The organism is Proteiniphilum sp., from assembly GCF_040307845.1.
Taxonomy (GTDB): domain Bacteria; phylum Bacteroidota; class Bacteroidia; order Bacteroidales; family Dysgonomonadaceae; genus Proteiniphilum.
In genome coordinates, this window is sequence record NZ_JAWRIS010000027.1 from 1 (window position 1) to 57,671 (window position 57,671).

Annotated in this window: 52 protein-coding genes, 3 tRNA genes and 1 pseudogene (1 of these 56 running past the window's edge); 22 read left to right on the forward strand and 34 right to left on the reverse strand. The window is 44.3% G+C overall.

Annotated elements, in window-relative coordinates; translation table 11 throughout:
• The first annotated feature begins 715 nt into the window (after window positions 1-715).
• Together ABV001_RS05995 and ABV001_RS06000 are read left to right on the forward strand one after the other, a co-directional pair.
• Window positions 716-1,528, forward strand: a complete 813-nt coding sequence (locus tag ABV001_RS05995) for a hypothetical protein (protein WP_352421961.1) — start codon at window positions 716-718, stop codon at window positions 1,526-1,528.
• 75 nt (window positions 1,529-1,603) lie between these two features.
• Window positions 1,604-2,437: an alpha/beta hydrolase gene (locus tag ABV001_RS06000; RefSeq protein ID WP_352421962.1), complete on the forward strand. Its 834-nt coding sequence runs from the start codon at window positions 1,604-1,606 to the stop codon at window positions 2,435-2,437.
• A 447-nt stretch (window positions 2,438-2,884) separates the two neighbouring features.
• Here ABV001_RS06000 and ABV001_RS06005 read toward each other — a convergent pair.
• Window positions 2,885-2,957 (reverse strand) — tRNA-Gly (locus ABV001_RS06005).
• A gap of 84 nt (window positions 2,958-3,041) precedes the next feature.
• On the opposite strand from ABV001_RS06005, the gene ABV001_RS06010 reads away from it, so the two are divergent.
• Window positions 3,042-3,115 (forward strand) — tRNA-Pro (locus tag ABV001_RS06010).
• A 115-nt stretch (window positions 3,116-3,230) separates the two neighbouring features.
• On the opposite strand, the gene ABV001_RS06015 is transcribed toward ABV001_RS06010, so the two are convergent.
• The 13 genes from ABV001_RS06015 to ABV001_RS06075 form a co-directional block, all read right to left on the reverse strand.
• Entirely contained in the window at window positions 3,231-3,866 is a 636-nt protein-coding gene (locus ABV001_RS06015; RefSeq protein WP_294080689.1) for a hypothetical protein, read from the reverse strand.
• A 21-nt stretch (window positions 3,867-3,887) separates the two neighbouring features.
• The gene (locus ABV001_RS06020; protein ID WP_352421963.1) at window positions 3,888-6,065 is read right to left on the reverse strand and encodes a TonB-dependent receptor; all 2,178 of its coding nucleotides are present in this window, start codon (window positions 6,063-6,065) and stop codon (window positions 3,888-3,890) included.
• Window positions 6,066-6,086: 21 nt separating this feature from the next.
• Window positions 6,087-6,383, reverse strand: a complete 297-nt coding sequence (locus ABV001_RS06025; protein ID WP_294080686.1) for a winged helix-turn-helix domain-containing protein — start codon at window positions 6,381-6,383, stop codon at window positions 6,087-6,089.
• Window positions 6,384-6,385: 2 nt separating this feature from the next.
• Window positions 6,386-6,961, reverse strand: a complete 576-nt coding sequence (locus ABV001_RS06030; protein ID WP_294080684.1) for a hypothetical protein — start codon at window positions 6,959-6,961, stop codon at window positions 6,386-6,388.
• Between the two features lie 168 nt (window positions 6,962-7,129).
• Window positions 7,130-7,603, reverse strand: a complete 474-nt coding sequence (locus tag ABV001_RS06035) for an Lrp/AsnC family transcriptional regulator (RefSeq protein ID WP_323423765.1) — start codon at window positions 7,601-7,603, stop codon at window positions 7,130-7,132.
• A gap of 93 nt (window positions 7,604-7,696) precedes the next feature.
• Window positions 7,697-8,389: a 2-C-methyl-D-erythritol 4-phosphate cytidylyltransferase gene (locus tag ABV001_RS06040; protein WP_352421964.1), complete on the reverse strand. Its 693-nt coding sequence runs from the start codon at window positions 8,387-8,389 to the stop codon at window positions 7,697-7,699.
• Window positions 8,386-8,577, reverse strand: a complete 192-nt coding sequence (gene xseB / locus ABV001_RS06045) for an exodeoxyribonuclease VII small subunit (RefSeq protein ID WP_323423767.1) — start codon at window positions 8,575-8,577, stop codon at window positions 8,386-8,388. The genes ABV001_RS06040 and xseB overlap by 4 nt, the downstream gene beginning before the upstream one ends.
• A gap of 31 nt (window positions 8,578-8,608) precedes the next feature.
• Complete coding sequence (gene xseA / locus ABV001_RS06050) at window positions 8,609-9,865, reverse strand: exodeoxyribonuclease VII large subunit (protein WP_352422117.1); 1,257 nt, start codon at window positions 9,863-9,865, stop codon at window positions 8,609-8,611.
• A complete protein-coding gene (locus tag ABV001_RS06055; RefSeq protein ID WP_352421965.1) occupies window positions 9,865-11,517 on the reverse strand; it encodes a S8 family serine peptidase in 1,653 nt (550 codons plus the stop codon). Before ABV001_RS06055 ends, xseA begins: the two co-directional genes overlap by 1 nt.
• Window positions 11,514-11,741 (reverse strand): LPXTG cell wall anchor domain-containing protein, encoded by a 228-nt coding sequence (locus tag ABV001_RS06060; RefSeq protein ID WP_352421966.1) that lies wholly within the window; start codon window positions 11,739-11,741, stop codon window positions 11,514-11,516. The genes ABV001_RS06055 and ABV001_RS06060 overlap by 4 nt, the downstream gene beginning before the upstream one ends.
• Window positions 11,725-12,225: a flavodoxin domain-containing protein gene (locus ABV001_RS06065; RefSeq protein ID WP_352421967.1), complete on the reverse strand. Its 501-nt coding sequence runs from the start codon at window positions 12,223-12,225 to the stop codon at window positions 11,725-11,727. The genes ABV001_RS06060 and ABV001_RS06065 overlap by 17 nt, the downstream gene beginning before the upstream one ends.
• 6 nt (window positions 12,226-12,231) lie before the next feature.
• Window positions 12,232-13,695, reverse strand: a complete 1,464-nt coding sequence (locus tag ABV001_RS06070) for an aminoacyl-histidine dipeptidase (RefSeq protein WP_352421968.1) — start codon at window positions 13,693-13,695, stop codon at window positions 12,232-12,234.
• A gap of 6 nt (window positions 13,696-13,701) precedes the next feature.
• Window positions 13,702-14,712: a lysylphosphatidylglycerol synthase transmembrane domain-containing protein gene (locus ABV001_RS06075; protein WP_352421969.1), complete on the reverse strand. Its 1,011-nt coding sequence runs from the start codon at window positions 14,710-14,712 to the stop codon at window positions 13,702-13,704.
• Between the two features lie 176 nt (window positions 14,713-14,888).
• Between ABV001_RS06075 and rsmA the strand changes: the two genes are divergently transcribed.
• Together rsmA and corA are read left to right on the forward strand one after the other, a co-directional pair.
• Entirely contained in the window at window positions 14,889-15,704 is an 816-nt protein-coding gene (gene rsmA, locus ABV001_RS06080; protein WP_352421970.1) for a 16S rRNA (adenine(1518)-N(6)/adenine(1519)-N(6))-dimethyltransferase RsmA, read from the forward strand.
• A 28-nt stretch (window positions 15,705-15,732) separates the two neighbouring features.
• Window positions 15,733-16,677, forward strand: a complete 945-nt coding sequence (gene corA / locus ABV001_RS06085) for a magnesium/cobalt transporter CorA (RefSeq protein WP_352421971.1) — start codon at window positions 15,733-15,735, stop codon at window positions 16,675-16,677.
• 8 nt (window positions 16,678-16,685) lie between these two features.
• Here the strand turns inward: corA and ABV001_RS06090 are convergent, their stop codons facing one another.
• The 3 genes from ABV001_RS06090 to trpS all read right to left on the reverse strand — a co-directional run bounded on the left by ABV001_RS06090 (window position 16,686) and on the right by trpS (window position 19,842).
• The gene (locus ABV001_RS06090; protein ID WP_352421972.1) at window positions 16,686-17,591 is read right to left on the reverse strand and encodes a GNAT family N-acetyltransferase; all 906 of its coding nucleotides are present in this window, start codon (window positions 17,589-17,591) and stop codon (window positions 16,686-16,688) included.
• A 206-nt stretch (window positions 17,592-17,797) separates the two neighbouring features.
• Entirely contained in the window at window positions 17,798-18,694 is an 897-nt protein-coding gene (locus tag ABV001_RS06095) for a DUF2156 domain-containing protein (protein ID WP_352421973.1), read from the reverse strand.
• A 92-nt stretch (window positions 18,695-18,786) separates the two neighbouring features.
• A complete protein-coding gene (gene trpS, locus ABV001_RS06100) occupies window positions 18,787-19,842 on the reverse strand; it encodes a tryptophan--tRNA ligase (protein ID WP_352421974.1) in 1,056 nt (351 codons plus the stop codon).
• Window positions 19,843-20,068: 226 nt separating this feature from the next.
• On the opposite strand from trpS, the gene ABV001_RS06105 reads away from it, so the two are divergent.
• The 5 genes from ABV001_RS06105 (at window position 20,069) to priA (ending at window position 26,609) form a co-directional block, all read left to right on the forward strand.
• Window positions 20,069-20,743: a succinate dehydrogenase/fumarate reductase cytochrome b subunit gene (locus ABV001_RS06105; RefSeq protein ID WP_352421975.1), complete on the forward strand. Its 675-nt coding sequence runs from the start codon at window positions 20,069-20,071 to the stop codon at window positions 20,741-20,743.
• 19 nt (window positions 20,744-20,762) lie between these two features.
• On the forward strand, window positions 20,763-22,706 hold the full coding sequence (locus tag ABV001_RS06110) for a fumarate reductase/succinate dehydrogenase flavoprotein subunit (protein WP_352421976.1): 1,944 nt from the start codon (window positions 20,763-20,765) through the stop codon (window positions 22,704-22,706).
• 42 nt (window positions 22,707-22,748) lie between these two features.
• A complete protein-coding gene (locus ABV001_RS06115; protein WP_323423781.1) occupies window positions 22,749-23,504 on the forward strand; it encodes a succinate dehydrogenase/fumarate reductase iron-sulfur subunit in 756 nt (251 codons plus the stop codon).
• A gap of 239 nt (window positions 23,505-23,743) precedes the next feature.
• Complete coding sequence (locus ABV001_RS06120) at window positions 23,744-24,367, forward strand: porin family protein (RefSeq protein WP_352421977.1); 624 nt, start codon at window positions 23,744-23,746, stop codon at window positions 24,365-24,367.
• Window positions 24,368-24,371: 4 nt separating this feature from the next.
• Complete coding sequence (gene priA / locus ABV001_RS06125; protein ID WP_352421978.1) at window positions 24,372-26,609, forward strand: replication restart helicase PriA; 2,238 nt, start codon at window positions 24,372-24,374, stop codon at window positions 26,607-26,609.
• A gap of 313 nt (window positions 26,610-26,922) precedes the next feature.
• Here priA and ABV001_RS06130 read toward each other — a convergent pair whose 3' ends face one another.
• Window positions 26,923-28,491: an Rne/Rng family ribonuclease gene (locus tag ABV001_RS06130; protein WP_352421979.1), complete on the reverse strand. Its 1,569-nt coding sequence runs from the start codon at window positions 28,489-28,491 to the stop codon at window positions 26,923-26,925.
• 292 nt (window positions 28,492-28,783) lie between these two features.
• Window positions 28,784-29,065, reverse strand: a complete 282-nt coding sequence (locus ABV001_RS06135) for an HU family DNA-binding protein (RefSeq protein ID WP_298646694.1) — start codon at window positions 29,063-29,065, stop codon at window positions 28,784-28,786.
• A gap of 167 nt (window positions 29,066-29,232) precedes the next feature.
• Here ABV001_RS06135 and mutY point away from each other — a divergent pair, with 167 nt between their 5' ends.
• The 4 genes from mutY to ABV001_RS06155 all read left to right on the forward strand — a co-directional run bounded on the left by mutY (window position 29,233) and on the right by ABV001_RS06155 (window position 32,910).
• The gene (mutY, locus tag ABV001_RS06140; RefSeq protein WP_352421980.1) at window positions 29,233-30,303 is read left to right on the forward strand and encodes an A/G-specific adenine glycosylase; all 1,071 of its coding nucleotides are present in this window, start codon (window positions 29,233-29,235) and stop codon (window positions 30,301-30,303) included.
• Window positions 30,304-30,386: 83 nt separating this feature from the next.
• Window positions 30,387-30,845, forward strand: coding sequence for a single-stranded DNA-binding protein (locus ABV001_RS06145; RefSeq protein ID WP_352421981.1), 459 nt, complete (start codon window positions 30,387-30,389; stop codon window positions 30,843-30,845).
• Window positions 30,846-30,942: 97 nt separating this feature from the next.
• Complete coding sequence (gene gldE / locus ABV001_RS06150) at window positions 30,943-32,277, forward strand: gliding motility-associated protein GldE (RefSeq protein WP_352421982.1); 1,335 nt, start codon at window positions 30,943-30,945, stop codon at window positions 32,275-32,277.
• The gene (locus ABV001_RS06155; RefSeq protein ID WP_352421983.1) at window positions 32,278-32,910 is read left to right on the forward strand and encodes a 4'-phosphopantetheinyl transferase family protein; all 633 of its coding nucleotides are present in this window, start codon (window positions 32,278-32,280) and stop codon (window positions 32,908-32,910) included. It abuts the gene before it with no gap.
• 137 nt (window positions 32,911-33,047) lie between these two features.
• Here ABV001_RS06155 and tsf read toward each other — a convergent pair whose 3' ends face one another.
• The 4 genes from tsf to rplM form a co-directional block, all read right to left on the reverse strand.
• Window positions 33,048-33,869 carry a translation elongation factor Ts gene (tsf, locus tag ABV001_RS06160; protein WP_352421984.1) on the reverse strand — a complete coding sequence of 274 codons (822 nt, stop codon included), beginning with the start codon at window positions 33,867-33,869 and terminating at the stop codon, window positions 33,048-33,050.
• Between the two features lie 31 nt (window positions 33,870-33,900).
• Entirely contained in the window at window positions 33,901-34,758 is an 858-nt protein-coding gene (gene rpsB / locus ABV001_RS06165) for a 30S ribosomal protein S2 (RefSeq protein ID WP_352421985.1), read from the reverse strand.
• A 171-nt stretch (window positions 34,759-34,929) separates the two neighbouring features.
• Complete coding sequence (gene rpsI / locus ABV001_RS06170) at window positions 34,930-35,316, reverse strand: 30S ribosomal protein S9 (RefSeq protein ID WP_323423791.1); 387 nt, start codon at window positions 35,314-35,316, stop codon at window positions 34,930-34,932.
• A 1-nt stretch (window position 35,317) separates the two neighbouring features.
• Window positions 35,318-35,773, reverse strand: a complete 456-nt coding sequence (rplM, locus tag ABV001_RS06175; RefSeq protein WP_352421986.1) for a 50S ribosomal protein L13 — start codon at window positions 35,771-35,773, stop codon at window positions 35,318-35,320.
• Between the two features lie 303 nt (window positions 35,774-36,076).
• On the opposite strand from rplM, the gene ABV001_RS06180 reads away from it, so the two are divergent.
• From ABV001_RS06180 to ABV001_RS06190, 3 genes and pseudogenes are all read left to right on the forward strand, one after another.
• Window positions 36,077-36,265 (forward strand): hypothetical protein, encoded by a 189-nt coding sequence (locus tag ABV001_RS06180; protein ID WP_352421987.1) that lies wholly within the window; start codon window positions 36,077-36,079, stop codon window positions 36,263-36,265.
• A gap of 145 nt (window positions 36,266-36,410) precedes the next feature.
• Window positions 36,411-36,484: transfer RNA gene (locus ABV001_RS06185), tRNA-Arg, on the forward strand.
• 214 nt (window positions 36,485-36,698) lie between these two features.
• Window positions 36,699-37,287 (forward strand): annotated as a pseudogene (locus ABV001_RS06190) (ORF6N domain-containing protein).
• Between the two features lie 10 nt (window positions 37,288-37,297).
• Here ABV001_RS06190 and ABV001_RS06195 read toward each other — a convergent pair.
• The 6 genes from ABV001_RS06195 to ABV001_RS06220 all read right to left on the reverse strand — a co-directional run bounded on the left by ABV001_RS06195 (window position 37,298) and on the right by ABV001_RS06220 (window position 44,660).
• Window positions 37,298-37,780, reverse strand: coding sequence for a hypothetical protein (locus ABV001_RS06195; protein WP_352421988.1), 483 nt, complete (start codon window positions 37,778-37,780; stop codon window positions 37,298-37,300).
• Between the two features lie 31 nt (window positions 37,781-37,811).
• Window positions 37,812-40,019 (reverse strand): peptidase domain-containing ABC transporter, encoded by a 2,208-nt coding sequence (locus ABV001_RS06200; protein WP_352421989.1) that lies wholly within the window; start codon window positions 40,017-40,019, stop codon window positions 37,812-37,814.
• Between the two features lie 6 nt (window positions 40,020-40,025).
• Window positions 40,026-42,359 (reverse strand): TonB-dependent receptor, encoded by a 2,334-nt coding sequence (locus ABV001_RS06205; RefSeq protein WP_352421990.1) that lies wholly within the window; start codon window positions 42,357-42,359, stop codon window positions 40,026-40,028.
• A gap of 47 nt (window positions 42,360-42,406) precedes the next feature.
• Window positions 42,407-43,135 (reverse strand): hypothetical protein, encoded by a 729-nt coding sequence (locus tag ABV001_RS06210; RefSeq protein ID WP_352421991.1) that lies wholly within the window; start codon window positions 43,133-43,135, stop codon window positions 42,407-42,409.
• 14 nt (window positions 43,136-43,149) lie between these two features.
• Window positions 43,150-44,220 (reverse strand): radical SAM/SPASM domain-containing protein, encoded by a 1,071-nt coding sequence (locus tag ABV001_RS06215; protein WP_352422118.1) that lies wholly within the window; start codon window positions 44,218-44,220, stop codon window positions 43,150-43,152.
• A gap of 281 nt (window positions 44,221-44,501) precedes the next feature.
• Complete coding sequence (locus ABV001_RS06220; protein WP_352421992.1) at window positions 44,502-44,660, reverse strand: hypothetical protein; 159 nt, start codon at window positions 44,658-44,660, stop codon at window positions 44,502-44,504.
• A gap of 242 nt (window positions 44,661-44,902) precedes the next feature.
• Between ABV001_RS06220 and ABV001_RS06225 the strand changes: the two genes are divergently transcribed.
• Together ABV001_RS06225 and ABV001_RS06230 are read left to right on the forward strand one after the other, a co-directional pair.
• Window positions 44,903-46,246, forward strand: coding sequence for a sensor histidine kinase (locus tag ABV001_RS06225; RefSeq protein WP_352421993.1), 1,344 nt, complete (start codon window positions 44,903-44,905; stop codon window positions 46,244-46,246).
• A gap of 15 nt (window positions 46,247-46,261) precedes the next feature.
• Window positions 46,262-46,975 carry a response regulator transcription factor gene (locus ABV001_RS06230; RefSeq protein WP_352421994.1) on the forward strand — a complete coding sequence of 238 codons (714 nt, stop codon included), beginning with the start codon at window positions 46,262-46,264 and terminating at the stop codon, window positions 46,973-46,975.
• Here the strand turns inward: ABV001_RS06230 and ABV001_RS06235 are convergent.
• Together ABV001_RS06235 and recJ are read right to left on the reverse strand one after the other, a co-directional pair.
• Window positions 46,952-48,898: a RecQ family ATP-dependent DNA helicase gene (locus ABV001_RS06235; protein WP_352421995.1), complete on the reverse strand. Its 1,947-nt coding sequence runs from the start codon at window positions 48,896-48,898 to the stop codon at window positions 46,952-46,954. The genes ABV001_RS06230 and ABV001_RS06235 overlap by 24 nt on opposite strands.
• Window positions 48,899-48,918: 20 nt before the next feature.
• A complete protein-coding gene (gene recJ / locus ABV001_RS06240; RefSeq protein WP_352421996.1) occupies window positions 48,919-50,634 on the reverse strand; it encodes a single-stranded-DNA-specific exonuclease RecJ in 1,716 nt (571 codons plus the stop codon).
• Window positions 50,635-50,881: 247 nt separating this feature from the next.
• Between recJ and mnmA the strand changes: the two genes are divergently transcribed.
• The 3 genes from mnmA to hflX all read left to right on the forward strand — a co-directional run bounded on the left by mnmA (window position 50,882) and on the right by hflX (window position 53,934).
• A complete protein-coding gene (gene mnmA / locus ABV001_RS06245; RefSeq protein WP_352421997.1) occupies window positions 50,882-51,946 on the forward strand; it encodes a tRNA 2-thiouridine(34) synthase MnmA in 1,065 nt (354 codons plus the stop codon).
• 158 nt (window positions 51,947-52,104) lie between these two features.
• On the forward strand, window positions 52,105-52,605 hold the full coding sequence (locus ABV001_RS06250; protein ID WP_083711102.1) for an outer membrane beta-barrel protein: 501 nt from the start codon (window positions 52,105-52,107) through the stop codon (window positions 52,603-52,605).
• 102 nt (window positions 52,606-52,707) lie between these two features.
• Window positions 52,708-53,934, forward strand: coding sequence for a GTPase HflX (gene hflX, locus ABV001_RS06255; protein WP_352421998.1), 1,227 nt, complete (start codon window positions 52,708-52,710; stop codon window positions 53,932-53,934).
• A 20-nt stretch (window positions 53,935-53,954) separates the two neighbouring features.
• Here hflX and ABV001_RS06260 read toward each other — a convergent pair whose 3' ends face one another.
• The 3 genes from ABV001_RS06260 to ABV001_RS06270 all read right to left on the reverse strand — a co-directional run.
• The gene (locus ABV001_RS06260) at window positions 53,955-55,418 is read right to left on the reverse strand and encodes a hypothetical protein (protein ID WP_352421999.1); all 1,464 of its coding nucleotides are present in this window, start codon (window positions 55,416-55,418) and stop codon (window positions 53,955-53,957) included.
• Window positions 55,419-55,441: 23 nt separating this feature from the next.
• Complete coding sequence (locus ABV001_RS06265) at window positions 55,442-57,037, reverse strand: DASS family sodium-coupled anion symporter (RefSeq protein ID WP_352422000.1); 1,596 nt, start codon at window positions 57,035-57,037, stop codon at window positions 55,442-55,444.
• 168 nt (window positions 57,038-57,205) lie between these two features.
• Window positions 57,206-57,671, reverse strand: partial view of a CYTH domain-containing protein gene (locus ABV001_RS06270; protein WP_352422001.1) — the 3' portion only. It continues 5 nt past the right edge of the window; 466 of the gene's 471 nt are visible here — the last part of the coding sequence; its start codon lies beyond the right edge, outside the window; it ends in the stop codon at window positions 57,206-57,208.

Below are 57,671 nucleotides of genomic sequence, written 5' to 3' on the forward strand. Positions count from 1 at the left end.
CGCCCGGCCGGGCGAACCCGGGAAACTAACTTATCTTTGAATAATAATTGTCTAAGAAAGGGGAGAAGTTAATAACTCGTGACTATCCCTATAAACTTCCTACTTACGAATATACTAATACGAGCGAAACCAACTCGATTAGAGGTGTTGAAAAATTCATTGGAAGTTTTGAATATAAAACCTTCAGAGAAGAGTGGTGGGACTGGGGAAGATTATATGATCGGAACAATTCTGAATTTTATCATTTTCTCGGTTCTGGAAGATTTTATAAGGGTCTAGCTCCTATAGGAATGCCTTCAAGAACATATTTAAATCAATCCTTTAAAAGTGTTCCGCATCCATATCCATCAGGAGCATATTAAACCTTAATATTTAATGAGGATGATTATTAATAAAATTATCCTCATTAAATGAAGGAAATTCATCGATCACTTGATATAAAATTAAGGATAATTTAATTCAGTTTAAGAATCCTTCTTGGAAAGTGGTGGTTTAATAATAAAAAATCAAATCAGGGAGGTAATCGGCACAAATTAATTAAATATGTTAGCTTGTAAACTATTTCGATTTTCATAACTATTAAAAAGATATTATTAATTTTGTAATTATGAAGAAAATGTCACTTTCAAAACGATACAACTAAAAAAACTTTAGGAGACAAACTTGTGTCTTCAAGAATTGCCCCGCAATTGGAAATATTTTATGCTAAAAGAATATGAAATTAATATCTTTCACATTTGCAATAATTCTCCTGTTCAGTTGTAATAAACATAATACAGAAGAAATTTATATCTATGAATTGAATGTCATTGGTAATACAATCCAAGTTTTCTCAGAAAAAGGAGAAGAAAGGGAATATATTATCCAGCTTACCTCAATTCCTGATATTAGTACTCACGAAGCAGAATTATTTTTAAAGTCCTCAAAAATAGATTTTATGGCAGAGAATCATAATTTTTTTTTCTCAGATTATGTTGTTAAAGATAATGCCATAAAGTTTAAAATAAGATGTAAAGAAAATGTTAATAAAAAAACAGTTGATGATAAAATTTCTATTACTGTTATTAATCAAAAATTCAGCCTTAATGAAACATTTGACTTATCTCAAGCAAGCTCAGATATCCGATATGAATATAAGATAGAATCAGAAATTACAAAAAAATTTACATTTCCTGATGAAGGAGGACTGTTTACCATTCCTTTAAAAAGCAAAAGGCTTAAATACATTAATGGCAATTATGCCTTAGAAGAACCTTGTAGCTTAAAAGGTGTACGCTATATAAGTAGTTGCATTAACGGAGCATGGGTTCACACTGATCGAATATATAACGGAAAAGCCGTTGGAGATTATATCATTGAATTAAACGCAACTCAACCTTTTAATGTAGATGGAGAATTTAGCTGGTCTATTGAATTATTATATAATGAACTTTCAATTTTTCACTTAGAAATTATTCATAATCAAACGCCCGGAGATGAATATTATATTGGGGATTTGACTCGTTTCAATTCAGAAATAATCGAATAAGAATGACTCCTATACCTTCAAAAGAAATTTTAATTGAGTTTTTGTAACTTTGCATAGTTTTAGATTTTTAGATATATGAAACCAAAAACACTTCTCCTCCTGACTTTACTATTAATTGGAACATGCCTGATATATGCACAAGCTGACTTCTACTCGATGCAGCCTCTGGGTGATAGATATATTTATAATTCTGACTATTTTGAAGAAGTTCGAGAATTACAGGTCTATAGAAGCGGGGTAGATGGAGACCTTAAAAGTGATTCATTACTTGCCATTTATGTTTTAGACGCACAATATCCTCCTACATTTAATTTATTCTGTTCAACATTTGAGTTGGTCCATCCCAATATCCCTTGTGTTATTGTGGGAATATTCAATTCAGACAGACAAAGTGAATTGACACCTCCTTTCACAGATTCTGTATCAGTAAAAGGGTATAGTGATCCGGGGCATGGGAAAGAAATGCTTTTGTCATTAACAAATGAAATAATTCCTTTTATTCAAAGAAGGTATCATGTCGGAAATAATAAGATATTGGTCGGACATTCTCTGGGTGGAACATTTGTTACTTACGCAATGATAGAGCATCCTGATTTATTTCCCTACATAATAGCTATATCTCCCAACTATAATTACAGTAAAAATATGATGATTGATAAAATGCAGTATTTTACAGAGACCTATAAGGGAGAAAAAAAACTACAAGTCTATCTAGCTCATGGACATAAGGATAAGATAGAAGAAAGTTTTAAGCCCATGATAAAACAAGCATGTTCTATCATAGAGAATAGTAGTAGAATTGAGTTGCAATACGACTCTTTAAACATTGAAAAACATAGTTCCACTATATTTGAAGGTTACTACAGAGGACTTCTAAAGATGAGCGATCTTCTCAAAAAAATTGAATAAATAAGGTTACACTACCTACACAAGTTTGAATCACTATTCTAATCCTTTATTATTACTAATTTTCGTACGCTCTCGAATAGTGTTTTGGAACTTCTTGTATGGATGTTTATCTCTTGTCGTTCCACATTTTATAGAGCGGAGTGATATCGGTTTGTTATTTGAGTTTGCGAATTGCGAAGCAAATCAGCAAAGTCAAGAGTATGCCAGCCATCAAGCCGATGGGGAATAACCATAAAAATTCTAATACAAACGCATATAGTTTAATATTTTTAGTCTGTTTGCAGTATGACTGCAACAGGACAAACAAAAATAAACTTATTACTGCAGAGATTTCCACCTGGGGGTGGATCGGAGGTTATCGATTAAATGCAATTATTTTAGGAACCATATAGGAACTAATAAAAAAGCACCCACCGAAATAAATCGATAAGTGCCTGATAATGATTGAGCGGCAAACGAGATTCGAACTCGCGACCCTCAGCTTGGGAAGCTAATGCTCTACCGACTGAGCTATTGCCGCATTACCGATACAAAAATAATCAATTTTCGTGGAATTCCTCTCTGATTCGAAAAAAATTATTTACCTTTGCAGCCACAAATTGATCGGGATGTAGCACAGTTGGCTAGCGCGCCACGTTCGGGACGTGGAGGTCGGGTGTTCGAGTCACCTCATCCCGACAATTTTTCCCCCTATCCGGCAATGGGACTATGATTGATGAATAGTCGCCCCTATGGCCGGGACAAACCTGGAACATAGATTATAAAAGGCTGAATATCAGACTTTTCATTTTATTTACAGAAAATATTTTCCCCAGTAAGGCTTCTCAATATTCGGATTTTCTTTTTCGAACAATAAAGTAGCCTTGGCTTTTTCTTCATCCGGATTTCGTTTATCAGACCTGATAAAGGGCGGCAAGCGCCGCTCAAAATCGGCCAATAGAATTACCGGACGTGGATTTTCCGGATTTTGCGCTATTGCAGTCTCGTAAAGCCGGATTACTTCTGAGAAATATTGCTGTCCGTTCACCTGAGGATTCATCGCAATCATAGCCATAAGGCAATACCCCTTCAACGTATTGATTTCTGACTGGTCAGCACTCGGAAAAACATCCATATCCTCTATCACCTTGTTAGCCTCCTCCAAAATCATCCCGTTACGCGGCGACTTTAGATCATAAAATACACTATTGACATCGCAATAAGCCACATAATAGGCTGGAAGCCATTCCGAAACATAGTTTTTTGAAATCCGGTCGAATAGATTTCGGGCTTGCTGCAAACCCTCTACTGTTTTGGCAGAATCCATCCTATTCAAAGCCAATTGCATATACTCTTCATATCGACTATCACGCACGGTCTGCGCTTGTACGAAAGAGGAGAATATCATACTCAACAGGATTGACGCTGTAATAAAAAAATTTGTCTTCATAAGAATAAATTTTGAGTTGAATCAATAAAAGTTCGACACATTGTATGCCGCATTTTTTCCGAGAGATATAAAGCACCCAATATAAAATGACTGATTTATCTGTTGTGTCAACGGATGGCTCTCATACCGGTTATTCAGAGTCCTTTTATCATTGAAAGTATATCCGTAAATGTTCTGTCGATTGAGAATATTTGAAAATCCGAGATAAATGATGGTGCGTTTGTTGGCCAGATAGACCCAGCTTGCATCCAACGAATTATAATTGGGTGTCCGGCCGTTCATAAATCCTTCACGGTTCGGGTCATGATAATAGCGACCGCTTGCAAACCGGTTACTGACACTAATGATACTCCGGATGGAAAAATTGGAGTATTTCAATGTCGCACTCGCATTATGCCGCATGGCAAACGGCGGTATATCCCTACAGGGAAAATCAAGATATTGCCGTCGTGAATCGTTGTATGAATAGGCAAGCATATACTCCCAATGTTCCAAAAAGCGGGTATCATTGAAAAAGAGGTCGATCCCTCTGCTATAACCCCTTCCTTCGGAATTGTAATGGAGAAATGGAGATATATCCTCTGAAAGATGTGGCAAATGATCATATTTTTTGTGGTAAGCCTCCAGCCGGAAGATACGATTTTCTCTTTCGTAGTAAATACCGACCAGTGCCTGCACATTGGTTTCCGGCAACAAATCAGGAGTGTATATCAACACCTCGTTATCGGCATTCTGCTGATACTTTCCCAGCACACCCGAAAATGTCAGATCACGCCACCTATACCCGAGTGCTATACGCGGCAATAATTGCCATTGTTCGCTTAGCGATGTATATTCCATACGGGCCGAAATATTCAACATCAGGTTTTTTGCCAAACCAAAATCATTGGAAATAAATGCCCCGCCGATACCATGATTGAAACTTATATCAAACAACGTGGTATCCGAATAATGAAATTGATACCGCTTAAAAAACGTTTCAACGCTCGCCGTCATTTTGTAAAAATCGTTAAATCGTTTATCAGCTTTGCTTTTCAAGTGGATCTCACGCTCTTTTGTGAAATAGGAATCATTCATTGTCCTGGCATTTTCCATATTTTGTCGATTGGATGAATAGGCGGCTCCAAAAAAATAAGAGGCTCCACTATCCAATTTTTTTCGAAAGGTGGTATTTATATATAAGTCATCGTCGGATAATTCCATATTGCGTGTGGCTGCACTGAACGGATCGGCAGACAGTAAGACAAAGCCTGCTTTACTATATGCGAGATAGCTCTTCAAATAGGTATCCTTTCCAAGTGTAAACCTGAATTGATTTTGTAATCCGATCTGTCTATAGGGACGTCGCCATTTGGATTTCAGGCTTGGGAAAAATAATTCCTTGTACAGAGTCATGTCGGTATAAGTCAAATTATAAGAGGATGAGCCGTTATGCCAGGGAATCGTGCCGCTACTCCCAAGACTCACATTCATGACATCTACTCCTACCTTTGTCACATTTGCTTCATCACGGGTATACAACGGCAATACCGCTGACAATCCCTGGGAATACTCCGGAACATACCCTCCCAATGAAAAACTGATCCCTTCGAAAAGTTGGGGAGCATACCTCCCGCGCGATCCGACGTCACCAAACGAAGCAGTGTATGGTAAAAGCACATGCATATCATCTATATAGGTCTGCGATTCACGACTCGACCCACCCCGCACCAATAACCGGCCGTCACGGTCGGGTGCCTGCATTCCCGGAAGCATGGATATCGCCTTAAAGAGATCCCCGTTCGATCCGGCAGTGGAAAGCAATTCTACCGCTTTGGTCTTATTGATAGTGGATGAATTTTTCAATGAATAATTTCCGGCATATATCACCACTTCATCCAGGTTATTGGTTTGTGGTTTTAGAAATATCTGCAAATTATCCATATTCAGAGCTTCTCCGGTCACTGAATAGGTTACATACCCGACAGACGAAACTTCAAGAGTCATCATACCAGTCCCGGAGGTTGTAAACCCAAATGTCCCGTCCGCCATAGTAGATGCACCATCCATCGTTCCTTTAATATACACGTTGGCATAAGGAACCGGTTGCCCGGCCTCATCACGCACTGTACCCGATATCTTTACCACCATTTGCGAAAAAGCAACAGCAAAGCAGGCTAACAACCAAACGGTTGCCGCTAATCGTTTTATAATAAGCATAATGCTATTTCTTTAGAGTGATTATTCCTCTTTCGGGGGATTCAGGTAACTTTGTAGCGCTTCCACATACTGCTTAAAAGCGTGCATGCCTTTCCGAGTAACACGGCAAACAGTACGCGTACGCTTACCGGAAAATCCCCGCTCCACTTCAATATAGCCGGCTTCGTTCAGTTTGTCGATCTGCACGCTGAGGTTGCCGGCTGTCGCTCCGGTCTTCTCCCGGAGATACACGAAATCGGCCTCTTCCACCGAAATAAGGATGGACATCACAGCCAGCCGCAGTTCGGAATGCAATAACGGATCGAGCGATGCAAACATACTTATTTCCTCCCTTTTGCATTGAGAATATGACCGGGAACGACCATCATCATCAGAAATACTGCGGCAAAAACCAGTATCTGGTCTACTCCTTGTGTAAATAAACAGGCAAGCGATAACACAATCCCCACGAATCCGGCAACAGCTATCGGCGTAAAGCGTATGACCAGTCCTGTGATGGCAGTGCCGCTTCCCATCAACAGGATAATGATAAACAGGATGGGTAGATTCCAGAAAAAGATAGCTACCATAGAAATCATAAAACCGGTCAGCCCTATCACCGTCCAGACATACCCGACTACCCTGTCGATATAGGTCTTCACACCCTTTTCATCTTTCCGGACAAGGAAGAACATCACCGGTCCGGCTACTAAAGGGATAAGGAACCATAAATAATGCATCCGGTAATCCCCGGTTCTCGATAAGAAGTACCATACCAACAAAGACACCACAATTGTAGTGTATCCCCAGACAAGAAAGGGCATTCCATTGCCTTTCTCCAATTTCTGCTGCGTGTTCTGAATCATTCGAGCGATCAGTTCCAAACTCTCCTTCTCGTTTAATTGTCTCTCTTCCATTGTTTTTTATTTTATTGATGTAAATCGGTTTATACTATAAACTATAATCACGCCGCAAATATAAATCAGTTTATATTATAAACCAAATAAAATTGAAAAAAATTCTATTTTTTTTGCGTTGAGATATAGAAATCTCTAAGAGAAACCTCTCAAACTGAAGATATAAGCCTATTCCTCACTCAGATCTTTCATAATTGGAATTCCGCGCTTCACACTCTGGCTGAGCGAGATCATCGTCTCCGTAGCCACTACGCCGGGTATCTCCTGAATCCGATTATTCAACAGATCCATCAGATGTTCATTATCCCGTGCAAATATCTTTACCAGTAGTGTATAAGGGCCGGTAGTGAAATGACATTCGGTTACTTCAGGAATCTTATCGAATTCCGGAATCACATTTTTATACATTGATCCTTTTTCGAGCTTCACACCGATATAGGCGCTGGAAGCATAGCCAAGCACTTTGGGATTTACATGGTATCCTGATCCGGTAATCACATCGTTTTCGATCATCCGCTGTACACGCTGGTGGATAGCGGCACGCGATACGCCGCACTGCTCCGCTACGTCCCTGAAAGGAATCCGTGCATTCTGTGAAATGATCTCCAGAATCTGACGATCTAACTTATCTATTTTTTCCATAGGTGTCTGCTTTTGATTGATCCCTCAAAAGTAATAAATTTCTATGATATTTTGACAAAATGAAGTAATTTTATTGATGAAAACACCGAATTTCTATCGATTTGCCATCAATTGGCTGTAATATCCGGCAAGTTCCATATCAAAAGGAGTAGTAATTTTAATATTGGTCTCCTCCCCTTCTACCAACTTAATTTCCATACCCCATTTCTCTGCCACCGATGCATCATCGGTAAAAGAAGGATCAAAACCGATCTCATAAGCTCTCTTCAATTCACCTGCCGGAAAGACCTGTGGAGTCTGAACAAGCCTCAACTGCTTCCGGTCGACTACCCTGCTGCCCGTTCCGGTGAGCTGGCGTACACTATTGACCTCATCCACTACGGGAATCACTCCACACTGGTTTTCGAAGGCAGTTTCAAAGCATCTCCCTATCAGCCCTGAAGTCACGAAGGGACGTGCCCCATCATGCACTCCTACTATCCCATCCCCTGTAATTTTCTCTAATCCGTTCTTCACGGAATGAAATCTGGTTTCCCCACCGGTCACCACAGTATGCGGGATAGTAAATTGATATTGTTCACACAACCGCGACCATAATGGCTGCGCTCCATACGGCAGCACCACTATAATACACATCCTATCGTCATAATCATAAAAAGCCCGGACACTTCGCATCAGCATAGGTGTACCACCGATGGGTTGGAATTGTTTGGGGAACTCGCCCCCTGCCCGGAGTCCTTTTCCTCCGGCCACTATGATTACGCTCTGCTTCTTTTCAGGGATCATACGATATCATCTAAAATTTTCTGCAGTTCCTTATCAGTTTTGGTCAGCTTTTCCTTACAAAAAGCGACCAGCTCCGACGCTCTTTTCACTTTCTCGGTAAGCGCGTCCACATCCAACTCCCCCGATTCAATCGCAGAAACAATTGTTTCGAGTTCTTTTTTGGCTTCCGTATAAGTCATTTTTCCCATATTACTTTTAAAAATCCTGTATCTTCTGAATTTACTCTTCCTGCTTCTTTATTCCGGTGACGACGGAAGTAGACGAACCATCCCTGAAGCGGGTTTCAATCACGTCATCCAAGGAAAGGCCCTGAAGAGAAGTAATGATCTTTCCATCCTTTAGCGTAAGGGTATAACCCCGTTTAAGAATATTCACAGGTGAAACCATTTGTATGAATTGTGCCCTGTTTTCCAATACATGGGATTGATACTGCAACAAATGCCTCACCCCATATTTCATTTTGTCTGAAAGTTGCTGTACGGCAGCCACCTCCCTCTGTACCATAAGAGAGGATTGATGTACCAGTTCTTTGGACAACGAGAAAAGATCCGTTTGTTCTTTCAACAAGCGGGATCCACTTTCAGACACCACCCTCTCTTCCAAACCGATAAGCTCTGTGGCAGTCCGGGTAAGGCGGGCAATAAAAAACTCCGCGACTGCCGTGGGTGTTTTCGCGCGGGTGTGTGCCACGATATCCAGTACGGTCACATCCCTCTCATGCCCAATACCACTTATCACCGGAAGTGGAAACTGCGCTACGTTGGTAGCCAGCAGATAGGAATCGAAGCAACTCAGGTCTGAGGAAGCCCCACCACCCCTGATAATGGCCACGGCATCGAATAAATCCCGGTACTGGAATATCTTCTCCAATGCTGCAATAATGGAAGCCTCGCTCCTGTCGCCCTGCATGATCGCGGGAAACAGTTTCGAATAGAAAACGAGCCCTCCGGGGTTGTTTGCCAACTGGTCACAAAAATCCTCATAACCAGCGGCAGTAGGCGACGAAATCACCGCGATCCGGTTTGCCAATTCCGGCAACGCCAATTCCCTGTTAAGCGTTAAAACACCCTCTTCTTCCAGTTGTTTCAACACGAGTTGGCGGTTACGGGCTATCTCACCGAGTGTGAAAGAGGGATCGATATCCACCACGGTCAATGAGTATCCGTAAAGTTCATGAAACTCAACCGAGACCCGCACCAATACATTCATCCCAGATGTAAACTGCTGTCCTGTCTCATTTTCGAAATAAGCAGACAACATCTGAAAGACGTTCGACCAGATCACCCCCCTTGCTTTGGCAATGATGGATTGCGTCGCAGCATCTTTTTCTATAAATTCGAGGTAACAGTGCCCGTTACGGTTACGGCGCACATCACTTGTCTCCGCCCGCATCCAATAGGTCTCCGGAAGATGAGTGCGGATGGCATCCTTCACCTGACGATTGAGTTCGGATAATGTGAGGGAGGCTTGACTCATCATCGGATCTCCACCTTATATATACGTTGCCTAAACGGTTCTTCGGTCACGAAATAAAAGAACCGGTTATTTTCGCGTATCTTGTCCTGTAGCGGGACAAGCAGTGTAGTCTCCTCTCCAAATCTATACCCGGAGATCAAATAACCCGATTCATCGAGTACCCGGAAAGAATATGACGAGGGAGAAAATACCGGTTCGGACAGGCTCACCAGATAATCGCCCGAAGACTCAGGACGAATATCCCATCCGTTGTCAGTCACCTTTTGAGAATAGACCTCCAATTTCCCCAATATCTCTTTCATTGCCTGATGGAAATCAGGAATACCATATCCATAGATGGAATCGGGACTGAGATACCTGTCGGACGACCGTTTCACAATATCTATCAATTCCGACCGGTGCAGGGTAGGATTCACTGACCACAATGAGGTTATCAGCCCAGTCAGGAAAGGAGATGAGAGGGAAGTACCGTTCGTATGTCCGAGTGCCCCATCCCGGCCAATAGTAATGGTTTCTTTTCCCACTGAAACCAAGTCGGGTTTGATACGGTAATCAGCCGTCAATCCATGTGAGCTGAAAGAGGCAATGATACTGTCCGTCCCCACTGCTCCCACAGCCAGCACATTCTTCGCATCAGCCGGAGGGGTAATCTTTTGCCATAATTTATTTCCTTCGTTGCCGGCGCTCACCACTATCAACATCCCTTTTTCGTAGGCTTTATCGGCAGCCTGCGACATCATCGACACATTTCCATCCAGTTCGGCATGTGTATAGTTCAATAACTTGTCGTCAAAAGAATTGTATCCCAGTGAAGTGTTGATAATATCCACTCCCAGGCTGTCCGCGAATTCCACTGCCCGCACCCAATAATCTTCTTCCACGGGGAACTCGCTGGTTGTGTCTTCCGACCGCAGAAGCCAATAGGTAGCCTCCGGCGCGGATCCTATCATCACACCCGGCAGGTCGGTCGCCATGGTTGACAACACTTTGGTACCGTGGTCACTGGAGGCAAATATACTCCCTGATGGCACAAAGTCCATATACCCCCCTACCCTGACCGATTCGAAACGGGGAATCACATCAAAATTGGTAAATCCCGCATCAATCACACCTACCAGCATATTCTTCCCTCTGAATCCGGCATCAGCCATAACAACAGCATTATGCATCCGGAACTGTGCATCTGTAAACCCGTATTCGGTATCAGCACCCGCAATCTCATCACAATCCACCGGCACCAAACGGGGACGGGCCTTATCTCCGGCAGGCAGCTTGTTACCCCGCCAGATATATTTTACTGAGTCGACAAACGAGAGGGATTCTATATTCCCAATCCTCAGGCTGTCGCTTACCTCTACAACAAGGGTACCGAACCATTTACTATGCGTGATGACCTTTCCTCCGGCTTTTTCAACCAATGTATGATAGTCGCGGGAGATAGGAAAGTCCGACTCGTCGATCTCCACTTTTTCTTTCTTTTTTCTTTCGATTGCCCGGGAAGAGAGGAAGGCCCCGGGATTATCGGATGAGTAAGGAATGTTCCCCTTATCTTTCAGGTAAACACGGAATTTATAATATTGCGGATAACTGGAGGTCTGCCCTGAAGAGAAAAGCGTAAAAAGAGATAAAAGAAAAACGAATAAATACCTCATTGATTCAGATCTTTTTTGGAAGAGAACCGATCTCTTATTTTCTGTCTTCTCTTAAGGATAAAGAAAAGCAACAGCGCTATCAACAAACATCCCCCGATAACGCTGAAATACTCGCTCCAGTTACCGGATGCCTTGTATCTGGGGTATGCCATGACAGCCATGACGGCAAAATAGGCAAGCAACACCAAAGGAAAAAGTATATGTCTTTTAATATTCCGGCTCATTGACTAATGATATTATATTGGCAAAACGCTCAATTCTCTCTCTTGAGATGGCCACAACCAGATCTCCCTGTTCTATCATCCGGGTAGTTACTACACGTTCCCAGAAGCTCAGTTTCAGTTTGTCGACCTCTCCTCCGAAATAATCACGCGCCACAGCTTTCCGTCTGAGGACCTCCGGAAACGCGCCGTCCAGTTGCTGCTGCGCTTTCTCTCCCGAATAAATACAGTTGATAAACAACCCGAGCCGTTTTGTGACAAGCAATTCCAGGTTTTCATTACAAAAGGATGATATCTCCTCCTGTATCTGCCCACTATGTATGGATCCCCCCACAATGACAGTATCGTATCCTGAGAGATCGGGCAGAAAGTCCCTCCTGTTCAGGTTACAGATATCTACCTTACCATCTATTCTCCTGAACAATTCCCGTGCACATTTTTCTACCGTGCCGTGATTGGATGCAAAGACAATCAGCGTATTGCCCATGAATAATTATTTCAAATTCTCCAGCGTTTCAATAAGATAATCGTAGCATTTCCCCACAGTAGCTATCTGAACCGCTTCATCAGGCGAGTGCGCCCCAATGATAGTCGGCCCGAAAGAGACAATATCCAGTTTTTGTTCCACATTCGACTGGATGATACCGCATTCCAATCCGGCATGAATCACCACCACTTTCGGCCTTTTATCATATTTCTCCAGATAAATCCTCTCCATGGTGTGCAGCAACTCGGAAGCAGCATTGGGTTGCCATCCCGGATAATCACCGCCGAACTCTACTTTTGCTCCGGCCAGATGGAAAAGGCTCTCTACGGAGGAACAAACCCAGTTCTTACGGCTTTCGGATGAACTCCTCACCAACAATTTTACTTCTACGCTATCTTCGGAAGATTGTACAAGGGCAAGGTTCAATGAGCTCTCCACCACTCCGGGGAAGTCGGCCAGATAGCTGATTACGCCATTGGGACATCCCTCCACCGCATTAATAATATCATCCTGTATCTCTTCGGGAAGGAGCGCGTCAGGCATATCGGTTCTCTCTGCCTTGAAGGAGATATTTTCTTCAATACCTGCAAAGTCTTCACGGAACAAGGTTTCATATTCACTCACCAAATCAACCAGATCCTCCGAGAGTTGTTCGGGAATGGTCAGTACCACGAATGATTCGCGCGGGATGGCATTACGCAGCGATCCACCCTGTATGCTGGCTATGCGGGCCTCGTAATTGGCCACTACATCCTTCAGGAAGCGGTTCATCAGCTTGTTTGCATTGGCTCTCCCCAAATGGATCTGCACACCGGAGTGTCCTCCCTTCAATCCCTGCAGGCTTATCTTATAAGCCACGTCACCTTCGTCGATCTCCTTATCGGGCTGGAACCGGAAGGAGACGTTCACATCCCTGCCACCGGCACAACCTATACAAAGTTCACCATCCTCTTCGGTATCGAGATTGAGCATCATTGAGCCTTCCAGAAACCCTTTTTCAATACCATTTGCACCATCCATCCCCACTTCCTCGTCGATGGTGAAAAGGGCTTCAAGTGGAGGATGTTGCAGGGAGTCGTCTTCAAGCACCGCCATCATCATGGCGCAACCGACACCATTGTCGGATCCCAACGTGGTGGAACGGGCCCTTACCCATTCTCCATCGATATAGGTTTCTATAGGATCTTTCGCAAAATCGTGTTTCACATCCGCGTTCTTTTGAGGCACCATGTCGAGGTGCGATTGCAGGATTACTCCTTTGCTGCTTTCGTAACCTTGGGATGCCGGTTTTCTGATCACCACATTCCCAACACCGTCCTGTTTGGTTTCCAGATTAAGTGATTTCCCGAATTCCATCACGAAACGGGTCACCTCTTCCATCTGTCCCGTGGGGCGGGGTATCTGGGTAAGTGAATAGAAGTGGTTCCAAACTCTTTGCGGATTTAAATTCAAAATTTCTGCTACAGCCATAATATTCTATTTTTCATTTAAGTCAGACGTTTTTTTTCTTTTCACGTACGGCATGGCGAGTACGCCAAAAAGACCGTAAAGGATCTGCCATACCGACTGGATTATAAATACCGCTCCGGCAAAGGCGAGTGCTTCTTTTTCCGCCACTCCCAGGATGAGAAGCGAAGAGATTACGACGAAATGCCAGGGTCCGATTCCTCCCTGCACAGGGACAGAAATACCTATATTGGTCATCGCGAAAACTATCAGACCTGCCAGAGGGCCAAGCTCTTTCGTGAAATCAAACGCGAAGAAACAAATGTAAAAATACAAATAAAAACAAAACCAGACCAGTATCGTGTAAATTATTATGCGTTTTTTCTCTTCCATCCTGGAGATACGAGTCAGGTCGTTTTTCAACGTATTGAAAAATTTACGTATTTTCTCCATGAAGGCCGTTTTCCTGAAGACCGTACACATTAACAGGATAGCGATCAGCAAGACAGCGAGTCCGGCATACATCCAGGCAGATGTAAAAAAATTGGTCAATCCCTCAGTCAGCTCTGAATTATCCTGCAGATAGGAGGCGAAAAAATCGATGTAGAGCAGTATACTGATAAAGATTATGCCCAATCCTGCTACAACATCTACCATCTTATCCACCAGAAAGGTCTCCAGGGTCTTCGCAAAAGGAATCTTGTCATACCGGCTCACTACCCCGCACCGCCATATATCCCCGGCACGTGGGAGCACAAAATTGACGGCATAATTGCCGAGGGTGGCATACACGAGGCTGGCACGGGGCGGGTGATATCCAAGTGAATTCACGAACAGTTCCCAACGCAATCCCCTGATATAATTTCCTATAAGCCCAAAGATAAGGGAAGAAGCGATCACGCCGATATTGGCCGATTTGATGATACTCCATAACTCCCCCATATCGGTATTCCTGTACATCGCCCAAATAATCAGTAATCCGAGCGAGAGGGAAAATAGTATCTTCAACAGACTCTTGAACGAATCCTTATTTACTTTCACCTGTTATCAGTTAATTGATATCTTACATAACTACGATTATCACCCTTAAGCAAAGGCAAGCGGACACAAACTGACCAACGATTGTATCTCTTTTTTTATGAACACATTTGTCCTGTTTTATGTAATAAAATGTTACCTTTGCGGCGGTAAAGATAAGGAATAATCGCCATATTGCAATGTTTCCGGTAAAAGCAAAGAAAAACCTGGGGCAGCATTTCCTTAAAGACAAGGATATAGCCCGCCGTATCGCGGCAACCCTCGATGAATTCCCCACGCTGCCCGTGCTGGAGGTGGGGCCTGGGACGGGTATGCTTACCGATTTCCTGCTGGCGAACGGACGGGAACTCACCGTGGTGGAGATCGACCGAGAGTCCGTGGCCTATCTCAAGGAGAATTATCCCACGTTGAACGGTAAAATTCTGGAAGAGGATTTCCTGCGGATGGATTTCAGTCGGTATTTTGACAAACCTTTCTGCCTTATCGGAAATTATCCTTACCATATCTCATCACAAATTTTTTTCAAGGTACTCGACAATAAGGACTCCGTCCCCTGCTGTTCGGGTATGATCCAAAAGGAGGTTGCGGAACGCATGGTGGCTTCACCGGGCAGTAAAACATACGGTATTCTGAGTGTCTTGCTGCAGGCATGGTACGATATAGAGTACCTCTTCACGGTGGACGAACAGGCGTTTATCCCTCCGCCCAAGGTCAAATCGGCAGTTGTGCGGCTTACCCGTAACAAGCGAAAGCAACTCAACTGCAATGAGAAGTTATTCAAAATGGTAGTGAAGACAGGATTCAACCAGCGACGAAAGATGCTTCGCAACTCCGTCAAGTCACTACTATCCGAAGAGAGCCCTTTGCCCGACGACCCTATGCTAATGAAACGACCCGAGCAGCTGTCGATCGAGCAATTCGAAGCACTGGCCAACCTGTTGGAACCGCTGGTCAGTCAAGCCCCCCGGACAAGAGATAGACCATTTTTGAACTAATTTGAATCACGATTAAAAAAGAGACACCATGGCGGAAGTAAAACTTTTTTATCATAAAGACGGTATCGTGAGATTGAGCCGCAGCCTCGATTTCTTAAAGTCAAACCCCATCGGGAATTTTTTGTGGATCGACCTCAACGACGTGGATGAAGAGGTAGAAAACGAACTCGAAGATTTCCTCAAAATATACATCCAGGAAGAAGAAGAGATGATCGAGATCGAGATGTCGTCGCGTTATATAGAAACGAACGACACGTTGGTGGTCAACTCCAACTTCCTTTTATCCAACTTCGAAACCGATCCGGTATCGTTTATCCTCAAGAACAATATTTTAGTGACTGTCCGCAGCCAGGAGTTAATCTCTTTCCATGAGACGGTAAAGAAGATATCGGCTAACCCGCGAAATTATCCTACGGGGGCACATGTCCTGGTAGCACTCCTGGAAACGCGCGTGGAGTTCGATGCCGACATGATCGAGAACATGACCCAAAAGATCACCCAGTTAAGTAATACCCTTACCTTACAGGAAGCCGATGAGGAACTGCTGTCGGAAATCAAAAACCTACAGGAAAAAACGATGATGCTCCGCGAGAATATTATCGACAAGCAACGTACCGTATCGAGTATGCTGCGGAGCGAATTTATCCCGGTAGAATTACAGCCCAAGCTCTCCATTATCATCAAGGACATCAATTCGCTGGTAGAGCATATCAAGTTCAGTTTCGACCGTCTCGACTATCTACAGGATACTTTCCTCGGGTATGTAAACATCGAACAGAACAAGATCATCAAGATATTCACCATCGTTTCGGTAATCTTTATGCCGCCCACACTCATTGCAAGCATCTACGGAATGAACTTCGACATTATGCCGGAACTCAATAAAAAATGGGGGTATCCCGGGGCCATCATCCTGATGGTGGCCTCGTCGCTCTTTATCCTCTATTATTTCAGGAAGAAGAAGTGGCTTTGAGCGGGTGGTTATTCCAGCATGAAATGCATTTGAGGTTGTTTTTCGGGGAAAAGGGTATTCAATGGATATTTTTTTTCTGAGGTATGATATCCCAAAAGCAGTTCTGCGAGTTCTCTGATATTGGTTGTGAGGACCGGTTGTGCGACTTGTCCGTCGGGTACATCGGACTCATTTCGGGGGAATCTCTTGTCAACTTTTCCATCCGCAACTATATAGAGGGCGTTGTTGCTTTCGACCAGTTCGTCATGCACGGTTATCGAAAATGATTTCCCACCATAACGCGCAGCAAACAGCGACAATAATCTTTCTGCATCAATCACACGCGCCATTCCTATCAAACTTCTTTTCTCCGGAAAGTCAAAAAGTGCCGCCTCCTCTATCATGGCACGGAAATCATCGAATGATTTCTGTATGGTCATATCATTTTGCCGGAAAAAATTATCGAATTCCCTGGAGGCTGCAAGCAAGTCGCCCGGATGTTTTTCAATCAACGCTTTTAACGACGGCAACTCCCCCTCTCCGGTATCGAAAGTCTGTGCGAAACCATACCGATCATAGAATTTCAGTAACCACTCTTCCTGGGGAACAAGCAACATCAGTGGCACATCCCTATGGGCTGCCTCTTCAAAACTCCTGACCAGCAGTTGCCGCACATATCCCTTTCTCCGGTATTGGGGGAGGGTGGAAACACCGGAAAGGTAAATAATGGGGATCTCCGTTCCACAAAAGGTAAAGCCATAAGAGAGCATTTGTAAAGATGCGACTACTTTTCCTTCTTCGACATACACCAGGGTATTTTCGTCATGGTATTTGTGGCGAAAGTAGGCTTCCATATAGTCATCCGGATCGCCGAAGACGGTTTTCCACATCCTCCGCACCTGCGGTCTTGTTATTTCATCGGCAAAACGGATCATGCTACTCGGTTGTTATTCGATTGTTATTCGGTTGTTATTCAGTTGTTATTCAGTTGTTGTTCGGTTGTTATTCGGTTATAGTTCGGTTGTTGTTCAGTTGTTGTTCGGTTGTATTTATCCCGCAAAGCGGGAAATAACATGAACGAAGTGAATGAATAACTATCGAATAACGCGAAGCGAATAACTACTGAATTGGCGAAGCCGAATTATTTAAATCTCGCGTTGTATTTTTCGAGCAAAATATCAGGATGATAAGACAACTTGGCCCGACGAAGATTTTCCATCCCCATATCCTCCTCCCTGTTCACGTAAAGGAACTGCGATGCCTCATTTTCCACAAATTGCTGATTAATGATGGTATAAGCACCATGAATGTCGGTAAATGCTTTTTCCACATGCACCACGATGGTGTCCAGTGTAAGTTGTTCGGCGATAGTAAAGGCGGCTATCTCGTTATCCACACAGATCAACCCTCCTATCAGGTTGAGATATTCAAAATTATCGAGCATCAGTGTAGTGGCATAATCATCATAGACCAGCGACGGGTCTTTTTCCTCCTTATGCACTTCCATCCACTGCTCGAGCATATTTTTACACTCCTTCACCATTGAAGGGTTACCGGTAAGGGTATGATATTTCCAGTTATTTTCCCGTTTGAACCGGTTGATATGGTTTCGTTTGCTTTGCAGCTTTTTGCCTTTAAGGCCGATCAGTTTTTCGGTCGTGTAGATATAGTCGGAGACAGACCTGTTCAGTTTGTAGTCGAACCGCCCAGGCATCACCGCTTCAATCCCGGCAATCATCTCTTTGGTCAACCCCCTCATCTGGAAAGGTGAATTGAATGATAAATGATCTTCCTGAATAAGCGCAATGGCCACTTTTAAATCTCCTGTGCCAACCGGTTTGAGATAAGAATTCCGACCGTTATTATCTTTAAACCGGATAAACAACCAATCGGGTGTGGTGGCAAATTGAGTGTCGAATTTTCTCCCCCAGCAATATAAATTGGCAAAGCAGAGATCTGACGCCCTGTAATTCTGTTGCCGGAGGTAAGAGTTAATAATATCTTTGTCTTTTAATTCAAGCGATCTAAATGTCAGCATAAGGAGATACTTTTCGTTTCCTATTTATTTTTGGGTGAACAACCAACCGGCTGAAAAGTTTAAAAGAAATCCGCTCAAAAGGGACTCCGTTCTTAAAATGGCTTGAAGCCTACTATCTCCCTTACCGCATTTATGGTTTTTCGGGCGCTTTCCCTGGCTTTTTCGGCTCCTTCAAGGGTCACTTTACGCAAGTAAGCGTCATTTTTTTCTATATCCAGGATCCGTTCACGGATGGGAGCAGTCACTTTGATAATATCTTCGGCCAGTTGCTTTTTCAGTTCACCATAACGGATGGTGCAGGAATTCCATTGTTCATCGTAGTATTGCACTACCTCGGGGGAAGATACCACGCGAAGGATAGTAAAAAGGTTTTCTATATAATCAGGTTTTACAGAATCGGGTTCGGTTGGACCGGCGTCGGTCAGCGCCTTTTTCACCTTCTTCTCGATCTCTTTAGGGCTATCACTCAGATAGATGGCATTTCCCTCCGATTTCCCCATCTTCCCGCTGCCGTCCAGTCCCGGAATTTTCACCAATTCTTCTCCGAAGTTATAGGCCACCGGTTCCTTGAAATATTCCACCCCATAGAAATAATTAAAACGGCGGGCAAAGCGGCGGGTCATTTCGAGGTGTTGTTCCTGGTCTTTTCCCACCGGCACCTTATCTGCGTTATGGATAAGGATATCGGCCGCCATGAGTACAGGGTAAGTCAGCAAGCCGGAATTTACGCTGTTCTTATTGTTTTCATTAAAGATCTCCCTTTCAACGTCGCCTTCCTCCGTATTCATGCGGTCGATATGCAGTTGTTGGCGCGCTTTGTCTTTAAAGGAGGCTGTACGCATCAATTCACCTATCCCCACGTGCATGTTGAGGTAAAGATACAATTCTGCCGTTTCATGCAAGTCGCTCTGAACATAAATCACCGATTTTTCGGGGTCGATACCCGCAGCCAGGTAATCCACCAACACGTTCTTTACATTCTCATGCAACATTTTCGGGTCGGGATGCGTGGTGAGGGAGTGTATGTCAGCTATAAAGAAATAACACTTGTTTTCCTCCTGCATCCTGATAAAGTTACGCAGCGCACCGTAATAATTCCCCAAATGCAGTTTTCCGGTAGAGCGAATACCGCTTAATACTATATCCATAATGATTCAATATCGTTTTTGTTGAACATGCAAAGATAACAAAATATCAGCAATTGAGGGCGCCTGCTCCGGCAAAGAACAATTAAAGAAATATTTCATTAAATTGTACTGGGAAAACAGATAAAAAGTTGTACTTTTGTAGTGCTGAACAAAGGTTTTATTTCGGCAACAGCAAAACCGGGACATAAAAAATAATACATCAAAATAATTTAAAAAAGAGAACTTTATGAGTTGGCTAATCAAATCATCTATCGGGCGGAAATTTGTCCAAAGCATTTCCGGCCTTTTTCTGATTCTGTTCCTGTTGTTTCACATGTCGATGAACTTTGTATTGCTCTTCAGCTATGAGACATACGATTTCCTCGCCAATGAAGTCCTCGGTGCGAACTGGTGGGCTATTGTCGGGACCGGGGTCATCGCGGCAGGTTTCGTGATCCATATTATCTGGGGAATTATCCTCACGATACAGAACCGCAAGGCACGTGGCAAAGAGAGGTATGCTTCCGCCAGCAAGACCAAAACTACCTGGTCTTCGCGAAACATGCTCGTCCTGGGACTGTTTTTATTGTTTTTCCTGATCGCGCATCTTCTTCAATTCTGGTATCAGATGCAGTTCAAGGAGTTGCTGATGATCGACGGTGCACGGCATGACAGCGCCCAATTGGTAGCAGAAGTATTTTCCAATATCTGGGTTGTGATCTTCTATGAGTTGGCTTTCGTGGCGCTGTGGTTCCATTTGATGCATGGTTTCTGGAGTGCGCTTCATTCAGCCGGAGTGAACAACGGTGTCTGGATGAAGCGACTAAAAGGACTTGGACATGTGGTATCGACCGTTATTTGCCTGGGATTTGCTGTTGTGCCCATAGCAGTCTACCTCGGATACTCTAACCTATTAGGATAACTAAAAGCAATTGAATATTATGAACAAGATAAATTCCAAAATACCCGAAGGACCTCTCGCCGAGAAGTGGAGCAATTACAAGAACCATCAAAAGTTGGTGAACCCGGCCAATAAGCGCCGTCTCGATATCATTGTCGTAGGTACCGGACTGGCCGGTGCATCGGCAGCCGCCTCATTGGGCGAGATGGGTTTCAACGTACTGAATTTCTGCATCCAGGACTCTCCCCGCCGTGCACACTCAATCGCAGCACAGGGAGGTATCAATGCAGCCAAGAACTATCCGAACGACGGTGACTCCGTCTACCGCCTGTTCTATGACACAATCAAAGGGGGTGATTACCGTGCCCGCGAAGCCAATGTATACCGTCTGGCGGAAGTATCGAACAGCATTATCGACCAGTGTGTGGCACAGGGAGTTCCTTTTGCCCGTGAATATGGAGGTCTGCTCGACAACCGCTCGTTCGGTGGCGCGCAGGTTTCCCGTACCTTCTACGCCCGCGGCCAGACGGGGCAACAGCTCTTGCTGGGAGCCTATTCAGCTTTGAGCCGTGCCATCCACAAGAAACAGGTAAAACTTTATACCCGCTACGAGATGGTCGATTTAGTGATTATCGACGGTCGCGCGCGGGGTATTATCGCCCGCAACCTGGTCACCGGAAAACTGGAACGTTTTGCCGCCCATGCCGTGGTGATTGGTACCGGCGGATATGGCAATACTTTCTTCCTGTCGACCAATGCGATGACGTCCAACGGCTCGGCCGCATGGCAGTGCTACAAAAGAGGGGCTTATTTTGCTAATCCCTGTATGGCACAGATCCACCCGACCTGTATCCCGGTACATGGCGAATTCCAGTCGAAACTGACCCTTATGTCGGAATCGTTGCGTAACGACGGGCGCATCTGGGTACCCAAAAAGATAGAAGATGCCCAGGCTATCCGTGAAGGAAAACTGAAACCAACCGACCTCAAGGAGGAAGACCGCGATTATTACCTGGAGCGCCGTTATCCGGCATTCGGAAACCTTGTGCCGCGTGACGTGGCATCACGTGCCGCCAAAGAACGCTGCGACGCAGGTTATGGAGTGGGCACCACAGGTCTGGCGGTTTATCTCGATTTCGCCGAAGCTATCAACCGCCTCGGCAAGGACGTGGTGGAAGCCCGTTACGGCAACCTCTTCCAGATGTATGAAAAAATCGTGGACGACAATCCATACAAAACACCCATGATGATTTATCCCGCCATCCATTATACGATGGGAGGCATCTGGGTGGATTACGAACTGATGACCAGCATCCCCGGACTGTTCGCCATCGGTGAAGCCAACTTCTCCGATCACGGGGCCAACCGCCTGGGAGCATCGGCACTGATGCAGGGTTTAGCAGACGGATACTTCGTGCTTCCCTACACCATACAAAACTATCTTTCCGACCAGATCGGTGTGCCCCGCTTTAAGACCGATGCGCCGGAGTTTGAAAAGGCCGAGAAAGATATCAACGACAGGATCGACCGCCTGATGAGCATCAAGGGAAAACACTCGGTGGATCACATCCACAAGGAGTTAGGCCATATCATGTGGGATTTCGTCGGCATGGGTCGTGACGCGGAAGGGTTGAAAAACGCCATCGAGAAGTTGAAACAGGTGAAAAAAGATTTCTGGTCCAACTTACGTATTCCGGGCGATAAGGAAACGCTCAACGTGGAACTCGAAAAGGCATTGCGTCTGGCTGACTTCATCGAAATCGGCGAACTGATGGCACATGATGCCCTCGACCGTGAGGAGTCCTGCGGAGGACACTTCCGCTTAGAGCATCAAACACCCGAAGGTGAGGCGCTACGCCACGACGATCAGTTCTCCTATGTTTCCTGCTGGGAATACCAGGGAGAAGACAAAGATCCGGTGATGTACAAGGAACCTCTTGATTATGAGTTTGTAGTTCGTCAACAAAGAAACTACAAATCGTAAACGCGGATAAAAACGGGTAAACTTTAAAACAACAAAACGATCATGGATAAAGATATCAACATAAAAGTAAAAGTCTGGCGCCAGAACGGACCGAAAGAAAAAGGGCACTTCGAAACTTACCCACTGGAAAATATCTCACAAGGGAGTTCATTCCTGGAAATGCTCGATATCCTGAATGAACAACTGATCAACGAAGGTAAAGAACCGGTGGTATTCGACCACGACTGCCGCGAAGGCATCTGCGGTATGTGCAGCCTCTATATCAACGGGCACCCGCACGGGCCCGACCAAGGGATTACTACTTGCCAGCTCCACATGCGCCGCTTTGATGACGGCGATACCATCACCGTGGAACCATGGCGCTCTGCCGGATTCCCTATCATCAAGGACCTGATGGTAGACCGCTCGGCATTCGACAAGATCATCCAGGCAGGCGGTTATGTGTCGGTCAATACCGGTGGCGTACCCGATGCGAATGCCATCCCTATTCCGCGTGACGATGCCGAAATGGCAATGGACGCAGCGGCTTGTATCGGCTGCGGAGCCTGCGTGGCAGCCTGCAAGAACGGCTCAGCGATGCTCTTCGTATCGGCCAAAGTAAGCCAGCTCGCCTTGCTTCCGCAAGGACGCGTGGAAAGGAAACAGCGTGCCAAGGCGATGCTGGGCAAGATGGACGAACTGGGCTTCGGCAATTGCACTAACACCGGCGCCTGCGAAGTGGAATGTCCTAAGAACATCTCTATCACCAACATCGCACGGTTGAACCGAGAGTTTTTGAGAGCGAAATTTGCCGATTAATTTTCAGAATAAAGAGTAAAGAACAAAGAATAAAAATAAAAAGCGTTTATCTCTTGTAACAAAGAGGTTAAACGCTTTTTATCTAATGTATGCCTCTTGCCTTTTCAATTACTTTTAGAAGAAGAAACGTGTATTCCGGCCAAAAACCTTTTTTCAATCGAAAACAAACCCGGTTATATAAACGTTATGAAAATGGTATTAAATTTTAGAGAATTATTCTCACTAACTGAATTTAAAAAATGAAGACAAAAAAATTATTCAGCAGTCTTATCCTGCTCCTGATGATTGCAACGGCTACCAACGCGCAGGTGCGCTTCGGATTAAGGGGTGAAGTAGGACTTAACAAACCGTCTTTCTCGAAAGATATAGTTGAAGTGGAAAACCTCACCGGGTTCAAATTGGGTCCCACGGCCGAATTTCAACTGCCTCTCATTAACCTGGGCATTGAAGGATCACTTTTATACAGCAACGACAAGATGAATGTGACAGGCATCTCCGAAGGGGGAGTTCAAAGCACAGTCCAGAAAGTGTCCAACCATTATCTGGAGATTCCGGTGAACCTGAAATACAGGTTTGGGTCCATCTTACCGGTAAAAGTCTTTGTGGCCGGTGGCCCCTATGCCCGTTTCCTCCTATCAGGAGATGACGTGAAAATCAGCGACGCCACAGAGAATATAAAAGCTAAAAACTTCGAGGCAGGGATTAACCTGGGAGCGGGTGTCGAGATTTTCAGTCGGCTGGCAGTAGGCGTACAATATGGGTTTATCCTTACGGACAACTACGGGACGGACAAACCCGAATGGAAAGACGCGCTCAACGGTAAAGATGGCACTTGGGCATTGACCGCGACTGTATACTTCTAATTGCATGTATGCCGATGTAATATTGCCGCTTCCCCTTTCCGGCCTGTTCACCTACTCCGTCTCCGCGGAAATGCAGGACAAGATCAGGAGAGGGATGAGGGTAACCGTCCCATTCGGAAGACGAAAATATTACACCGCAGTTGTAGCAAAGGTACATCGGCAACCACCCGGGAATTTCACCATCAAGGAGATCCATTCTCTTATCGATCCGGCACCTGTTGTCACTGAGCGACAGTTGGAATTGTGGGAGTGGATCTCCTTTTATTATCTCTCCTCGCAAGGTGATGTCTGTAAGGCGGCCCTTCCTTCCCCGATGATGCCGGCGGACATGGAAAGGGGCTACATCCAGAAAAGTGAGGAACAATTCCGGCTAAACCCGGCACTCGATGACGCCGATATTTCCGCTACCATTCAAAGAGCCCCCAAACAGCAAATCCTGCTGGATGAGATTATGTGGTTCCTTACTGAACACGAAAAGGACAGTCTCAGCAGGAAAGAGGTAAAAGAACTGAATGGATATTCTCCCGTAGCACTGAACGGTCTGATTAAAAAGGGAATATTATTCCCTTTCACAGTAGAAAAGAGCCGCCTCCACCGGGAAACCACGTCTAACCGCACCCCCTACCCTTTGAGTGAAGAGCAACAGAAGGCACTGGATGCTATTCAACACAGTTTTTCCGATAAACAGACTGTCCTTTTACACGGAGCGACCTCCAGTGGAAAGACGGAGATCTATATCCATCTTATCGATCAACTACTCAAGGAGGGGAAGCAGGTACTCTACCTGCTTCCGGAAATTGCTTTGACTACACAGTTGACCCTCCGTCTACAGAGTGTTTTTGGAGATAAGATAGGTATTTACCATTCCGGGATCGACGATCAGGAACGGACCGAGATATGGCAAAAGATGTTATCCGAAACGCCTTATGAAATCATACTGGGTGTACGTTCTTCCCTTTTCCTCCCATTCCGGCGGTTAGGGTTGGTGATTGTGGATGAAGAGCACGAAACAAGCTATAAGCAGCAGGATCCTTCACCCCGCTATCATGCGCGTGACACGGCTATCATGCTGGCGCACATATCGGGAGCAAAAACATTGCTGGGTTCGGCAACTCCTTCCATTGAATCCTATTATAATGCTCAAACCGGAAAATATGGTCTGGTAACGCTGGACGAACGTTTCGGCAAGATCGAGGCCCCCCTGATCAGGTTGCAAAACACCAAGGATCTGCGCCGGAGAAAAAAAATGAAGAGCCTGCTTGCGCCGGTGTTGATGGAAGAGATCAATACCGCACTCGAAAACGGGGAACAGGCCATCCTCTTTCGGAACCGTCGCGGTTTTGCCCCCATGGTAGAATGTACGGCTTGTGCATGGACCCCTAAATGTAATCACTGCGATGTAACGCTTACCTACCACAAAAAGATACATAGTTTGGTATGCCATTATTGTAACGCGACCTATCCCTTGCCCGCGGAATGCCCTTCGTGTCACGAGGGAGAATTAAAAACTCTCGGAACGGGTACGGAACGGCTGGAGGAGGAAGTGTCACAACTTTTTCCGGGTGCGATAGTAGGGCGAATGGACAGCGACACCACACGCGCCAAGGATTCATTTGAACGCATCATCCACGATTTCCAGGAGAACCGTATACAGGTATTAGTGGGCACGCAAATGATTTCCAAGGGACTCGATTTCGAAAATGTGCGGGTAGTGGGAATTATTGCTGCGGATTCGATGTTGAACTATCCCGACTTCCGCTCCCATGAGCGGGGTTTCCAGTTGATGCTCCAGGCGGCAGGCCGTGCAGGTCGCAGGGATAAACAGGGAATGGTTATCATTCAGACTGCCGATCCGGAACAACCCATCTACCGGTTTATCACCCGAAATGATTACGTGGGTTTTTATCAATCCCAAATTGCGGAGAGGAAGCTATTCAAATACCCTCCGTTTACCCGTTTGATCTCCATTGTACTGAAACATAAAGACGAACATAAGGTAGAATATGGCGCCACCTCTTTTGCCCGATTATTGAAAAAATCATTAGGCAATAAAGTGTTGGGACCTAACAAACCCGTAGTCAGCCGTATTCAACAATTGCATATCCGTGAAATCTTACTGAAAATCGACCACGCCACCTCACCCACCCAGGTAAGAGAATTAATAAAATCGACCGAGTCACGCCTTCGGAAAAACAACGACTTTAAACAGATACTTCTATATTACAATGTGGACTCGATTTGATTCGGTGGTTATTCAGTGGTTATTCGATTGTTATTCGGTGGTTATTCAGTTGTTATTCAGTGGTTATTCGGTTGTTATTCAGTGGTTATTCGGTGGTTATTCAGTGGTTATTCGATTGTTATTCGGTGGTTATTCGGTAGTTATTCGGTAGTTACGTGCGAAGCACGAATAACGCACGAAGTGCGAATAACAGCGAAGCTGAATAACATGCAGAGCATGAATAACAATTGAATTGGCAAAGAGAATAAAAAAACCGATACCCCATTGAGAGTACCGGTTCTTATTTTGCTTTTCATCCCGTTATTACGGAACCTTATTTCATTTCAATTTCTTCTTTCAGGTCTATTTCGTTTCCTTCCTTGTCATAAAATTCATACTGCAGGAACCCGAGTTTCTGGTCGGGGATGATTTTCATACCCACATTGAATTTCTTTTTCCATTTGTATTTCAACGAAAAAAGACCCTTCTGAACATAAGCTGCCACATAAGGATGTATGTGCAGACTGAATTTCTTCACTTGTAACTTGGTCACTAAATAATCGATCTTTCCTTCCAGTGTATCTGTGAAAAGAATCGACGACTTTATCTTTCCTTTACCAAAGCAGGTGGGGCAAACCTCGCTTGTGGCAATTTCCATCTCGGGACGGACACGCTGGCGCGTAATCTGCATTAGCCCGAACTTACTCAATGGCAGAATGTTATGTTTGGCCCTGTCTTTTGCCATCAACTCCTGCATCGTGGCGAGCAATTTATTGCGATGCTCCCCTTTATTCATGTCAATGAAGTCGATAACAATAATACCACCCATATCCCTCAAACGCAACTGGCGGGCAATCTCTTCGGCGGCGGCCATATTCACTTCATAAGCACTGTCTTCCTGACCGAGTTTCGATTTGTTGCGATTTCCGCTGTTCACATCGATCACATGCAACGCTTCGGTATGCTCAATAATAAGATAGGCACCATTTTTGAATGTCACAGTTCTCCCAAAGAGCGATTTAATCTGTTTGGTAATGCCGAAATTATCTAAAATGGGGAGTGCTCCCTTATATTCCTTGACCACGTTCTTACGGTCGGGAGCAATCACACTCACATAATCGGCGATCTGCCGGGCCACTTCCCGGTCATTGACATGTATCTGTTCAAAAGAAGGACTGAAAATATCGCGTAACAGCGCTACAGTACGCCCCGTTTCCTCGTAAATCAACGAGGGCGCTTTGGCTTTCTGTATCTTGCCGATATTGTCTTCCCATCTCTTTATCAGTACTTTCAGTTCTGCATCCAGGTCAGCCACCCGTTTTCCTTCGGCATTGGTACGTATGATCACACCAAAGTTCTTCGGTTTGATGCTCTGCATTAACTGCCTCAACCGGGCACGCTCCTCGCGCGATTTAATTTTTTGTGATACCGATACCCGGTTGATAAATGGAATTAATACCATAAACCGTCCCGCGAAAGATATTTCGGCCGTCAATCTCGGACCCTTCGTTGAAATAGGCTCTTTGGCAATTTGCACCAATATCTCCTGCCCTGGTTTCAATATATCCGCGATAGACCCTTCTTTTTCAATCTCGGGCTGCAACTTCATCTTCTGGAGCTGCGGTACCTTCTTCTTGTCTTCAACCTGTTTCTGAAAAGAGAGCACAGAGTTGAATTCAACCCCTAAATCCAAGTAGTGAAGAAAAGCGTCCTTTTTATGTCCCACATTCACAAATGCAGCGTTGAGCGCGGGCATTAGTTTTTTAACCTTGCCCACATAGATGTTTCCAACCGCAAATGAACCATCCTGGCTCTCCTGTTGCAATTCTACCAGTTTTTTCTCTTCGAGAACCGCAATGGTAATTTCTTTGGGTTGAACATCCACAACAAGTTCGCTTGTCACAATTGTTCGTTTTATAAATTAATTTTCAATATTTTAGGCTTCTGTCGTCACAACAGAAAGGCGGTTCTCGCCAGAACCATCGCCCTGTTTCATACACAAAGAACAAACTTAATAGCCAATTGGTTCTTTTAAGTTTGTTCCTCTATGGTTGAGTAAAAAAAGTCAGACGGCTATTTCTTCTTCTTATGCCTATTCTTTCTCAATCTTTTTTTACGCTTGTGTACAGACATTTTATGCCTTTTCCTTTTTTTTCCGCTTGGCATATGCTTTTTCTCCTTATTTAATTAGTATGTTATTTATCACCTTTCACCTGACTTACAAAAGTCTTAGCCGGCTTGAAGGCGGGAATATTATGTTCGGGGATGATGATAGTCGTATTTTTGGAGATGTTACGGGCTGTTTTCTGTGCTCTTTTTTTCACGATGAAACTTCCGAAACCTCTGAGGTATACGTTTTCGTTATTTGCCAAAGAGTCCTTTACAACTTCCATGAAAGACTCAACTGTTGCCAATACCGATGCCTTATCTACGCCGGTCTTTTTCGCAATTTCATTTACAATGTCTGCTTTAGTCATTTTATCTATATTTTAATATTAATAATATTCCCTTAGGGTAATTGAATAGTAAAATTTTGGACTGCAAATATATAGCTTTTTTTTCAACCCCAAAAATAAATGAAAGGAATTTTTCCACTTTTTTTAGTTAGCTTTGTCAGAAAAACAAAAAGGGAGCGGAAAAAGAAATGACGAATAGAGGCAATAACTCAAAAATCACATCACTTTTATTGGACTGGTACGGAAAAGAGGGACGCGATCTGCCCTGGCGGGAAACCACCGACCCATACAAAATATGGATATCTGAAATTATCTTACAGCAGACGCGGGTCGTACAAGGGAGAGACTACTATTTTCGGTTCATCGAGAAATTTCCCAATGTAAAATCACTTGCCAACGCCGAAGAAGATGAGGTGTTGAAACTATGGCAAGGCCTGGGTTATTATACCCGTGCCCGCAATGTACATGCTGCTGCAAAACAGGTGATGGACTCTTTTAATGGTATATTTCCTTCTGCCTACTCCGATATTATTTCTCTGAAAGGTATCGGTGAGTACACAGCAGCAGCCATTGCATCGATCGCATTCAATGAGCCTTATGCTGTGGTGGACGGTAACGTATTCCGGGTCGTCGCCCGACTGTTCGGCATTACATTATCGATCCACAGTTCGGAAGGGAAAAAAATGATCAAGGAGATCGCCCAATCGTTGCTCAACAGGGAAGACCCTGGAAGATACAATCAGGCTGTGATGGATTTCGGCGCTTTGATCTGTACCCCAGCCCAACCCAAATGTATGGCTTGTGTGCTTCAGGATCACTGCATGGCTTTTGCCGGAAACCGGGTGGGCGAACTTCCTGTAAACGATCGTAAAATCTCTATCAGAAACCGGTATTTCCACTACTTTCATATCCAACATAATGGCAATACATTTCTACAAAAACGTAACGGTTCGGACATCTGGAAAAACCTGTTTGAATTTCCCCTTATCGAAACGCCTGAGCCGGCAGATTTTACACTGCTTGAAAAGACGGAACCTTTCAGGCAACTCTTCCACGGGCTATCCTCCATTTCCATCGACCACCGGTTGGCTATCAGGCATCAGCTTACCCATCAGGCCATACACACTCTTTTTTACCGTATAATTATCCCCGGTAACATTCCATATAATCCGCCGGGAGAGATCTTTAAAATTGAAAATGAACAACTTTCGGAATATCCTGTCTCAAGGTTAATCCATAAATACCTCGAAATAATTTAGTCGTCCATTATTGCTAATTACAAATAAATGCTTAATTTTGTTTTTATGGAGAAAGCTATTCTAAACCCAAAAAAATTTAAATTATGTCGGTAAACAAAGTAATCTTAGTAGGGAATGTAGGAAGAGACCCGGAAATGAAGTATTTTGACAATGATGTTGCAAAAGCGAATTTCTCGCTTGCAACCAGCGAAAGAGGTTACACAACTTCTGGCGGCACGCAGGTGCCTGAACGTACGGAATGGCATAACATTGTATGTTGGAGAGGATTGGCGCAAGTTGCTGAAAAATTTGTAAAGAAAGGTACATTGGTGTATGTGGAAGGGAAAATCCGCTCTCGTTCTTATGACGACCAGAATGGCGTGAAAAGGTACATTACCGAAGTTGTGGCTGATAATCTGGAGCTTCTGGGCCGCAGAGGAGGTAGTGAAGAGGGATTTGGAAATAGAGAACATGAAAATGGCAATAACTATTCCTCGCCGTCAGGGACAGCTCCCCGTGACGAACAGGACGAAATCTCCGATGTAGATGATTTGCCATTTTAAATAAAACATTGTAATTTTGTGGGAGAATGTTTTATCGCTTCCTATTGAAAATCAAGCGTTAAAACATTCTCTCTTTGTTCCACTAAAAAATTATCACTTGGACCCCGACCCTCTATCGTTATTACATATATACCTGACGGCAAATATGCATGTATTGCCCGATTACATCATCACGGCATTACTTCTCCTGCTTATTATCTCAAATGCAATTACATCAGGTGCTGAAGTCGCTTTTACTATCCTGAAGAAAAAATTTACCGACGACCTCCATCCCTCAGAAGATCCGAAAAAGATCCGCATCTCTGACCTTCTCAAAAAACCGGAAAAGTTATTCGCCTCCCTGGTGGTTGCCCAATTATTCCAACAGGTCACCATCACCATACTGCTTATTTGGCTGCTGAGCCGCCCATCCCTCTTCGGAGGAAACAGTATACATATTTCTGTATCGGGAATAATTGTCACTATTTTCACCATCCTATTACTGACCAATATTCTCCCAAGGCTTTATGCCTCGCAATATCCCCTACGCTTTGCAGGTAGCAACAGCCGTTTTATCCGGCTGATACACATTCTGATGAGCCCTTTTTCTTCGTTACTGGCAAAAAATGCCGCCAACTTTAACCGTACTACCCCGCAATGGCCGCATGAGATCTCGGCCAACGACCTCTCCAAAGCACTTGAGATCAGGTCTAACGAAATTACTCACGAACAGGAAAAAGAGATGTTGGAGGGTATCATCCGTTTCAAGGACAAACTGGTGGATGATGTGTTGGTCTCCCGAAGCGACATGGTGGCCATTGAGCTACAAAAACCCTTCGCCGAACTGATCGATTTTATCATTGATGCCGGTTTTTCACGCATTCCCGTGTTTGAGGAGAATGCCGATAATATCAAAGGGATTCTCTATGTAAAAGATTTACTTCCACATCTGGGTAAAGCTTCCACTTTTAAATGGCAAACACTCATCCGTCCGGCCTATTTCGTGCCCCGGACAAAACGAATTGACGACCTGCTGGAAGAGTTCCGCACCCAGAAGATTCATATGGCCATTGTGGTGGATGAATACGGCGGCACATCGGGATTGGTTACGATGGAAGATATCCTCGAAGAGATCGTAGGTGATATCAGCGATGAATATGATGAGGAACTGCCTTTCTACACGATCGAGGCAGACGGTTCCTATATCTTTGAAGGCAAAACCCAGTTGGAAGACTTTATCAAGATCACCCAATTGCCGGCAAAAGATTTCGAGGAGATGTCGGGAGAAGTAGATACCCTTGCAGGATTGCTATTGGAGCTAAAGGGTGATTTTCCAAAAAGGAAAGAGAGTTTTACTTACAAAAAACATACTTTTCAGGCTGAGGATCTAAGTAAGAAAAGGATTACCAAAGTGCGTTACATCCCTCCAAAAGTAAATAACGAGGAAAAATAAATGTTGATCAGACGAGAACATACCGATAGTGGAGGACTCCTGGGGATCTGGAAGATAGATGAATCGCGCGGGGAATTGTTGCAGCTTTTTCCGGAACATATGCGATCCGAGGTAGTTGAACGTATAAAAGCCATTCGCTCCGAGAGACGAACCATTGAGTGGCTCTCCACCCGTATTTTGTTGCTCGCCCTATTAAACAAAGAGAAAACCACTCTTAACCATACGGCAGACGGTAAACCCTATCTTGAAGACGGTACACACCATATCAGCATCTCTCATACAAAAGATTATGCCGCCATCTATCTGCATCAAAATCATCTGGTAGGAATTGATATCGAGATCCGTTCGGAGCGGGTGAACAAGGTAGCCCGCAAATTCATCGGAGACAATGAATATATCGATCCTTCACAGAAAACAGTACATCAACTATTACACTGGTCTGCAAAAGAAAGTATGTTCAAGTTGATGGAAGAAAATGAGATTCATTTCAAGCACCATCTGCATATCCATCCGTTCTCTCCTGCAACCAAAGGAATAATCACCGCTACAGAAACCAAAACCGACCGCAACCGTACTTTCAAAATCGACTACGAAGTTCATCCCGATTATGTGCTCACCTGGATCACGGGTTGATATGTTGATTTACTGATCCCGATGAATCGGGACAAGTAGTGATGACTTGGTAATTCGGTAATTGATAATTAAAAAAGCGCTCCGAAAAATCTTCCGGAACGCTTCTATTCATAATTCGGAAAGTGAACAATAATCTATCACACGTTCAACGATACACGTTTGAATCCTGTAACCAACAATTCCTTGTCGCTTTCTTTCAGAAACTGTTCAATAGTTTTCTTGGGATCTTTCACATATTCCTGCTGAAGGAGTGTCGACTCCTTGTAGAACTTCTGCAATGAACCCTCTGCAATCCTGTCGAGCAGGTTTTCCGGTTTACCGGCTTCACGTGCTTTGTCGCGTGCAATTTCCAGTTCTTTTGCCTTTACTTCGGCAGGAATACCTTCGGGAGTCACAGCGATCGGATTCATGGCAGCAACCTGCATTGCCACGTCTTTCGCTACATGTTCATCTACTCCGGCCTTATTGAATCCAACGATAGTTGCCAGTTTGTTACCCATGTGTATATAAGAAGTAACATAAGGAGCGGTAATATATTCGTAATAACCCAATTGCATTTTCTCGCCGGTTGCACCAATCTTATCGGTAATCAGCTGAGAAACCGAACCGTTAGCAAGCTCCACAGCAAGCAGTTGGTCGAGGGTTTCAGGCTTGTGGGCGATGGCGGCATCGAGGATCTGCTGTGTCAAAGCGATAAATTCTTCATTCTTTGCCACAAAGTCCGTTTCGCATTGCAACGCCACTACCGCAGCGAAATCACCTTCCGTCTTTGCCAAGACACAACCTTCAGATGCATCACGGTCTTCACGTTTTGCAGCTACAGCCTGTCCTTTTTTACGGATTATTTCCATGGCTCCATCGAAATCCCCGTTTGCCTCATTCAGTGCATTTTTACAATCCATCATCCCCGCACCGGTCATTTTGCGTAGATGTTGGATTTCTGCCATTGTTACTGCCATATTCTAATATCTTATTTTTTTATTATATATCTTATTCATCCACTTCTGCGTCCTTCGCATATTTGCTTACCACAGCGGCTTTCATCGCTTCAGTATCTTCTTTCTTCACGCGCTCTTTCTTGGCAGCTTTCGATTTGCGTTCCCTGCGTTGCGGAGCATCTTCGTCCTGCTCTTCGGCAGCGGCGGCATCCGCTTTTTCCACTTTACGCTCATCCAGTCCTTCTTGAATGGCTTCACAAAGGAATCCAAGGATCAGGTCAACCGCTTTGGCAGCGTCGTCGTTGGCGGGAATCACGAAATCAATATTCGAAGGATCGGAATTGGTATCTACAATACCAAATACAGGGATACCGAGACGTTCAGCCTCTTTCACGGCAATTTGCTCTTTCATTACATCCACCACGAAAATGGCTGACGGAAGACGGGTAAGATCCTGGATAGAACCCAGCATCTTCTCGAGTTTTGCGCGTTGACGGGTAACCTGTAGTTTCTCACGTTTAGAGAGCGTATCAAACGTACCGTCTTTGATCATCTTATCGATGCTTCCCATTTTCTTCACGGCTTTGCGGATAGTAGGGAAATTGGTAAGCATACCGCCCGGCCAGCGTTCAATCACGTAAGGCATGTTCACGCTTTGCGCTTTCTCTTCGATCACAGGTTTCGCCTGTTTTTTAGTCGCCACAAAGAGTATTTTCTTACCTGCTTTGGCTATTTGTTTCAAAGCGGCAGCGGACTCTTCCGACTTGGCGATAGTTTTGTAGAGGTCGATGATATGGATTCCGTTACGCTCCATGAAAATATAAGGAGCCATTGCCGGATTCCATTTTCTTTTCAAGTGGCCGAAATGCGCTCCGGCCTCAAGAAGTTGGTCAAATTCTAATTTTGCCATTTTTGTTTTTTAGTTTATTCGTTTACATTCTTTTTCTAAACCGAATCGTAAGGTAAATTGGCCTTTCTATTGATGCCGGACAACGTCCTTACGATTTAGATACTAAACGTCAGCCGTCAAGCGGCTCTTTCTGACAACCGGGTGATGGATGTAGATTGTATTGACAAAGTATTAACGCTTGGAGAACTGGAATCTCTTCCTTGCCTTGGGTTGTCCCGGCTTTTTACGTTCTACCACACGGGGATCGCGGGTCATGAACCCAGCGGCCCTCAATGCGGGTTTGTCTTCAGCATTGATCTTCACCAAAGCGCGGGCAATACCCAATCTGGCCGCTTCCGATTGTCCTTTGTAACCGCCACCGTCGAGGTTGATCCTGATATCGTATTTATCCGATACGTTCAGGGTATTGAGGGGCTGTTTCACAATGAACTGAAGGATAGAAGAGGGGAAATAGTTCTCCAGATCGCGTTTATTGATCACAATCTTACCGGTGCCTTCTGTAACAAAAACACGAGCCACGGCTGCTTTGCGTCTTCCTATTGCATTTACTGCTTCCATATTATTTAAGCGTATTAATATCTAATTTTTTGGGTTTCTGTGCCTGATGGGGATGTTCATTTCCTGCATAGACATACATGTTCTTGATGATGGCGTCACCTAACTTGTTCTTTGGCAACATCCCTTTCACTACTTTTCTGAAAAGCCGGTCGGGACCCTTCGCCATCAAGTCGGCAGGCGTAAATTCGCGCTGTCCTCCGGGATAACCCGAGTAACGCAGATAAATACGGTCTGTCCATTTGTTACCCGAGAGCGCTACTTTGTCGGCGTTCAGGATAATCACATTATCGCCACAGTCCACATGCGGGGTGAAGCTTGGTTTATACTTTCCCCTCAGCAGCTTGGCTACTTTGGAACAGAGACGGCCCAACGGTTGTCCGGTAGCATCAATTTCAACCCATTCTTTCTGTGCCGTTTCTTTGTTTACAGAAATGGTTTTATAACTTAGTGTATCCACTTTAGTTGATTTTAATTAGTAAATTACTGTGAATCGATCCGCATCGCCCCTCATCCAGCCCGGCTAAGGTGGGTTTTGGCAAATAAGAAGCTATGAATCAAACTCTTAATTGATAAAAACTAATAATCGGACTGCAAAGTTACAATAATTCAGAAAATTAGCAAACTATTTCGAGGGTTTTTTAGAGTCAAGATTATTAGAACCAAGAACCAAGAATTTTGGTGTATTGAAAAATTATCCGGCTATGCAAAAAAAAGTAGGAAAACCGATGAAAATAAGTGCGTCATTGCCTCGGAACCTGTTATGGATTATCAAAAATCAACAGCTGAGACTTCCTGTGAATGGAATCCCAACATTCCGTTTCACGGTACGCAAGAAGAATGGCGGGAACATTTCCATGAGATTGAAAAGGGAGAGTTTGCACCTTGGGATGAAGCTAAAAAAGAATTTGCACAATGGAAGAAGGATTACCTCTCAAACCGGTTGAAGTAAGTACTAAGTTTCAGTCAAGCCTCACTCATATCTACGATTATAGGCTTAACGTATTTGGTTATATGAATCTACGTTCTTTATCTTTTTCCTTCAAATTTATTTTGTGCTTTGACAAAAATAGTGTATTTTTGCACCCGTAAATAAAGGCTCCGTAGCTTAACTGAATAGAGCATCTGACTACGGATCAGAAGGTTACAGGTTTGAATCCTGTCGGAGTCACGGCATAAAAAAAAGCACTTGCAAAATGTTTTGCAGGTGCTTTTTTTACAGGCAGCGATATCATTTTTCCTAAAATGATTAGCTTTAATCATTGGGAATCATTATTTTTTGTAGTTGTATAGTACGAATTAGATAGGACGTAAAATGACATGGTAGTTTCAAATACAAGCGACAATAATGACTAACGACTAATATATCCTGAGAAAAATAAATTATGCCGGACCAAAATATCGAAATCATTCAAAGCAAAATATACCAAATCCGCGACCAATCAATTATGCTCGACCGTGATCTGGCTGTTGTACGGTATAGAAACACGTGCGCTAAATCAAGCTGTAAGACGAAATATTGATCGATTTCCAGATTTCATGTTTCAGCTTACCGCAGAGGAGTTTCAAAATTGGAAATCACAAATTGTGATCTCCAATTCTATCAACATGGGCTTGCGCCGTCCACCCTACGCTTTCACGGAATTAGGTGTAGCTATGCTCAGCAGCATTCTCAACTCGAAGATAGCCATACAAATAAATATCGGAATCATGAGGGCTTTCGTATATGTTCGCAGAATGATTTTAAATCAACCCGTTAACGAAGTAAGCGAACTCAGACAAGAAGTCAAGAACCTGAAAAAATATGTAGAAGATGTGTTCGCCGATTACAATGACATAAATGAAGATACATGTACTCAACTTGAGTTAATCAACCAATCATTAGCAGAATTACAAGCAACAAATAAACTTGTGAATTCAAGGTCACGTAAGCGGATAGGATTCATTTCTTCTAGTGACGAGACAACGGAATAAATTTGGACTTTCACATTGCCCTTATCACCCACTTCAACACGCTCATTTCTCTCAAATTAATCTTAGCCGGAATCGTGACGGGTTTCTCCAATATGATGTTATGCGATGCATCCTTTTCCGGAATAAGTGTTGACAGGTGCCACGCACCTTCGGTTGAAAGAAGCACCCTGTCCGATATTTCTCCAAGAGCAAGGCGCTCCGGGAGGCTGAAATCTAACGCTGAATAAATTGACACATCTCTGAAATCAGCTTTCTTCAGCATTGCGTTTTGCGGAATAAAACCCGTAAACTCCAACCTACCGGAAGAATCCTGTCTTACCTCTACTTTCATCTCAATAGCCGGGCGATAAGGGATAAAAGCTGACATGCCGACCACCATCAGTATAGACAGCCCAATGATGGTTATACCATAACGTAGCAATACAGGGGGCACTTGCCCTATGATATTCCTGACCTTTTCACTTCGAAGTTCTATCTGTTTATTCTCTTCCATATCAGTATAAAATAGGATTACATTTTGCGAATCAATTCCCCAGTTCCAACTGGTTTTTCACCAATTCATAATATTTCTCTTTTTTTGCCGTCAACTCCTCATGTGTTCCCATTTCAACAATCTTTCCTCCATCCAGCACCACAATCTGGTCGGCATTCCTTACCGTGCTCAAGCGATGGGCCACCACAACGACTGTTTTCCCGTTATAGAACTCCGAGAGGTTCTCCACAATCGCCTTCTCGTTGTTGGCATCCAAGGCATTGGTAGCTTCATCCAAGAAGATGAATTGCGGGTTCTTATAGACTGCCCGGGCAATCAGTATTCTCTGCCGTTGTCCCTGACTGACACCCTGCCCATCCTGTCCAATTTTGGTGTTATAGCCAAGCGGCAGACGCTCAATATCCCCTGCAATATTGGCTATCCGGGCGGCATACCGTAACCGTTCAAGGTCAATCTCGTCATCCGACACGGCGATATTACGGGCGATGGTATCGGAAAAGAGGTATCCCTCCTGCATCACGGCACCACATTGGGCACGCCACCAGGTGAGGTTATATTGTTCCAAGTTCGTTTGTCCCACGGATATTTCACCCCCTCCGGGGCTATAATAACCAAGGAGAAGTTTCAACAATGTTGTTTTCCCGCTGCCGCTCGCTCCCACTATGGCAGTCACCTTTCCTTCCGGTATCACCAAGTCTATATTGTCCAGTATCCACTCGGGACGTGCGCCGTCATACTTGAAACAGAGATTTTCCATGTGAAGCGACCGGTCTTCGGACAATTCGTCCACTATCCGGTTTTCATTCTCCTCGTTCTTCTGCGTATGGATTTCGTTCATCCTGTCTAAGCTGATACTCACGTCCTGCCACTGGTAAATGAAATTCATCATCTGTTCAACCGGGGTGTTCAGCTGCCCGATGATGTACTGGATAGCCAGCATCATCCCCAGCGTAAGGTTCCCGTTAATTACCGCGGTAGCCGCCAATATGGTGACAAGGATGTTCTTCAACTCGTTGATGGCAATGCTTCCAGCCTCCTGGTTTTGCTGCAGAGAGAGGGATTGCAAGTTCACATCAAACAGGTCGGCTTGCACGTCCTCCCACTCCCAGCGTTTGCGTTGTTCGCATCCCTGCAGCTTGATCTCCTGCATACCGGTGATAAGCTGGTACACCACATTGCGGTTAATCCCCTGTTGCTCGAACATCTTGTAATCGAGTATCCGTCTTTTTTTAAGAAACACCGTGATCCACACACCGTAAAGTATACTCCCGACTAAAAACACGAGAAATATGGACAGGTTATAATACAACAAGACGACTCCGAACACCACGAAGCTGAAAAGAGAAAACAGAAGGTTGAGCGTTTGGGCCGTAAGGAAATTTTCGATACGGCGGTGATCCTCTATGCGTTGCAGCAGGTCTCCCGTCAACTTCGTGTCGAAAAATTTCATCGGCAACTTCATCAGTTTGATGAAGAAGTCGGAGATCAGCGAGATATTGATGCGCGTGCTGATGTGCAGCAATATTTTACGTCGGATAAAGTCAATGGCTGTGCGGCTGAACAACAACATCAATTGTGCGATAAGTACCAGCCATACAAACCCGATATCCTTCCCGTTTATCCCCGTATCCACCATTGCCTGTGTCAGGAATGGAAATATCAGTTGTAGTAAACTGCCGATAAACAGCCCCAGAACCAATTGGGTGAAAAATCGTTTGTATTTCAGCAGGTATTTCCAGAGAAATTTTATTCGGTTTTGCGAGGGACTACTGTCACCTTCCTGTTCATAGAAGAGGTTGGTCGGCTCTAACAATAAGGCGACTCCTTTTTCTTCACCGTTTGAACGGGTGCTGATCCAGTTGTCACAAAATTCTTCACGGGTAAAGCGTATTCGCCCCTTTCCGGGGTCTGCCACGTAAACATAAGTTTTTCCGCTCTTCCTTTTCTGTTCAATCTTGTAAACCACCACAAAATGATCCTGCTTCCAATGAACAATGCAAGGCAGCAAAGCCTTTTCTGCCATTTTATCGAAAGTGACACGTCCAGCAATGGTGTGGAAGCCTATTGATTCGGCTGCACGGCTGATACCCAATAAAGTTACCCCATCGTTTCCGATAAAAGAGTTTTCACGTAACCTGTCCAACGAATAGTCCCTGCCGTAATGTTTGGCGATCATTCCTAGGCAGGCGGGGCCACAATCCATTGAATCCGGTTGGTATATAAGTGGAAACTTGTCCATATTATTTTAAAATGTTGCTGCGTCTTTATCCTGATTTTGTATTGTCCGTTTGGTGGTGTAATCTTTTCCCTTGTTAAAATTCCAGTTTACTCCTACCAGCACCATCGATTTGTTATCCAGTATCTTTGTGTCCCGTTGATGATTTACCAGACTTCCGGGCAGCGTTTCACTGTGATAGCGTGATGGCATGAATGTCCATAGCATCGTTCCCGAGAAGGAGAGATTGCGATTAAGACGGTAACGGGCTGTAAAACTCGACTGGTTTTCATCCCTCACAAGGTAAGCACCCCGCAGGTTCATGGAAGTGAAACGATATTGATATGCGAGCATCCATCTTTGATTTTGAAAAGCTGCTTCCACATTAACCGGGCAATACCAGTTGGAGATGTTTCCGATGAGATGGCTGTTGAGTTGCTGGTGGATTACTTGCACAGATGTTTTTATAGAAAAGATATCGCCGCCAAAAGGCTTAAGCTGTCCGGACAGCATTCCTCCGTACTCCTGTCCATATACCGCATTCTCTTTGGTGCGTGCAATATACCTACTGTCAGTCTCCATGACAAAGAATTCGTTGATCGGCTTGTCGGTATAACTATACAGGAAACCGGTATTGATGCTTGCAAACCGGTTGTTGAACGTGTATATCAGCCCTCCACCGATTTCGGTCGCGTTCACAAGCATGGGATTCCCTTTTGAGATAATGTCGGGAGTAATGACCTGCGCATTATTACTTAAATCCGACACCGAAGGCAAATCTGTATCCTGGGTCAATACCAAACGCAAGGTATGCTGATAGTTTATCTGATACCCCGCCATCATCAAGGGGGTAAACACAAACCGGGTGTACTTGTTACTGTAACTGTTATTGGTGATGTATTTTGCTCCCAGGCTAAGGCGGTACAGGAATTTTCTCCTCATCCCCGAGAATTCACCATAGAGGTATTGCTCGGTATAACGCGACCGGTAATTAAAATCGCCCAACAAATTGTTGATATCCGAATCGAGCCAGTTCGCATCTATCTTGTATCCCACATTCCAACTGTCAAGCCCCCTCTTTTTCGTATAGGCCACCTCGCCGATAAGAGACTGTTTGCGATTCTCCAGTTCCATTTCATCGCTCAATGTCTGTTCTCCCGACTGCGACAGGTATTCATAAGTGTCATTCTCCACCGACGTGCGGAATAAGGTGCCCACCACATTGGCAGAAATTTCACTCTCGCGGGGTAATGACTTCCAATAATAGAGATCCACAACCGGGCTTTGAATCAAAGTACGGTTACGGTTTGTACCGGTATAATCGGTTTTCTCATCACCGAAAGTATTCCTTATAGCGGACTTCCCATCTTCGAAGCGTTTTTCGAAATTAGGCTTGACAGTAGCCTGAAAGATATAGTTATCCACTGACTGATTGGTATATTTCAACCCTATGGTGTGGGTCTGGTATCCGAATTTATTATGGTTGGAATAATGGCTTTCACGCGACTCCCCATCGAATATATAGCGGAACAAATCCTCACTCTCCCTCTTCCTGTAATGACGCCAATTCAGGGTGTAATCAAATGCAAGTTGATGACGCCCCTTGTTGTATCCGAAATAGAGATTGTCGTTGGCAAAACCGGTTGTAAATGCATGCGACAAATCCGCACCACCTCCATAACCATCGTCCAGTGAACGGGTAATCACGTTCGCCACGGCTCCCGCACCGGCGTACCGGGCCGGAGGAAAGTCGTAATATTCCACGCGCAACACCTTGTCGGGAGGTAGTAACCTCAGGTCGTTGTCTGTGGCAGCTGCACCATTGATAAGGATAAGCAATGATCCTCCCTTCACTGTTTTAAGGTTTTGCGATTGTGCATCCACCGTAAGCTCGGGAAGTTTGGTCAGGAGATCTTTGGAATACCGTGATGATCTTACATCCTGTGCCGTAAAGCTATAACTTGCCTTGTCGATATATTGACGGCGCAATTGTCCCTCCACAGTCACTTCCGAGAGCAGTTGGCTATCTTCCTCCAACTCATAATCACGCACCAACACATCACTACTCGAAGGCATAACTACCCGTAGGGATTGGCACAATGTTTTATAACCTATGCTCGAGATCACAAGCCGGTAACGACCGGTCTCCAAATTCTCGAACAGGTAATTACCATTCAGGTCACTCACTGTTCCCGCTATCATACGTGTAGTATCCGATGCGCTATATAACACCATATTAGCAAATCCCAAAGGGATGCTCTTTCCGTTTTCCGATGCTGTTAGTGCTCCCCTCATTTGTACCTGGGAAAAGATCGGTGTTATTAGGAAGAAGAGGAGAGCAGTGAAAAATATATAGCGTATCATAGCTTGTTTCTTTTATGATTACTGTATTATTTTTTGTTGACCGATGACTATTTTTGATATGGCTTCAAACTCATCAATTCAAAATTGGGTGCCTGTACATCACTTCCCATGGCAACCCTGATATTCAGAACACCATCGTAAGCCGATTTTTCAAAACCCGACAGGTCATAGTAATCCATACTTTTCACCGCACCTTCCGTCGGCAGTTCTTTTAGTTCTGCAAACACAGGCCCATCCAAATTCATACCGTTCAACATAATACGTATCGAACCACCCTCCTGAGTAATAACCTCATCATGATCTACCTCCAGACCGGATATTTGTTCGATCATTTTCATGATAGTAAAATTATTATCACCGGAAAAATCATCAGGAGAATAAGTTTTTCTCTTCACTGGATCCTGATATTCTCCATCCACTTTCAGACAGGTATGGGTACTGATATTCCCGCTTTTAAACTGACCCTTGTTTGGACGTGTAATAAAAGATTGTTCAGCGATACCCGGTGCATTTACCTTCACGATGTAGATGTTATCTGTATCGAAACCTTTTAAGCTATATCCACCGCTGAGATCAGAGATACGGGTAGCTACAATTTTGTCTGGATCATTTATATCAAAAAATGTGATTGTAGCGAATGGAATCATTGTTTGTTTGGCAGACTCCATACCTTCACTATAAACATATCCTGCAAAATAAGTTGTATTCTGTGATTGAATGGTGAATGTCGCTGCAATGCCAAGCAAAACTGATAAAAATATACCTTTTGTTTTCATATTTGTTTAATTTTTTAAGATGTTTCTATTTTTGTCTTGAGAATTTTGTAGTTGAAATTATGGATTATATAATCCTCCTCTGTGAAGTCATCATCCAATGCACATAACGTTTGCCCTTTCTTTTCTAATCTGTTTTGTGAACAAATACCTGGACAGGAAGGTAGAAGTTTACATTTCTTGCAATTTTCGGTTATACGGATACTCATCCTATCCATCAGCCTATCTGTTCTCCAATCAATAAACCCCTCTTCGCATAGAGATCCTTCACTGTTGTCATCATTAAAATCTCTGGCAGTACACTTATAGACTTTACCATCGTAATTAATTACAGCTTGATTGTACCTATCAGCATAACAAATGCAACCCTTATGATTCTTAAGTATCATGAAATTAACAAGGAATCGTCTACTGTTCGCATAGCTTATAAAGTTAAAAAGAAGAGACTTATCAATAGAGTTACTATCTACTTGCCAAACTTTATGTAGTGATATGGATACTTTTTTCCTGTCACAGAAGTCCAGATCATCTATAAGGGAATTTAAACCGTTCAGTGTTTCATTTGAAAAATTAATCCGGACAATTACCGAAGTTTGCTCCAATTGGGCACAAATTCTACTGATGTTATTTAAGATAATATGATATGTCCCATTTTCTTTGCCAGTCACTTTTCTTATTCTCGTAGAATCATGACTTGATTGATTTCCGTCAATAGTAATCTGAAAAGAAGAATCACATTCCTGTAATACCTGCAGTAAACTTTCAGGAATAATTGTCCCATTAGTCGTGAAATGAACATGCAATTTAAAACCGTATTCAACGGCTAGGGCCTTAATATTAGAGACTAACTCCACTATTATTTTAGGCCTTAATATTGGTTCGCCGCCAAAGAATTTCAAATTTAGAAAATCAAAAGGTTCTACCGAAAACTTATACTTTATGTGATTTATTATACTATCCATGTGATGATCGGACAATCTAGACTTGCTGATATGGCTTTCATAACAATACCAGCACTTTAAGTTACAATCTAATGTTGGATTGATGGTTAAATCGTAACTTCTTGTAGAAAACCGTTCTTTTTTTATGAGTTTTCATATCTGTTAATTTTTTACGTTCATTATACTCATTGTGTATTTATAGAGTATAAATGGGGGGGGGGTAGTAAATATGAGTCTTACGTTTTGTGAGATTAACTCCTGTGACTATTTTCGCTCATTTTGCTTGCAAGCTATCTTAATGTACCTTTCTTCCACATTGCGCACTGCAAAGTACTTGGCTCACTAATTCAAAAATGTTTCATTTGTAATTGAAAATTATAACCACTTCACTTGACCAATCTAAAGTTTTATTGGTCATTCGATCAATATCATAAGGGCTCTAACCCATTTTTAGTTACTCGATAAGGTATTCCATTGATATAAACAATTTCACCCTCGTCTCCCGAATCGGAATTACCACCTTTGATGGATTGCATCGCTGCTTGATCTAAAATTTCAAAATTTTTAGTTTTTTGAATTGATTTCATATTATCCTCCTTTTTATTATTGATTTTTTACGCTACAAACGTACTACCCTTTTGTTTTTATGTTGATAATCATTCAATAATCTTTACATAATCTGAAAATAATCTTCTCCTAATCATCCTTTCATATAACTATGAAACAAGGCATTAACATCTTTGCAAGTAGCGTAAAATTAGGCGAAAAATGTAGGTATTCTCCTATTTTTTTACTATTTTTGTCACTGGAAGTGCGAAAAACAATCAACATGAAATGGAATTTTAGGACGATATTGATTGCCTCGGCATTGGCTTTAAGTGTGCTGCTTTTATCCCAAGGTATATGGGTTCGTAATTCCATGTCCAAAAGAGAGGAAAACAGGAGTAATGATTTTCAACGCTGTTTTAGCAACTCGATAACCTCTTTACTTAATCAACAAATGGGAAAAGATGACAACACGCCATATAATATTGAACCCATTGAAGATATGTCTGAGATTGCAGACGGAAACGGAATTCATTTAGAAACTATATCTGCTTCAGAAAATGTCTCAATATTACTTGAAAACGCGTTGATTATTCTGCTTATAGAAAAAGGGAACTTCAACATTTCCCGTCTCGATTCCCTGATAAACAACTGCATTACAACAGGTATAGGAGACATTCTATCCGCGGATTTAACTCTTCAAGATTCCGAGAATCTTCCAATAGATAGCATCACTTATACGGCAGGGCATACCGGTTTTCGCTCATCGGAACTGTACGTGGCGGAAAGGGCATTGACATCCCGTGACAGAACATACACCATACGCGCTGAATACCGTATCGCGCAACCGGCCAATTTGAGAAATATGGGCATCGCAACCTTGGTGTCTCTTTTGGCATCCATCGCGGTCATTTCCATATTGTCCTATTTACTCTATGTCATCCGGCAGCGGCATAACCAGATACAAAATATGGAACGGTTGTTTCACGGCGCCATCCATGACCTGAAGGCCCCGTTGGCGTATGTCTATTTTTTACTCTCCTCGTTAGAAGAAGAGGAAATGGAGATGGAAAGAAGGGAGTCCTTGTCATTGACCACGGAAAAAGTATCGTCCTTGACCGGAAAGATCAACCGGTTCCTCCAATCGAAAAAAGATATCAAACAAATACTAAAGAAGGGTAAAAAGAGATTTTTCCTTTACGACATGACTGAACAGATAGAGGCTGAAATAGACACGATGTTTCCCGGTAAGGAGATTCTTTTCCACAACGAATGCGATGCCGAGTTATCCATTGCAGGTTCTCCCGACCACCTGGAAGCAGTCCTCCGGATTTTAGTTGAGAACGCGGTGAAATACAACAGCAAACAACCGGAGGTTACCATCCGATCCTGGAGAGACGAGGAAAATATCGTCATTGAGATAGAAGACAACGGAAATGGAATCCCGCACAATGTCGTAAGAAAACTTTTCAAACCTTACTATACAACCGACAATGAACATGGAACCGGTATAGGACTATATTATGCGAAAAGCATTATAAAGGCACATGGAGGGAATATCTCCGTAGAAAGTGTCGTGGGAAAGGGTTCGACCTTCACCATCACACTGCCGAATACAAACCGATGAAACAATCACATAGATATGAATGAGCAAAAAATAAAAGTACTCCTTGTGGATGATGACACACTGCTTGGAAACGAGATTGTGCGTGAATTAAACAAAAAAGGGTGTGACGTTACTTATCTGAACGCTGTATATGGTGTGTCAGAAGCCATACAAAAAATAGCCCCCGATGTGCTTGTTTTCGACGTGGAGATAGGGGAAGAGAATGGCATCGAGTTGGCGCATACTTTGTATGATGGCAATCCTTCTTTACCCATCGTCTTTATCTCTTCGCACCATGAGGAGCAATTAAAAGAAAAAGGACTACTTCTCGCCGGCGCGGTGGCTTATCTGGATAAACCTTTCTCCGCAAAGCTATTAATGGCACACATCGACCGCTTTACCCGTGAACGGAAAAACAATACGAGCAATACCGGCAATCAACCCAAGAAGATGGGAAATATTTTATTTGATTTACAAAACAGGGCGATCATTACCGAAAAAGGGAAAATTAAAGAATTACGCCCAATGGAGTTCAACATTCTTGAAAAGTTAGCATTCCATTTCGGAGAAACCGTTTCAAGAGAAGAGATACTACACGCAGCATGGAAAGGGCAGTCGGAATACTACAACGACCAGAGCCTCAACAATTATATCCGCCGGTTGAGAACCCTTCTGGAAGAAGACACCAATCTGGAAATAGCGTCAATGAGAGGAATGGGATACCGGTTAAGGGATGTCCTTCACCAATGACACCACATCATCTTCCAGCGTAAACTCGCCGGCATCAATCAGGAAGCGGAGGACAAGAATGACCTTATTCCCGTTTTCTTCCGCATTCTTCGCATTCTGTTCTTTGTCCGACACGGCATCCACCAACTCATTGAGCCGCAGCGATCCTCGCTGTTCCAAACAGTTCTTCAGCTTATTGCCGATCCGGCGGAACAACCAATTCGGCAGGCCGGTCGCATTTTTCTTCAGACAGACATCGCAATGGCCGCAATCCGTTGCGGCGATTTCACCGAAATATATCAGCAACATCCTGCTCCGGCATACGTCCGTTTTTTCGGCATAATCAATCATCGAAAATATCCGCTTCTCGAAGCGTTTTTTCCGTTCTTCATACACACTGCGGGGAATGGAGACGAACTTCGTCTCTTCCCGGGAGGTGGAAAACACGATAAAAGGTGTTTTCTTCTGCGGTATATAGCGAATATATTTCGCCCTGGAAAGGGCGATCAGCATCTCACACACCTCGCGACGGCTTTTCCCGATCTTCACCGCCAACAGCGACTCATCGATATAGACATCGTCCGCAAAAACACCGGTATAGTTGCGGAGTAGAGCATGCACAAGCGCGTCCATCTCTTTGTCCAGATGAAGTGAATAAATCTCATCCCGATAGACCAGGAAACGCACCCGGGAACGCATGTCAATCTCCTCGGTGTATTCGATATAACCGGCCAGTTCCAGCACTTTCAGCGCATGGTGGGTCTGCAGGAAAGGGAGTTTATAGGGCTGGCAGAACTCCTGGAGGCCGAAATCATAGACATCATTATACCCTGCCCCCACGGCTATCTGGTAATAATTCCCCAACGCTTCATAGACCCTCAGTATAAAATCACGGGTAGGGAACGAATCCGCTATCCTTTTTTTCAACTTGGCGCTATCGGCCTTTGTATAGAGAATAGTGGCATAGGAACGCTCCCCGTCACGCCCGGCACGTCCCGCCTCCTGAAAATATTCTTCAAGCGAGTTGGGAAGATCCAAATGGATCACGGTGCGCACATCGGGCTTATCGATCCCCATCCCGAAAGCATTGGTGGCCACCATCACCCTGCAATCATTCATCTTCCAGGCGTTCTGTCTGAACACCTTATCCTCATGGGAGAGGCCGGCATGGAAGAAATCGGCCGAAATCCCTGCCTTCCGAAGTGACTGGGCAACCTCGGCCGTCCTTTGCCGGCTCCTCACATACACGATGGCCGATCCGGGAACCGATTGAAGGATATGCATCAGTTCCGCCGTTTTGTTCTCCACAGTCCGCACCACATACGACAAGTTTTCCCGCTCAAAACTCATCCGGAACACATTCTTCTCTTTGAAAAGCAGCTTCTCCTGAATATCGTCCACCACTTCTTTAGTAGCCGTGGCAGTGAGCGCCAGCAAGGGAACGCCCTCCAACAGCGTACGGATCTCCGCAATCTTCAGGTAAGAGGGACGGAAATCATAGCCCCATTGCGAGATACAATGCGACTCGTCCACCACCAACAGGCAGACATCCATAGCCTGCAGCTTTGCGATAAAAATTTCGGAAGAGAGACGTTCGGGGGAGACGTAGAGAAATTTATAATCCCCGAAAATACAGTTCTCGAGCGTGGTAATAATCTCGTCACGCGACATGCCCGAATAGACGGCTGCCGCCTTAATGCCCCGCTCACGAAGGTTATCCACCTGGTCTTTCATCAAGGCTATCAGGGGTGTCACCACCAGGCAAATCCCTTTCATGGCCATCACCGGCACCTGGAAGGTCAATGACTTGCCGCCGCCGGTGGGCATTAAACCCAAAGTATCCTTCCCTTCCCATACAGATTGTATAATCTCTTCCTGAAGAGGCCGGAAAGTGGAATATCCCCAGTTTTCACGTAGTATATTATGAAAAAGATCCGGTTGCATACGCAAACGCCCTGTGTTGTTTACTCCTTTATATCCTTTATTATAAGCTGAGTAAAGGAATTGCTGCCATGCCTGTTCTCTTCGAGGGTGTAACAGATGTCCACCGGCAGGCCGGCTTTAATACGTTGATAAAAATCATGCTGGCTAAACGCGATACCGGGAAATGCCCGGTCACTTGTCTTATCCACAATCTCCAACTTGATATGACGGCCGTCTTTCCCTACAAGCCTGCTGTTTCCGGCATCATACACTTCTCTGGTAAGAAATATGGGATTTTCGTTTTCAGGACCGAAAGGATTGAACAGATCGAGACCGGAAATGAGTGACGGGCTGATTTGTGAAAGTGATATCTCCGCATCTACCGTGATCTGTGGCAGCATCATCCTTGCCTCCACACCATCAAAAGAAAGCATGTTGAACCGCTCGGTGAACGCTTCCAAATTCTCTTTCCGCAACGTCAGTCCCGCCGCATAGGTATGGCCTCCGAAATTCTCGAGGATATCACGGCACGACTCAATGGCTTTGTACACATCGAAACCGGGAACCGATCGGGCCGACCCGGAGATCATTTCTCCCGATTTGGTGAGCACAACCGCCGGACGATAGTATTTCTCGGTCAGCCTCGACGCCACAATCCCCACGATCCCCTTATGCCATGTCTCGTTATAGATGACAATACTCTTCTGTTGGATGATATCAATATGGCTATCTATATAGGCGATGGCCTCATCCGTGATCTTCTTGTCCAGTTCGCGCCGGTCTTCATTGTACTTATCGATATTCTTGCTCTTCTCCCTGGCGGAAGTCATATCGTTCTCGATCATCAGGTCAACCGCCTCCTTGCCGTTCATCATCCGCCCGGAGGCATTGATACGCGGTCCTATCTTGAATACGATATCGTTGACGGTAATCTGCTTGCGCTGTAGTCCACAGACTTCTATGATACCACGGAGTCCGAAGCTGGGATTCGAGTTGAGTTGCTTCAACCCATGATACATCAGGATACGGTTTTCCCCCGTAAGCGGGACAATATCGGAAGCGATACTTACCGCCACCAGGTCGAGCAACGGCTCTACCTCGGAAAAAGGATATCCGTTCCGTTGTGAGAAAGCCTGCACTAACTTAAAACCGACCCCGCATCCGGAGAGATCACTATACGGATAGGTAGAATCGAGCCGTTTCGCGTCCACCACGGCCACGGCATCCGGAAGCTGATCATCCGGCATGTGATGATCGCAAATAATAAAATCAATACCTTTTTCTTTGGCATAGGCAACCTTACTTACGGCCTTAATGCCACAATCGAGAGAGATAATGAGCTTTACGCCTGTCTCAACGGCATAATCGATTCCCTGAAACGAAATGCCATACCCTTCATCGTACCGGTCCGGAATGTAATAATCAATATTACTTGTTATTCCCCGAAAGAACTTGTACACCAACGAAACTGCGGTCGTACCATCCACATCATAATCCCCGTAAATGAGGATCCGCTCTTTGTTACCCAGAGCCCGCTCAATCCGCCGGATCGCTACATCCATATCAGGTAACAGAAAAGGATCATGCAACTCCTTGAGTTTGGGATACAAGAATCCGGTTGCTTCTTCCTTAGTCTCTATACCTCTCTTGATAAGCAATTCAGTAAGAACGGGATGTAAATTTAATTCTTTCGCTAATTCATTTTTTCTATTTTTTTGGTCGTTTGTAAGGGTTGAATAATTCCATCTGTAAGTCATTTATATCGTTTTTTTCTTTTCTCTCTCAAATCCCGAATCGGCTTCGGAAGCACTGCAACAGGATGTAAAAAGTCCGGCGGCAAAAGATCTCAGTAATGGCATATCGATATACCATTCCGAAGTTGTAAAGGTAATACTATTTTTTTCTTTTTCGTTTATTTTACACAATAAATAACCCATTTTCTCCGGATCAATTCTTATTTGTACCTTCTTATTTGTACCTTTGTACATCAAAATCAATGCAAGAATGGAGATTGCGGCACTGGTATCAGGAGGAGTAGACAGTTCAGTTGTAGTACACCGGTTAAAGGAAATGGGCTACGACCCGACCATCTTTTATATAAAAATAGGGATGGAGGACAAGGACGGATATATCGACTGCCCGTCGGAAGAAGATATCGAGATCGTGTCATTCATCGCCAGAAAATATGGATGTCGCTTTGAGATAGTGTCGTTACATGAGGAGTATTGGGATAGCGTGGTACGCTACACCATCGATTCGGTCAAACGGGGATTGACACCCAATCCCGATATGATGTGCAACAAACTGATCAAATTCGGTGTTTTTGAACAGAAATGGGGCCATCAGTTCGATAAGATTGCGACCGGGCACTATGCCACCACCACGGAGTTGGATGGATTGACATGGCTTTCCACCGCGAAAGACCACGTAAAGGACCAGACCTATTTTCTGGGGCAAATAAGCTATATGCAAGTCTCTAAACTGATGTTTCCGATCGGCGATCTGCTTAAGTCGGAAGTACGGACTATTGCCGCCCGGGAGAAGTTACCGTCAGCCCAACGCAAAGACAGCCAGGGCATTTGTTTCCTGGGAAAGGTAAATTACAACGAATTCATCGAACGCTACCTGGGTAGAAAAGAGGGCCTTATCGTGGAACTGGAAACCGGCAATATCCTGGGCAAGCATCAGGGTTTCTGGTTCCATACCATCGGTCAGCGCAAGGGGCTGGGATTGAGTGGAGGCCCCTGGTTCGTGATCAAGAAAGATGTACAGCGGAATATCGTGTATGTTTCTAAAGGGTACGACACGATACACCAGTATGGTGAAATCATCAACCTGCAAGGATTTGAGTTTATCACCAAAGATATCTGGGGTGATTTTGATGGAGAAAAAGAGATTACCTTCAAGATAAGACATACACCGGAGTTCACACCGGGAAAAATTTCAAAGATCGGTGATTTATACCGTATCCATTCCTCCGAGCCGGTGCAGGGCATTGCTGCCGGACAATTCGGGGTGGTATATGACACCGAGAAGAATTTGTGCCTGGGGAGTGGGATGATATATTGAAGTGGAAAGATGCCTGAGTGATTGAGTGGATAAGCGGATAATGCACTTCGTGCGATAAATGATATATGCTTCGCATGATAATAGTTGCGCCGATACACACTTCGGCGATAGTTCTCTCTTAAGTTTTAGTTTTTAGTTCTTAGTTTTAGTTTTACAATATGAGACGAATATTTATTGTAGTTTTCCTCTTTTTGCTGTTATCTATCCCAAAGATACAAGCGCAATTTGAGGGAACCTTAGGATTGGGTGTCCATGCAGGATATGGAGCGGAGGTCAACAATCTGGGTGGTGGAATACATATTCATTTCTACCGGACAAATAATATCCGGTTCGCGCCTTCATTTACCTATTTTCTGGAAGACAAAGGAGAAAATATGTGGATGACGGACCTCGATGCACATTACATCCTGCCGGTTTCCTACTCTGCCTCACTATATCCGATTGCTGGTCTGCATTACTCCCAATGGAAGTACGATGCTTCAAAAGGGAACGGAGATTCCGAGAAGGACTGGACAAAGAATCGTCTGGGTGCGAATCTTGGCCTCGGGTTTCAGCATGACATAGCCTACAGGGTACGGGCTAACTTCGAGCTGAAATACCAATTTATCAAGGATTACTCGCAGGTATTTTTCAGTGCGGGAATAGGATTCTGGTTTTAATAAGTGGAAAGGTGGAAAAGTGCCTGAGTGGAAAAGTCTTGGTTCTTGACTCTTGGTTCTAAAAGTCTTTATTCTTTATTCTTTACTCTTTACTCTTCAAATATGAAAGATCTCATTACTAACGAAATAAAAAAAGAAAACGCCGTACTCGTAGGACTTATTACACCCGAACAAAACGAGGAGAAGGTGAATGAATACCTCGACGAGCTGGCATTCTTGGCAGAAACAGCAGGTCTTACTCCCGCAAAACGTTTTGTGCAGCGCTTAGAGATACCCAATACAGTGACGTTTGTGGGTAGCGGAAAACTGCAGGAGATAAAGAATTACGTGGAAGAGGAGGAGAATGAGATCGGTGTGGTTATCTTTGATGACGAATTGTCTGCCCGCCAACTCCGCAATATAGAGAGAGAGCTCAAGATCCGCATCATGGATCGTACCAGCCTGATTCTCGACATCTTTGCCATGCGTGCCCAGACAGCACATGCCAAGGCGCAGGTGGAACTGGCGCAGTACCAGTATCTGCTGCCGCGATTAACCCGTATGTGGACGCACCTCGAACGGCAACGGGGCGGTGGCGGTACCATCATGCGCGGACCGGGGGAAACTCAGTTGGAGACCGACCGCCGTATCATCCTCGACAAGATATCGCGCCTGAAGCAGGAGTTGAAAGAGATCGACAAACAGAAAAGCGTCCAGCGCAAGAACCGGGGAAAACTGGTGCGGGTAGCATTAGTGGGATATACCAACGTAGGGAAATCCACATTGATGAACCTGTTGAGCAAAAGCGAGGTATTTGCAGAGAATAAGCTCTTTGCCACGCTCGACACGACCGTGCGCAAGGTGACCATCGAGAACCTGCCGTTCCTGCTTACCGACACCGTCGGATTTATCCGCAAACTCCCCACCCACCTGATCGAGTCTTTCAAGTCGACCCTCGACGAGGTACGCGAAGCCGATATCCTGGTACATGTGGTGGATATTTCACATCCTGCCTTTGAAGAACAGATAGAAGTGGTAGAAAAAACCCTGTTCGAGATCGACGAAACAGAAAAACCCTCCATCCTTGTCTTCAATAAGATTGACGCTTTTTCACATGTCGAGAAAGATGAAGACGACCTTACTCCGAAGAAACGGGAGAATTACACACTCGAAGAGCTAAAACAGACCTGGATGCACAAGATGAAGGAGAACTGCATCTTTATCTCAGCCAGGGAGAAAACAAACATCGACAACCTGAAACAGGTTATCTATGATAAGGTAAAAGAGATTCATATCACCCGCTTTCCCTATAACGACTTCCTGTATCAGAATTACGAAGAGGAAGAATAAGAGGATAGCCGGAAACTTAACTACACCAATTCTTCAAGCCGGATAATTCCTGCACGGGTAAAGGAAACCCGGAAGCGCTTGTAATCCATCTGGTCTTCAAATTGCAACTGCATCAGAATATTCAGATAGTAAATCTTTTCTCCGTATATCTCAACGGATTCGCCTTCTTCATTGAGGTAGTAAATCGCCTCTTCGGGGTTATCCGTCTTTTGCATGAAACGGGAGAGGTGGAAACGCATGATATCATTTATCCCTGCAATCGGATATTCACTGTTCTTGTTGATTTCCACCCGGTCCAGAAATACTTGCTTGCGGTAAAGGATAATTTTTTCGTCGGTTATACGATTCTCTGCTTCCACCAAAGCACTCCTGCTCCTCATATTCATCACTTCCCGGGGCACTTTGTCCTCAGTAATAAAATCGACCGCTTCCTTGATCCATCCTATTGAAGCATCCTTGATGCCTATTTCGGTCTTATTGTCAAAATACCGGTTAAGCCGTTTATGCGCAAAATAGTAACGCATCAATTCCTTGATACGGTCTTTCAGCATATAGCTTACTACCAGTGCAATGAACAGCGGCATTGTAAAGTTGCCGTATTTCATCTGGAACGAGAATGCCACGGTCGTGGCAAAAATCATGGAGAGTCCGGCGGCAAGACTGTAATAAATTTGCTCCACCAGCACACCATCTTTCTTTTTACGTGCCCGTAAAAAGAGATCGCTTTCGGCATATTTCTTCAAGATGCTTCTCCTGAAAATAAACTCCCTGTTTTTTAATGGATTATCCTTATCCACGCTGATATATTTCATCTCTTTCCGGTATGCTGCCTCATCGTGCCATAATGAAGTCAGGAGACCGATAGATTGCTCATACTTCCCCGCATCCTTTCTCTGCAGGAAACCGATAAGATAACACGTTCTTTGGTCTACCAGGTTGCTGATATATTCATCGGCAAAGAAAAAATAATTGAGATATTCGGAAGAGATGGTCGGCACATTGATAATTTTCCGGAGATACCTGAATTTCAAAAGGATATTCCTGACACTCTCCACATAAGAAGCAATCAGATATTCCATATCATCTTTGATATTATTTTTCAGCAGATGGACCACTTCATCGCGGATAGCACTTTTAAAGATGGCGGTGAACATTTTTATCTGGGATTCATACTCCTTGATGGCGGTACGTGTAGGCTCACTGGCAGTCTTATGGAAAACCCGTTCCAGATTCTTCAATGGAATAGCCTCACCTTCACATATCTCCCGCAACAAAAAAACGGGAGTTATCAACCGGATATAACTCTTTACATCCCGGTAAAAATGGCTTTTATCATAGGTAAGGGAATTGATATCGAGGCTATTCGGAATGAACATCCAGGTGTTGATAGAAAAATTGCTCTGGTCGCGTTTACGGCGAACATGGAATCCTACCTTGAACTCAATGGAAAACTTATCATGTATCTTAGCTGCAATATCAATCATTTTATCAACCTTCTCCTATCTTTTTAAAAGAATAATCCGTTAGTGTATCCCAACCATCTGAATACCGTCTCTCCCCAGACAATAATCATCACCCAGGCAATGATCATCATCGTAAAGCCAAATTTAAATGTGTCGCTCCAACTATACTGGTCCGTGGTATATAACAACGCAGCGGGTTTACTGTTGAACGGCAACACATATACGTGATTGTTCAGCAATGCCACCGGAAAGGCGAGGCTCAACGGATGGAAGCCAAACTGTTGTTCAATACCCAGTGCAATAGGGATGAATATCAATGTACGCATCGTCTTGGACTGGAATATCAATGCGCTGAAAAGCATCAGGAATGTCAGCACCAGATAGATTATCCAGAAAGGGGTAGCCGCGGTGATTCCCAGCTTGGCAAAAGAGACATTGACGATTGTCCCGGGTAAGCCGGTGGCATCAAGACCTACGCCCAACGCATACGCGCCTGCGGAGAACAGCATCAGGTGCCAGGGAATATCCACTTCGTTCCAGTTCACAATCCCTATTTTGGGAAGTAATGCCACGATAGCCCCCGCGAAGGCTACCGTTGTCTGACTGATACCGTGTTGCTTGTCTGTCGCCCACAGCACGAGTACCGCCACAAATATGGCAATAGCCTTATATTCCTGCACCCCCATCTTCCCCATGTTGTGAAGTTCCTCTTTAAGGCGTTCCATTCCTCCTTCAATCTGGGGGACTTTTTCTTCTTCCTTTAGCGGGAAAATAATTTTGGATCCCACAAACCATGCAATAAGGATCAGGATAATAGCCAACGGGAACCCGGCGACAAACCAGTCCTGATAGCTGAATATCCTTCCGCCGATCGCTCCCGCCATCAATGCCGCGGCCAACAGGTTGGAACCGGCACCGGTGAGGAAACCTGAGGCCCCCACATTGATCTGGAACAGGTTTTGCAAGACCAGGTTCCTCCCGAAGTTATTTCGTTTGCTTCCTCCGGTAGCCCCATAGATGGCAGCAATGACCATAAAGATAGGCAATAAAATGGCAGCTTTGGCTGTTGTGGCCGAAATAAAAGCAGAAAGGACAATATTGATAATGATAAAACTGAAAATTATCCACGACGCCGATTTCCCGAAGCGCACCATAAACCACAATGCAAAACGCTTGGCCACCTGCGTCTTCACCAGCATACTGGCAAGCACAAAAGAGAGGATATTCAACCACATCACCGGATGTCCAAGTTGTGCAAAAGCGGTCTTCTCGGTGGTAACCCCAAAAACAACAATGCCGAAGATTACCAGTAACGATGTCAGGTAGTTGGGCAGGGCCTCGGTAATCCACAGCACGATAGCTGCAGCAAATATGGCAAGCATGGCGTAATTGATCCTGATAAACGCCTCATAACCCAGAATATCCAGGCGTGCTGTCGCTGTGGTATCCAGGCCATCCGCCGAGAGCGTATTCAGGAAAGGTATATCGATAACCCAGTAGATCAGTGCAAAAACGATGATAGCCAAAGGGGCTCCCACCATAGCCATCCATTTTTCAACACCGGATTTTTGCATCTTAGGCAGTTTCTCTATCCGGTAATTATTCATGTCGAGCGGATCGAATTTCGTCTCTTTTTCCATTCTCTCTTCTGTTTGGGAAATTTTCAGGTACGGGACACGTGTCATACAGACTACGTCTCCCGAAAAAGCTTGTAACTATGTCTCAGGTAGTATAAAAATAACGTTTATAAAGAGTCGTGACTACCACATGGCAGCACGACTCTTCATGAAAACAGATTCAAATTGACTCTACCACTTGGTATAAGGATTCTTCATCAACATCGAATTGTAAAAACGGGCATCGCCGGTCACTTCTTCGCCCAGCCATTCCGGTTTTTCGAACTGGTCACCTTCGCTGGATAATTCTATCTCCGCTACAACCAATCCCTGGTTTTCACCATAGAACTCATCCACTTCAAAAGTAAACTTGCCTGATTTTACTTCATAACGGGTTTTGTCGATCACGCCCGGTTCGCAGATCTTAAGCAGCTCCTCTACTTCCGTTACCGGGATCTCTTTTTCCCACTCATAGCGGGATGCTCCGCTTGCGCTGCCCACTCCCTTTATGGTGATATAACCCTTGTCGCCTTTGATACGTACACGAACGGTGCGTTCGGGAACCGACGAGAGGTATCCCTGGGTAATACGCATCTGCCTGGCCGCTTCGTTCTTGAAAGCATCAGACGTCACCAAAAACTTTCTTTCTATTTCCTGT

Coding starts and splice junctions, on each gene's coding strand:
- ABV001_RS05995 (WP_352421961.1), top strand. CDS start 716: ATGAAATTAATATCTTTCACATTTGCAATAATTCTCCTGTTCAGTTGT.
- ABV001_RS06000 (WP_352421962.1), top strand. CDS start 1,604: ATGAAACCAAAAACACTTCTCCTCCTGACTTTACTATTAATTGGAACA.
- ABV001_RS06015 (WP_294080689.1), bottom strand. CDS start 3,866: ATGAAGACAAATTTTTTTATTACAGCGTCAATCCTGTTGAGTATGATA.
- ABV001_RS06020 (WP_352421963.1), bottom strand. CDS start 6,065: ATGCTTATTATAAAACGATTAGCGGCAACCGTTTGGTTGTTAGCCTGC.
- ABV001_RS06025 (WP_294080686.1), bottom strand. CDS start 6,383: ATGTTTGCATCGCTCGATCCGTTATTGCATTCCGAACTGCGGCTGGCT.
- ABV001_RS06030 (WP_294080684.1), bottom strand. CDS start 6,961: ATGGAAGAGAGACAATTAAACGAGAAGGAGAGTTTGGAACTGATCGCT.
- ABV001_RS06035 (WP_323423765.1), bottom strand. CDS start 7,603: ATGGAAAAAATAGATAAGTTAGATCGTCAGATTCTGGAGATCATTTCA.
- ABV001_RS06040 (WP_352421964.1), bottom strand. CDS start 8,389: ATGATCCCTGAAAAGAAGCAGAGCGTAATCATAGTGGCCGGAGGAAAA.
- xseB (WP_323423767.1), bottom strand. CDS start 8,577: ATGGGAAAAATGACTTATACGGAAGCCAAAAAAGAACTCGAAACAATT.
- xseA (WP_352422117.1), bottom strand. CDS start 9,865: ATGAGTCAAGCCTCCCTCACATTATCCGAACTCAATCGTCAGGTGAAG.
- ABV001_RS06055 (WP_352421965.1), bottom strand. CDS start 11,517: ATGAGGTATTTATTCGTTTTTCTTTTATCTCTTTTTACGCTTTTCTCT.
- ABV001_RS06060 (WP_352421966.1), bottom strand. CDS start 11,741: ATGAGCCGGAATATTAAAAGACATATACTTTTTCCTTTGGTGTTGCTT.
- ABV001_RS06065 (WP_352421967.1), bottom strand. CDS start 12,225: ATGGGCAATACGCTGATTGTCTTTGCATCCAATCACGGCACGGTAGAA.
- ABV001_RS06070 (WP_352421968.1), bottom strand. CDS start 13,695: ATGGCTGTAGCAGAAATTTTGAATTTAAATCCGCAAAGAGTTTGGAAC.
- rsmA (WP_352421970.1), top strand. CDS start 14,889: ATGTTTCCGGTAAAAGCAAAGAAAAACCTGGGGCAGCATTTCCTTAAA.
- corA (WP_352421971.1), top strand. CDS start 15,733: ATGGCGGAAGTAAAACTTTTTTATCATAAAGACGGTATCGTGAGATTG.
- ABV001_RS06090 (WP_352421972.1), bottom strand. CDS start 17,591: ATGATCCGTTTTGCCGATGAAATAACAAGACCGCAGGTGCGGAGGATG.
- ABV001_RS06095 (WP_352421973.1), bottom strand. CDS start 18,694: ATGCTGACATTTAGATCGCTTGAATTAAAAGACAAAGATATTATTAAC.
- trpS (WP_352421974.1), bottom strand. CDS start 19,842: ATGGATATAGTATTAAGCGGTATTCGCTCTACCGGAAAACTGCATTTG.
- ABV001_RS06105 (WP_352421975.1), top strand. CDS start 20,069: ATGAGTTGGCTAATCAAATCATCTATCGGGCGGAAATTTGTCCAAAGC.
- ABV001_RS06110 (WP_352421976.1), top strand. CDS start 20,763: ATGAACAAGATAAATTCCAAAATACCCGAAGGACCTCTCGCCGAGAAG.
- ABV001_RS06115 (WP_323423781.1), top strand. CDS start 22,749: ATGGATAAAGATATCAACATAAAAGTAAAAGTCTGGCGCCAGAACGGA.
- ABV001_RS06120 (WP_352421977.1), top strand. CDS start 23,744: ATGAAGACAAAAAAATTATTCAGCAGTCTTATCCTGCTCCTGATGATT.
- priA (WP_352421978.1), top strand. CDS start 24,372: ATGTATGCCGATGTAATATTGCCGCTTCCCCTTTCCGGCCTGTTCACC.
- ABV001_RS06135 (WP_298646694.1), bottom strand. CDS start 29,065: ATGACTAAAGCAGACATTGTAAATGAAATTGCGAAAAAGACCGGCGTA.
- mutY (WP_352421980.1), top strand. CDS start 29,233: ATGACGAATAGAGGCAATAACTCAAAAATCACATCACTTTTATTGGAC.
- ABV001_RS06145 (WP_352421981.1), top strand. CDS start 30,387: ATGTCGGTAAACAAAGTAATCTTAGTAGGGAATGTAGGAAGAGACCCG.
- ABV001_RS06155 (WP_352421983.1), top strand. CDS start 32,278: ATGTTGATCAGACGAGAACATACCGATAGTGGAGGACTCCTGGGGATC.
- tsf (WP_352421984.1), bottom strand. CDS start 33,869: ATGGCAGTAACAATGGCAGAAATCCAACATCTACGCAAAATGACCGGT.
- rpsB (WP_352421985.1), bottom strand. CDS start 34,758: ATGGCAAAATTAGAATTTGACCAACTTCTTGAGGCCGGAGCGCATTTC.
- rpsI (WP_323423791.1), bottom strand. CDS start 35,316: ATGGAAGCAGTAAATGCAATAGGAAGACGCAAAGCAGCCGTGGCTCGT.
- ABV001_RS06180 (WP_352421987.1), top strand. CDS start 36,077: ATGGATTATCAAAAATCAACAGCTGAGACTTCCTGTGAATGGAATCCC.
- ABV001_RS06195 (WP_352421988.1), bottom strand. CDS start 37,780: ATGGAAGAGAATAAACAGATAGAACTTCGAAGTGAAAAGGTCAGGAAT.
- ABV001_RS06200 (WP_352421989.1), bottom strand. CDS start 40,019: ATGGACAAGTTTCCACTTATATACCAACCGGATTCAATGGATTGTGGC.
- ABV001_RS06205 (WP_352421990.1), bottom strand. CDS start 42,359: ATGATACGCTATATATTTTTCACTGCTCTCCTCTTCTTCCTAATAACA.
- ABV001_RS06210 (WP_352421991.1), bottom strand. CDS start 43,135: ATGAAAACAAAAGGTATATTTTTATCAGTTTTGCTTGGCATTGCAGCG.
- ABV001_RS06220 (WP_352421992.1), bottom strand. CDS start 44,660: ATGAAATCAATTCAAAAAACTAAAAATTTTGAAATTTTAGATCAAGCA.
- ABV001_RS06225 (WP_352421993.1), top strand. CDS start 44,903: ATGAAATGGAATTTTAGGACGATATTGATTGCCTCGGCATTGGCTTTA.
- ABV001_RS06230 (WP_352421994.1), top strand. CDS start 46,262: ATGAATGAGCAAAAAATAAAAGTACTCCTTGTGGATGATGACACACTG.
- ABV001_RS06235 (WP_352421995.1), bottom strand. CDS start 48,898: ATGCAACCGGATCTTTTTCATAATATACTACGTGAAAACTGGGGATAT.
- recJ (WP_352421996.1), bottom strand. CDS start 50,634: ATGACTTACAGATGGAATTATTCAACCCTTACAAACGACCAAAAAAAT.
- mnmA (WP_352421997.1), top strand. CDS start 50,882: ATGGAGATTGCGGCACTGGTATCAGGAGGAGTAGACAGTTCAGTTGTA.
- ABV001_RS06250 (WP_083711102.1), top strand. CDS start 52,105: ATGAGACGAATATTTATTGTAGTTTTCCTCTTTTTGCTGTTATCTATC.
- hflX (WP_352421998.1), top strand. CDS start 52,708: ATGAAAGATCTCATTACTAACGAAATAAAAAAAGAAAACGCCGTACTC.
- ABV001_RS06260 (WP_352421999.1), bottom strand. CDS start 55,418: ATGATTGATATTGCAGCTAAGATACATGATAAGTTTTCCATTGAGTTC.
- ABV001_RS06265 (WP_352422000.1), bottom strand. CDS start 57,037: ATGGAAAAAGAGACGAAATTCGATCCGCTCGACATGAATAATTACCGG.